55 protein-coding genes and 2 pseudogenes (1 of these 57 only partly in view) are annotated in these 55,682 nt (G+C 70.5%); 19 read left to right on the forward strand and 38 right to left on the reverse strand.

What is annotated here, in order from left to right:
* The first annotated feature begins 206 nt into the window (after positions 1-206).
* Positions 207-1,454 carry a molybdopterin-dependent oxidoreductase gene (locus ABD366_RS32055; protein WP_324774290.1) on the forward strand — a complete coding sequence of 416 codons (1,248 nt, stop codon included), beginning with the start codon at positions 207-209 and terminating at the stop codon, positions 1,452-1,454.
* A gap of 57 nt (positions 1,455-1,511) precedes the next feature.
* Positions 1,512-1,994 carry a hypothetical protein gene (locus tag ABD366_RS43595; RefSeq protein ID WP_411293854.1) on the forward strand — a complete coding sequence of 161 codons (483 nt, stop codon included), beginning with the start codon at positions 1,512-1,514 and terminating at the stop codon, positions 1,992-1,994.
* A 170-nt stretch (positions 1,995-2,164) separates the two neighbouring features.
* On the opposite strand, the pseudogene ABD366_RS43600 reads toward ABD366_RS43595, so the two are convergent.
* The 3 genes and pseudogenes from ABD366_RS43600 to ABD366_RS32070 form a co-directional block, all read right to left on the reverse strand.
* Positions 2,165-2,629: pseudogene (locus tag ABD366_RS43600) on the reverse strand (class I SAM-dependent methyltransferase); the annotation flags it as partial.
* Positions 2,605-3,222, reverse strand: coding sequence for a TIGR04282 family arsenosugar biosynthesis glycosyltransferase (locus ABD366_RS32065; RefSeq protein WP_324774294.1), 618 nt, complete (start codon positions 3,220-3,222; stop codon positions 2,605-2,607). The pseudogene ABD366_RS43600 and the gene ABD366_RS32065, both read right to left, overlap by 25 nt.
* Complete coding sequence (locus tag ABD366_RS32070) at positions 3,219-3,938, reverse strand: glycosyltransferase family 2 protein (RefSeq protein WP_324774296.1); 720 nt, start codon at positions 3,936-3,938, stop codon at positions 3,219-3,221. The genes ABD366_RS32065 and ABD366_RS32070 overlap by 4 nt, the downstream gene beginning before the upstream one ends.
* A 114-nt stretch (positions 3,939-4,052) precedes the next feature.
* Between ABD366_RS32070 and ABD366_RS32075 the strand changes: the two genes are divergently transcribed.
* Both ABD366_RS32075 and ABD366_RS32080 read left to right on the forward strand, forming a co-directional pair.
* A complete protein-coding gene (locus tag ABD366_RS32075; RefSeq protein WP_324774298.1) occupies positions 4,053-4,796 on the forward strand; it encodes a response regulator transcription factor in 744 nt (247 codons plus the stop codon).
* 2 nt (positions 4,797-4,798) lie between these two features.
* Positions 4,799-5,911, forward strand: a complete 1,113-nt coding sequence (locus tag ABD366_RS32080; RefSeq protein ID WP_324774299.1) for a sensor histidine kinase — start codon at positions 4,799-4,801, stop codon at positions 5,909-5,911.
* A gap of 22 nt (positions 5,912-5,933) precedes the next feature.
* On the opposite strand, the gene ABD366_RS32085 is transcribed toward ABD366_RS32080, so the two are convergent.
* Together ABD366_RS32085 and ABD366_RS32090 are read right to left on the reverse strand one after the other, a co-directional pair.
* Entirely contained in the window at positions 5,934-6,923 is a 990-nt protein-coding gene (locus ABD366_RS32085) for an NAD-dependent epimerase/dehydratase family protein (protein ID WP_324774301.1), read from the reverse strand.
* Positions 6,924-7,070: 147 nt separating this feature from the next.
* Positions 7,071-7,697, reverse strand: coding sequence for a TetR/AcrR family transcriptional regulator (locus tag ABD366_RS32090; protein ID WP_324774303.1), 627 nt, complete (start codon positions 7,695-7,697; stop codon positions 7,071-7,073).
* Between the two features lie 140 nt (positions 7,698-7,837).
* Between ABD366_RS32090 and ABD366_RS32095 the strand changes: the two genes are divergently transcribed.
* On the forward strand, positions 7,838-9,295 hold the full coding sequence (locus tag ABD366_RS32095) for an amidase (protein WP_324774305.1): 1,458 nt from the start codon (positions 7,838-7,840) through the stop codon (positions 9,293-9,295).
* A 159-nt stretch (positions 9,296-9,454) separates the two neighbouring features.
* On the opposite strand, the gene ABD366_RS32100 is transcribed toward ABD366_RS32095, so the two are convergent.
* Both ABD366_RS32100 and ABD366_RS32105 read right to left on the reverse strand, forming a co-directional pair.
* The gene (locus ABD366_RS32100) at positions 9,455-9,757 is read right to left on the reverse strand and encodes a hypothetical protein (protein ID WP_324774307.1); all 303 of its coding nucleotides are present in this window, start codon (positions 9,755-9,757) and stop codon (positions 9,455-9,457) included.
* Positions 9,758-10,037: 280 nt separating this feature from the next.
* Entirely contained in the window at positions 10,038-10,193 is a 156-nt protein-coding gene (locus ABD366_RS32105; RefSeq protein WP_324774309.1) for a DUF6131 family protein, read from the reverse strand.
* A 109-nt stretch (positions 10,194-10,302) separates the two neighbouring features.
* On the opposite strand from ABD366_RS32105, the gene ABD366_RS32110 reads away from it, so the two are divergent.
* On the forward strand, positions 10,303-11,232 hold the full coding sequence (locus ABD366_RS32110; RefSeq protein WP_324774311.1) for an aldo/keto reductase: 930 nt from the start codon (positions 10,303-10,305) through the stop codon (positions 11,230-11,232).
* A gap of 95 nt (positions 11,233-11,327) precedes the next feature.
* Here ABD366_RS32110 and ABD366_RS32115 read toward each other — a convergent pair whose 3' ends face one another.
* Complete coding sequence (locus tag ABD366_RS32115; RefSeq protein WP_324774313.1) at positions 11,328-11,753, reverse strand: MarR family winged helix-turn-helix transcriptional regulator; 426 nt, start codon at positions 11,751-11,753, stop codon at positions 11,328-11,330.
* Between the two features lie 126 nt (positions 11,754-11,879).
* On the opposite strand from ABD366_RS32115, the gene ABD366_RS32120 reads away from it, so the two are divergent.
* Positions 11,880-12,710: an SDR family NAD(P)-dependent oxidoreductase gene (locus tag ABD366_RS32120; protein ID WP_324774316.1), complete on the forward strand. Its 831-nt coding sequence runs from the start codon at positions 11,880-11,882 to the stop codon at positions 12,708-12,710.
* Positions 12,711-12,768: 58 nt separating this feature from the next.
* Positions 12,769-13,299, forward strand: a complete 531-nt coding sequence (locus ABD366_RS32125; protein ID WP_324774318.1) for a DUF1648 domain-containing protein — start codon at positions 12,769-12,771, stop codon at positions 13,297-13,299.
* Between the two features lie 190 nt (positions 13,300-13,489).
* Here the strand turns inward: ABD366_RS32125 and secD are convergent, their stop codons facing one another.
* The 3 genes from secD to ABD366_RS32140 all read right to left on the reverse strand — a co-directional run bounded on the left by secD (position 13,490) and on the right by ABD366_RS32140 (position 17,913).
* Positions 13,490-15,727, reverse strand: a complete 2,238-nt coding sequence (secD, locus tag ABD366_RS32130) for a protein translocase subunit SecD (RefSeq protein ID WP_324771033.1) — start codon at positions 15,725-15,727, stop codon at positions 13,490-13,492.
* A gap of 570 nt (positions 15,728-16,297) precedes the next feature.
* Positions 16,298-16,963, reverse strand: coding sequence for a response regulator transcription factor (locus ABD366_RS32135; protein WP_324771032.1), 666 nt, complete (start codon positions 16,961-16,963; stop codon positions 16,298-16,300).
* Positions 16,960-17,913 carry a HAMP domain-containing sensor histidine kinase gene (locus tag ABD366_RS32140; RefSeq protein ID WP_324771031.1) on the reverse strand — a complete coding sequence of 318 codons (954 nt, stop codon included), beginning with the start codon at positions 17,911-17,913 and terminating at the stop codon, positions 16,960-16,962. The genes ABD366_RS32135 and ABD366_RS32140 overlap by 4 nt, the downstream gene beginning before the upstream one ends.
* 311 nt (positions 17,914-18,224) lie before the next feature.
* Here ABD366_RS32140 and ABD366_RS32145 point away from each other — a divergent pair, with 311 nt between their 5' ends.
* Genes ABD366_RS32145 through ABD366_RS32155 form a run of 3 tightly spaced genes read left to right on the forward strand, consistent with a single transcriptional unit; the run spans position 18,225 to position 19,801 of the window.
* The gene (locus ABD366_RS32145; RefSeq protein ID WP_324771030.1) at positions 18,225-18,551 is read left to right on the forward strand and encodes a TraR/DksA family transcriptional regulator; all 327 of its coding nucleotides are present in this window, start codon (positions 18,225-18,227) and stop codon (positions 18,549-18,551) included.
* Between the two features lie 45 nt (positions 18,552-18,596).
* Positions 18,597-18,971 carry a TraR/DksA family transcriptional regulator gene (locus tag ABD366_RS32150; RefSeq protein ID WP_324771029.1) on the forward strand — a complete coding sequence of 125 codons (375 nt, stop codon included), beginning with the start codon at positions 18,597-18,599 and terminating at the stop codon, positions 18,969-18,971.
* Positions 18,968-19,801 (forward strand): hypothetical protein, encoded by an 834-nt coding sequence (locus ABD366_RS32155; protein ID WP_324771027.1) that lies wholly within the window; start codon positions 18,968-18,970, stop codon positions 19,799-19,801. The genes ABD366_RS32150 and ABD366_RS32155 overlap by 4 nt, the downstream gene beginning before the upstream one ends.
* Before the next feature lie 28 nt (positions 19,802-19,829).
* Here ABD366_RS32155 and ABD366_RS32160 read toward each other — a convergent pair whose 3' ends face one another.
* Complete coding sequence (locus ABD366_RS32160; protein ID WP_324771026.1) at positions 19,830-20,867, reverse strand: MerR family transcriptional regulator; 1,038 nt, start codon at positions 20,865-20,867, stop codon at positions 19,830-19,832.
* A gap of 173 nt (positions 20,868-21,040) precedes the next feature.
* Between ABD366_RS32160 and ABD366_RS32165 the strand changes: the two genes are divergently transcribed.
* Both ABD366_RS32165 and ABD366_RS32170 read left to right on the forward strand, forming a co-directional pair.
* Positions 21,041-21,265: a hypothetical protein gene (locus ABD366_RS32165; RefSeq protein WP_324771025.1), complete on the forward strand. Its 225-nt coding sequence runs from the start codon at positions 21,041-21,043 to the stop codon at positions 21,263-21,265.
* Positions 21,266-21,398: 133 nt separating this feature from the next.
* Entirely contained in the window at positions 21,399-22,004 is a 606-nt protein-coding gene (locus tag ABD366_RS32170) for a sigma-70 family RNA polymerase sigma factor (protein ID WP_324771023.1), read from the forward strand.
* Between the two features lie 19 nt (positions 22,005-22,023).
* On the opposite strand, the gene ABD366_RS32175 is transcribed toward ABD366_RS32170, so the two are convergent.
* From ABD366_RS32175 to ABD366_RS32185, 3 genes are all read right to left on the reverse strand, one after another.
* A complete protein-coding gene (locus ABD366_RS32175) occupies positions 22,024-22,587 on the reverse strand; it encodes a DUF4383 domain-containing protein (RefSeq protein ID WP_324771022.1) in 564 nt (187 codons plus the stop codon).
* 197 nt (positions 22,588-22,784) lie between these two features.
* Positions 22,785-23,435, reverse strand: coding sequence for a TetR/AcrR family transcriptional regulator (locus ABD366_RS32180; RefSeq protein WP_324771021.1), 651 nt, complete (start codon positions 23,433-23,435; stop codon positions 22,785-22,787).
* A gap of 87 nt (positions 23,436-23,522) precedes the next feature.
* Positions 23,523-23,936, reverse strand: a complete 414-nt coding sequence (locus ABD366_RS32185; protein ID WP_324771020.1) for a hypothetical protein — start codon at positions 23,934-23,936, stop codon at positions 23,523-23,525.
* Between ABD366_RS32185 and ABD366_RS32190 the strand changes: the two genes are divergently transcribed.
* On the forward strand, positions 23,923-24,246 hold the full coding sequence (locus ABD366_RS32190; protein ID WP_324771019.1) for a hypothetical protein: 324 nt from the start codon (positions 23,923-23,925) through the stop codon (positions 24,244-24,246). The two genes, ABD366_RS32185 and ABD366_RS32190, sit on opposite strands and share 14 nt — an antisense overlap.
* 127 nt (positions 24,247-24,373) lie before the next feature.
* Here ABD366_RS32190 and ABD366_RS32195 read toward each other — a convergent pair whose 3' ends face one another.
* The 4 genes from ABD366_RS32195 to ABD366_RS32210 all read right to left on the reverse strand — a co-directional run bounded on the left by ABD366_RS32195 (position 24,374) and on the right by ABD366_RS32210 (position 26,738).
* Positions 24,374-24,766 carry a VOC family protein gene (locus ABD366_RS32195; protein ID WP_324771018.1) on the reverse strand — a complete coding sequence of 131 codons (393 nt, stop codon included), beginning with the start codon at positions 24,764-24,766 and terminating at the stop codon, positions 24,374-24,376.
* On the reverse strand, positions 24,763-25,065 hold the full coding sequence (locus tag ABD366_RS32200) for an ArsR/SmtB family transcription factor (protein WP_324771017.1): 303 nt from the start codon (positions 25,063-25,065) through the stop codon (positions 24,763-24,765). The genes ABD366_RS32195 and ABD366_RS32200 overlap by 4 nt, the downstream gene beginning before the upstream one ends.
* Before the next feature lie 145 nt (positions 25,066-25,210).
* A complete protein-coding gene (locus tag ABD366_RS43605) occupies positions 25,211-25,948 on the reverse strand; it encodes a HalD/BesD family halogenase (protein ID WP_425576995.1) in 738 nt (245 codons plus the stop codon).
* A gap of 220 nt (positions 25,949-26,168) precedes the next feature.
* Complete coding sequence (locus ABD366_RS32210) at positions 26,169-26,738, reverse strand: TetR/AcrR family transcriptional regulator C-terminal domain-containing protein (RefSeq protein WP_324771014.1); 570 nt, start codon at positions 26,736-26,738, stop codon at positions 26,169-26,171.
* 105 nt (positions 26,739-26,843) lie between these two features.
* Here ABD366_RS32210 and ABD366_RS32215 point away from each other — a divergent pair, with 105 nt between their 5' ends.
* Positions 26,844-28,157: an FAD-dependent monooxygenase gene (locus tag ABD366_RS32215; RefSeq protein ID WP_344443007.1), complete on the forward strand. Its 1,314-nt coding sequence runs from the start codon at positions 26,844-26,846 to the stop codon at positions 28,155-28,157.
* 67 nt (positions 28,158-28,224) lie between these two features.
* On the opposite strand, the gene ABD366_RS32220 is transcribed toward ABD366_RS32215, so the two are convergent.
* From ABD366_RS32220 to ABD366_RS32250, 7 genes and pseudogenes are all read right to left on the reverse strand, one after another.
* The gene (locus ABD366_RS32220) at positions 28,225-29,142 is read right to left on the reverse strand and encodes a recombinase family protein (RefSeq protein WP_324771013.1); all 918 of its coding nucleotides are present in this window, start codon (positions 29,140-29,142) and stop codon (positions 28,225-28,227) included.
* A 63-nt stretch (positions 29,143-29,205) separates the two neighbouring features.
* Positions 29,206-30,497: pseudogene (locus tag ABD366_RS32225) on the reverse strand (DUF4158 domain-containing protein); the annotation flags it as partial.
* A 109-nt stretch (positions 30,498-30,606) separates the two neighbouring features.
* Positions 30,607-31,608 (reverse strand): PIN domain-containing protein, encoded by a 1,002-nt coding sequence (locus ABD366_RS32230; RefSeq protein WP_324771011.1) that lies wholly within the window; start codon positions 31,606-31,608, stop codon positions 30,607-30,609.
* Between the two features lie 84 nt (positions 31,609-31,692).
* Positions 31,693-32,142, reverse strand: a complete 450-nt coding sequence (locus tag ABD366_RS32235; RefSeq protein ID WP_324771010.1) for a hypothetical protein — start codon at positions 32,140-32,142, stop codon at positions 31,693-31,695.
* Positions 32,139-34,223 carry an integrase gene (locus tag ABD366_RS32240; RefSeq protein WP_324771009.1) on the reverse strand — a complete coding sequence of 695 codons (2,085 nt, stop codon included), beginning with the start codon at positions 34,221-34,223 and terminating at the stop codon, positions 32,139-32,141. The genes ABD366_RS32235 and ABD366_RS32240 overlap by 4 nt, the downstream gene beginning before the upstream one ends.
* The gene (locus ABD366_RS32245) at positions 34,220-36,148 is read right to left on the reverse strand and encodes a hypothetical protein (RefSeq protein WP_324771008.1); all 1,929 of its coding nucleotides are present in this window, start codon (positions 36,146-36,148) and stop codon (positions 34,220-34,222) included. The genes ABD366_RS32240 and ABD366_RS32245 overlap by 4 nt, the downstream gene beginning before the upstream one ends.
* On the reverse strand, positions 36,145-37,641 hold the full coding sequence (locus ABD366_RS32250; RefSeq protein WP_324771007.1) for a site-specific integrase: 1,497 nt from the start codon (positions 37,639-37,641) through the stop codon (positions 36,145-36,147). The genes ABD366_RS32245 and ABD366_RS32250 overlap by 4 nt, the downstream gene beginning before the upstream one ends.
* Before the next feature lie 414 nt (positions 37,642-38,055).
* Between ABD366_RS32250 and ABD366_RS32255 the strand changes: the two genes are divergently transcribed.
* Entirely contained in the window at positions 38,056-39,006 is a 951-nt protein-coding gene (locus ABD366_RS32255; protein WP_324771006.1) for an RNA-binding protein, read from the forward strand.
* 27 nt (positions 39,007-39,033) lie between these two features.
* Here ABD366_RS32255 and ABD366_RS32260 read toward each other — a convergent pair whose 3' ends face one another.
* The 11 genes from ABD366_RS32260 to ABD366_RS32310 form a co-directional block, all read right to left on the reverse strand.
* Positions 39,034-40,557, reverse strand: a complete 1,524-nt coding sequence (locus ABD366_RS32260) for an alpha/beta hydrolase (RefSeq protein ID WP_324771005.1) — start codon at positions 40,555-40,557, stop codon at positions 39,034-39,036.
* A gap of 59 nt (positions 40,558-40,616) precedes the next feature.
* Entirely contained in the window at positions 40,617-41,846 is a 1,230-nt protein-coding gene (locus ABD366_RS32265) for a serine hydrolase domain-containing protein (protein WP_324771004.1), read from the reverse strand.
* A 100-nt stretch (positions 41,847-41,946) separates the two neighbouring features.
* Positions 41,947-43,206: a YbfB/YjiJ family MFS transporter gene (locus ABD366_RS32270; RefSeq protein ID WP_411293764.1), complete on the reverse strand. Its 1,260-nt coding sequence runs from the start codon at positions 43,204-43,206 to the stop codon at positions 41,947-41,949.
* Between the two features lie 83 nt (positions 43,207-43,289).
* Complete coding sequence (locus ABD366_RS32275) at positions 43,290-44,927, reverse strand: NAD-dependent malic enzyme (RefSeq protein ID WP_324771002.1); 1,638 nt, start codon at positions 44,925-44,927, stop codon at positions 43,290-43,292.
* Between the two features lie 116 nt (positions 44,928-45,043).
* On the reverse strand, positions 45,044-46,051 hold the full coding sequence (locus ABD366_RS32280; protein ID WP_324771000.1) for an NAD(P)H-dependent flavin oxidoreductase: 1,008 nt from the start codon (positions 46,049-46,051) through the stop codon (positions 45,044-45,046).
* Positions 46,048-47,682, reverse strand: a complete 1,635-nt coding sequence (locus ABD366_RS32285; protein ID WP_324770999.1) for an AMP-binding protein — start codon at positions 47,680-47,682, stop codon at positions 46,048-46,050. Before ABD366_RS32285 ends, ABD366_RS32280 begins: the two co-directional genes overlap by 4 nt.
* Positions 47,679-48,512: an enoyl-CoA hydratase/isomerase family protein gene (locus tag ABD366_RS32290; RefSeq protein ID WP_324770997.1), complete on the reverse strand. Its 834-nt coding sequence runs from the start codon at positions 48,510-48,512 to the stop codon at positions 47,679-47,681. Before ABD366_RS32290 ends, ABD366_RS32285 begins: the two co-directional genes overlap by 4 nt.
* A gap of 1 nt (position 48,513) precedes the next feature.
* The gene (locus ABD366_RS32295) at positions 48,514-49,719 is read right to left on the reverse strand and encodes a CaiB/BaiF CoA transferase family protein (protein WP_324770996.1); all 1,206 of its coding nucleotides are present in this window, start codon (positions 49,717-49,719) and stop codon (positions 48,514-48,516) included.
* Positions 49,716-50,486, reverse strand: a complete 771-nt coding sequence (locus tag ABD366_RS32300; protein WP_324770994.1) for an enoyl-CoA hydratase/isomerase family protein — start codon at positions 50,484-50,486, stop codon at positions 49,716-49,718. The genes ABD366_RS32295 and ABD366_RS32300 overlap by 4 nt, the downstream gene beginning before the upstream one ends.
* Positions 50,487-50,547: 61 nt before the next feature.
* The gene (locus ABD366_RS32305; protein WP_324770993.1) at positions 50,548-51,489 is read right to left on the reverse strand and encodes a hydroxymethylglutaryl-CoA lyase; all 942 of its coding nucleotides are present in this window, start codon (positions 51,487-51,489) and stop codon (positions 50,548-50,550) included.
* A gap of 75 nt (positions 51,490-51,564) precedes the next feature.
* The gene (locus ABD366_RS32310) at positions 51,565-52,050 is read right to left on the reverse strand and encodes a MarR family winged helix-turn-helix transcriptional regulator (protein WP_324770991.1); all 486 of its coding nucleotides are present in this window, start codon (positions 52,048-52,050) and stop codon (positions 51,565-51,567) included.
* 122 nt (positions 52,051-52,172) lie between these two features.
* Between ABD366_RS32310 and ABD366_RS32315 the strand changes: the two genes are divergently transcribed.
* Together ABD366_RS32315 and ABD366_RS32320 are read left to right on the forward strand one after the other, a co-directional pair.
* The gene (locus ABD366_RS32315) at positions 52,173-53,528 is read left to right on the forward strand and encodes an MFS transporter (protein WP_324770990.1); all 1,356 of its coding nucleotides are present in this window, start codon (positions 52,173-52,175) and stop codon (positions 53,526-53,528) included.
* Between the two features lie 56 nt (positions 53,529-53,584).
* Entirely contained in the window at positions 53,585-54,076 is a 492-nt protein-coding gene (locus ABD366_RS32320) for a hypothetical protein (protein WP_324770989.1), read from the forward strand.
* A gap of 3 nt (positions 54,077-54,079) precedes the next feature.
* On the opposite strand, the gene ABD366_RS32325 is transcribed toward ABD366_RS32320, so the two are convergent.
* The gene (locus tag ABD366_RS32325; RefSeq protein WP_324770988.1) at positions 54,080-54,637 is read right to left on the reverse strand and encodes a CGNR zinc finger domain-containing protein; all 558 of its coding nucleotides are present in this window, start codon (positions 54,635-54,637) and stop codon (positions 54,080-54,082) included.
* A gap of 82 nt (positions 54,638-54,719) precedes the next feature.
* On the opposite strand from ABD366_RS32325, the gene ABD366_RS32330 reads away from it, so the two are divergent.
* Positions 54,720-55,682, forward strand: partial view of an epoxide hydrolase family protein gene (locus ABD366_RS32330; RefSeq protein WP_324770986.1) — the 5' portion only. Its footprint extends 234 nt past the window's final position; 963 of the gene's 1,197 nt are visible here — the first part of the coding sequence; its start codon is at positions 54,720-54,722; its stop codon lies beyond the right edge, outside the window.

Raw genomic sequence — 55,682 nt, forward strand, 5'->3', positions numbered from 1 at the left:
GAGCGCGGCCGCCGTGACGGCGTACAGGTCCCGGCGGCTGCCGTCGGGCGATGAGGGAGATTCGGCGCTGCCGGTGCGGTGGGTGCGGATCACACAGGAACGCTAGGCCGGAGAGCAGCCGGGACGAGGTTGTCCGGGCCGGACGTCAGCGTTTCGTCATGGGTCGCGCAGCTCTTTCCGGGGTGCTCCCGTCCTACGGTCACAGCATGCGTGACACCCTCCGCCTGCCCACCTCGCCCGGCTTCTGGCGCAGCCCGCTGCGCGGCCCCCGGTTCACCTCGGTACTCGGCCTCGTCCTGCTCGCCGGTATCACCGTGCTGTTCGTGACGGGGCTGCTCTCGTACGCCGCGTACAACCCGAACCTGGCATCCGTGAACGACAAGACTCCCGACAAGGGGCTGCTCGGCTTCTACTTGTTCTCCTGGCCCACCGACCCGCACTGGCTGTACCGGTTGACCCAGGGCGTGCATGTCACCCTCGGCGTCACGCTGATCCCGGTGCTCCTCGCCAAGCTGTGGTCGGTGCTGCCCAAGCTGTTCGCGCTGCCGCCGGTCCGCTCGCTCACCCACGGCCTGGAACGCCTGTCGTTGCTTCTGCTGGTCGGCGGCGGTCTCTTCGAGTTCGCGACGGGTGTGCTCAACGTCCAGCTCGACTACCTCTTCCCCGGCTCGTTCTACCCGCTGCACTTCTACGGCGCCTGGGTCTTCTTCGCCGCGTTCCTCGCCCACGCGGCGCTCAAGATGCCGATGGCGCTGCGCAACGTACGACGCATGCGCGAGGGCGCCCCGGAGGCCGGCGAGCTGGGCGGATCGAAGGCTCCGGAGCCCGATCCACCGTCCGTCTCGCGGCGCGGCGCGCTGGGGTTCGTCGGCGCTGGATCACTGCTGCTGTTCGCCACGACGGTCGGACGCAGCTTCGACGGCCTGCGCGGCACGGCGCTGCTCGCACCGCACGGCGGCGCCGAACCCGGCACCGGGCCGAACGGCTTCCAGATCAACAAGACCGCCGCCTACGCGGGCATCCGTGCGGCGGAATCCGGTGCGGACGCCTGGCGTCTCGTCCTCACCGGGCGCACCGGGACGATCCGTCTCAGCCGCACAGAACTGGAGCAACTCTCCCTGCACAGTGCCGAGTTGCCGATCGCCTGCGTGGAAGGGTGGTCGACGTCCGACCAGCGCTGGCGCGGGGTACGGCTGCGTGACCTCGCCGCGCTGGTGGGCCACGACGGCGAGCCGCCGGACGTCTTCGTCGAATCCCTCCAGAGCCACGGTGCGTTCCGGCATGCGGCGCTGCGCGCCAACCAGGTCGCCGACCCGCGCTCGCTGCTCGCGCTCTACGTCAACGACGCCCCGCTCACCCCTGACCACGGTTACCCGGCGCGGGTCATCGTGCCTGCCGCGCCCGGTGTGCTGAACACCAAGTGGGTGGCCCGGATGACGTTCGGAAGGCTCTGACCCATGAGGATCAAGAACACGATGAGGAGCGTACGTGTCTTGCTGCGACGGCACCTGATGCCGAAGGCTCCGCTGCTGTTCCGCCCTGCGCTGGGCAGTCCGCTCCACCTGGCCGTGCTGCTGTGCTCGTTCGCGCTCGCCGCCTACGCGGGTGTGCGACTGCTGGCCGGCGACTGGTTCGGCGTGGCGCTGTGGGTTGTGGGCGCCGCGCTGTTGCACGACCTCGTCCTGGTGCCGCTGTACTCGGCAGCCGACCGGACGGTGCTCAAGACGCTCGGGGCGGCCGGGTGGCGCGAGCGGGCCGGATACATCCGGGTGCCGGCCGCGCTCTCCCTTCTGCTGCTGCTCGTCTGGTTCCCGCTGATCAGCGGGATGATGGACGCGCGCTACCGATCGGCGACCGGCCAGTCGGCGGCAGGGTTCCTGCCCCGCTGGCTGCTGATCACGGCGGCGCTGTTCGGCGGTTCGGCGCTGCTCCTCGCGGGATCCGTGCTGCGGGCGCGCAGGGCGGCGAAGCGGCGTCCGCCGGCTGTCCACTGAGCGTCGGGTGTGAGTCCGGCCAGGGCCGCGTAGCGCAGCAGGGACTCGGTGCCGACCCGCGCCCAGGGGAACGAGGTGCCGCCCCGGGCGTGGGTGGTGACGTCGACGACCTGCACCTGAGTGCGTTCGTCGACGTCCACGGGTGCGGTCTCGGCGAGCAACAGGCCGCCGGGGGAGAGGAGTTGGACGACGCGGTCGAGCAGGGCGCGGGGGTCGCCGCCGATGCCGATGTTGCCGTCCATGAGGAGGACGCTGCCCCAGCGGCCCTCGCCGGGCAGCGGGGCGAAGACGGAACGGTGCAGCGCCGGGCCCCCAAGCCGCTCGGTCCGGTCGACGGCTGTCTCACTGACGTCGATGCCGAGAACGGCGTGCCCGCGCGCGGCGAGCTCGGCGACCAGCCGGCCCGGGCCGCAGCCCACGTCCAGGACGGCGCCCTCGCACCGGTCGAGGACGGCACGGTCCACGGCGTCGGCCCGCGCGCACCATCGGTCCACGTCGAGGGGCAGCAGCCAGCCGTCGGCCCGGCGCAGGAACAGCGGGCCGTGCCCCGCGCGCAGGGCGAGGGCGTACGGGTCGGCGCTCGCCCAGGAGGCGGTGGCGGGAGGCGCGCTCATCGGCCCACCGCCTGCGCACATCGAGCGAGGCACGCGGCGAACCGGCCCCGCGGCGCCAGCTCGGCCACCGCCCGGGCGTCGTCGGCGGTGTCGACGTCACGCAGCGGCGGCAGGTCACGGACGCGGAGTCCGGCGGCCGTGAGGCGCGCCCGCTGTACGGCGCCGGTGTCCGGTGTCGACATGGGCACGCCGCGCAGCAGCGCCGGGTCGGGCGTCGCCAGGCCGAGGGCCCAGAAGCCGCCGTCCGGCGCGGGTCCGAACCAGGCGTCGTAGCCCTCGAAATCCACGCTCAGCAACTCGGGTGTGACCTGCGGGGTGTCCATGCCGATGAGCAGCGCGGGCCCCGCGCAGCCGGCGAAGGCGGCCGCGAGCCGCTCGTCGAGCCCGCCCGCGCACTGCGGTACGACGTCGAAGCCCGGCGGCAGCCAGGGGCCCGGCGCGCCGTCGAGGACGAGGACACGACGGTCGGCCGGTGTCGCGGCGACGGTGCGCAGGGTGTCCACCAGCGCCGCCTCGGCCAGCATCGCCGCCTGTCCGGGGGTGAACGGCGGGGTGAGCCGGGTCTTGACCCGGCCCGGTCGCGGCTCCTTGGCGATGACGAGGAGGGTGGTCACTGCGCATGTCCTTCCGGCGTGCGGACCGGCCGGTCCACGGGCGGTTCGGCCAGCACGCGGCGCATGTCACGTACCGCGTGCCAGGTGCCGCGCCAGGTCCCGGTCACCTTCGACGCGCCGGAGCGGGGCAGGTACGGCACGTCGTGCTCGGCGATCCGCCAGCCCGCGTCGGCCGCCCGCACCACCATCTGCAGGGGGAAGCCGCTGCGCGGGTCGGTGAGGTCGAGGGCGAGCAGCGCCTCGCGACGGGCGGCGCGCAGCGGGCCGAGGTCGCGCAGGGGGACGCCCGTTCTGCGGCGCACCATGCGGGACAGGACGAGGTTGCCGAGGCGGGCGTGGGCGGGCCAGACGCCCCGTGTCGCCGGGCGACGCCGGCCGAGCACCAAGTCGGACGCGCCCGCCCGTACCTCGTCGACGAAGGGCAGCAGGCGCCGCGGGTCGAGCGAGGCGTCGCAGTCGCAGAAGCAGACGATGTCGGCGCGGGCTGCCGCGAGGCCGGCCCGGCACGCCGAGCCGAAGCCGCGCCGCGGCTCGTGCACGACGTGCGCGCCCAGAGCGCGGGCGAGGCCGGCCGAGCCGTCGGTGGATCCGTTGTCGACGACGATCGCACGCCAGCCGGGGGGAATGCGTTCGAGGACCCAAGGCAGGGCCTCGGCCTCGTCCAGGCAGGGCAGGATCACGTCGACCTGTGGTGGTGGGGTTGTCACAGCTGTCACCCTACGAGCGCATACCGGGCATTTCGGACTCTGGCTTCTTACGAAACAAGGACGTCCGCACGCGCGCCCGGCCGCGGCCCCTTCTTCCCGGCGGCGGGATGCCAGGCTGGGGGAATGCAGCAGCCATACGAGCCCACGGGCGCGGCACCTTCCCCGGGGACGGCCCGCGTCCTGGTCGTCGACGACGCCCCGACCGTCGCCGAGGTCGTCACGGGCTACCTGGAGCGGGCCGGGTACGTCGTCGACCGCGCCGGGGACGGTCCGGCCGCCCTTGCCCTCGCCGCCGCCCACCGCCCCGACCTGGTGGTGCTCGACCTGATGCTGCCGGGCATGGACGGCCTGGAGGTGTGCCGGCGGATGCGCGCCCGCGGCCCAGTCCCGGTGATCATGCTGACCGCGCGGGGCGACGAGGAGGACCGCATCCTCGGTCTGGAGGTCGGCGCCGACGACTACGTCACGAAGCCCTTCAGCCCTCGCGAACTGGTCCTGCGCGTGGAGTCCGTGCTGCGCCGCACCCGCCCCGGCACCGACCGGCACCCGGTGTGCGCCGCCGGCCTCACCGTCGACCCCGCCGCCCGTCGCGCCACGCGGGACGGCGCCGAACTCGGCCTCACCCTCCGGGAGTTCGACCTTCTCGCGTTCTTCCTGCGCAACCCCGGGCGGGCGTACACCCGCGAGGACCTGATGCGCGAGGTATGGGGCTGGGAGTTCGGCGACCTGTCGACCGTCACCGTCCATATCCGCCGGCTGCGCGGCAAGATCGAGTCCGACCCCGCAAGCCCCCGCCTGATCCAGACGGTGTGGGGCGTCGGCTACCGCTTCGACCCCGACACGACGTCCGAGGCGCGAGAGGCCTGACCATGAACGCCAACCTCCTCATCGCCCTCTACTCCTTCGCGGGCGCGGCCACCTCCGGTCTGGCGGGAGCGGCGGCGCTGCGCCTGCTGCGCCGCCGCTCACTCACCGCCTCGCTCGCCGTCGTCTCCGCGGTGGGCGTCGTCGCGATGCTCGCGGGCACCCTCGCCGTGGCCTGGGCGATGTTCCTGTCCCCGCACGACCTCCAGGTGGTGACCACGGTCGTGGCGATGGCGGCCGTGGTCTCGCTCGCCACCGCGCTCCTGCTGGGCCGCAGGTTCGTCGCCCGCAGCCGTGAACTCGCCGTCGCCGCCCGCTCGTTCGGTGAAGACGGTGCCTTCGCGGTGCCCGAGACCCCGGCCACCGCCGAACTGGAGTCGGTGAGCCGCGAGTTGGCCGCGACCAGTGCCAAGCTGACCGCCTCCCGCGAACGCGAACGCGCCCTGGAGACCTCCCGTCGCGAACTGGTCGCCTGGATCTCGCACGACCTGCGCACCCCTCTCGCGGGCCTGCGCGCGATGGCCGAGGCCCTGGAGGACGGGGTGGCCACGGACCCCGGCCGCTACCTCACCCAGATGCGCACCGAGGTCGACCGCCTCAACGACATGGTCGGCGACCTCTTCGAACTCTCCCGCATCCATGCGGGCGCGCTTCCCCTGAGCCCGGCCCGAATGTCCCTGTACGACCTGGTCGGCGACGCCCTGGCAGGAGCGGACCCGCTCGCCCGCGAACACGGGGTACGGCTCGTCGGGGACCACGTCGAACCCGTGCCGGTCGAGGTGGACGGCAAGGAGATAAGCCGCGTCCTGGGCAACCTCCTCGTCAACGCGATCCGTCGCACTCCCGCCGACGGCACGGTCGCCGTCGCCGTCGAGCGCGCACGTGAAGGCAGCGTCGTCGTCTCCGTCACCGACGGCTGCGGCGGCATCCCCGAGGAGGATCTCCCGCGTGTCTTCGACACCGGCTGGCGAGGCACCCACGCCCGGACTCCCCCCGCGGGGGCGGGACTCGGCCTCGCCATCGTCCGCGGCATCGTCGAAGCCCACCAGGGGCGGGCGACGGTCCGCAACATCCCGGGCGGCTGCCGTTTCGAGGTGACGCTGCCCACCGCCTCGTAGCGCTGTGCCGGTGCGAGCGGCACTACTGCGCGCCCGCGAACTCCCGCATCCCGTCCTCGAAGGAAACCGCCGGCTCCCACCCCAGCTCGGCCCGCAACCGCGACGAGTCCGCGGTGATGTGCCGGACGTCCCCGAGCCGGTACTCCCCGGTGACCACCGGTTCCGGACCACCGCACGCCGCGGCGAGAGCGCCCGCCAACTCCCCGACCGTGTGCGGCACCCCGCTGCCCGTGTTGTACGCCGTCAGCGTCCCCGGGGCCGCCTCGGCCTCCAGAGCGGACAGGTTGGCCGCCGCCACATCCCGTACGTGGACGAAGTCCCGCCGCTGTCGCCCGTCCTCGAAGACCCGCGGCGCCTCGCCGCGAGCCAGCGCGGAGCGGAACAGGGCGGCGACACCCGCGTACGGGGTGTCGCGAGGCATCCGGGGCCCGTACACGTTGTGGTAGCGCAAGGAGATCCCCACGCCGCCCGTGCTGCGCGCCCATGCCGCCACAAGGTGTTCCTGCGTGAGCTTGGTCGTGGCGTACACATTGCGCGGATCGGCGGGCGCGTCCTCCCCGACGACACCGGGCTCCAACTCCGCACCGCAAAAAGGGCATGCGGGCTCGAACCGCCCGGCGTCCAGATCGGCGGCAGCACGTGGCCCCGGCCGCACCACCCCGTGCCGCGGGCAGTCATAGCGCCCTTCCCCGTAGACGACCATCGACCCGGCGAGCACCAGCCGCCGCACACCCGCCCGGGCCATCCCGGCCACCAGCACGGCCGTCCCCAGGTCGTTGCGGGAGACGTATTGCGCCGCGTCGTCGACCCCATTGCCGAGCCCGACCATGGCCGCCTGATGACATACGGCGTCCACGCCGGCCAGCGCCCGTGCGACCGACTCCGGATCGCGCACATCGGCCCCCGGATCGTCCCGCACATCGAACACGACGGCCTCGTGTCCACGCGCCGTGAGCGCCTCGACAACATGGGACCCGATGAACCCGGCGCCGCCGGTGACCAGAACACGCATGGCGCCACGCTAGATCCACACGGACGCGACGGCGCAGCGCAGAGCGTGCGCGTCACAGTTCCGTAAGCAGATTCCGTAAGCAGGTTCGGTAAAGCAGATGCGTGCGCCCGCGCCGCGAGGGGTGGGCGCACGCAGCCGTTGCGGTTCTCAGTCGGTGCGCGTCCGGGACGTGCCGACGGGGGAGCGGTGTCGGTCGATGATCCCCTCGACGATTCTCAGCAGGCGGTCGCCCGTGTGATCGATGCTTCCGTTCTGGGTGCTGACCTGCGCGCCTTCCAGTACGAAGGTGATCTCGGCCGCGACCTGCTCCGGCTCGGGCAGCTCCGCCTCGGCACACAGGTCGACCAGCCTGCGGGTCTGGAGGGCCTTGTGCCGCTCGATCACCTGGCGTGCGGGATGGGAGCGGTCGGGCAGTTCGGCAAGGGAGTTGATGAACGGGCATCCACGATGGGAGAGGGCCGGCAACCCCTCGGCGATGAAGCGGGCCAGACCCAGGATCTGCTCCCCGGGCCGGCCCGGATGCTCGGTCCGGACCCGGTCGAAGGCCGCTTGGTAGTCGGCCGCGACGATCCCCATCCACTCCGCGACCAGCGCGTCCTTGGTCTCGAAGTGCCGGTAGACCGCCATCTTGGTGGTCTCCGCCTTGTCGGCGATCGCCTGGACGCTCACGCGCAGGATTCCCTCGTTCTGAAAGAGCTCCTCCGCCGCGTCGAGGATGCGCTCGCGAGGAGGCAGTTTCGCCACCCTGTCGGGCCTGCTGGTGGTCGGTGCCATGACTACTCCGTGACGTCCGGTCGAATGCGGGACCCGCTGTCTCCCTCGACTCTTCGCCTTAACGGTACCAGTCAGTCCCGCACGATACCGTTGGGTATCGTCTGAGACTCATCGGTACCGTCCGTTCGTTTGGAGTGACAGTGAAAGTTTCCGGATACGTGTGCTTCGACGCGGTGGGGCTCGCGGAGCTGGTGGCCGGAGGTGAGGTGACCCCCGCCGAACTGCTGGCGGTCGCGCGCGACGCGGCGGAGCTGGTCGGTCCGCGGATCAACGCCGTCGTGGAGACCTGGCCCGCCGACGACGCCCCCGACGCCGGCAGCAGCGCCCCGCTGGCCGGCGTCCCCTTTCTGATCAAGGACATCGGAGTCTCCATGGCCGGGCGGCGCATGGAAATGGGCAGCCGCCTCGCCGCCGGACTCGTCGCGCGCGACGACTCTTCCCTGATGCGGCGTTTCCGTCGCGCAGGCCTCATGACGTTCGGGCGTACCGCGACATCGGAGATGGCCTACAGCATCACGACGGAGTCGGTGCTGTACGGCGCGACCCACAACCCGTGGGACCTGAAGCGCAGTGCGGGCGGATCCAGCGGGGGAGCGGCCGCGGCGGTTGCCGCCGGAGTCGTGCCTCTCGCGCACGGCACCGACGCGGCAGGCTCGCTCCGTATCCCTGCCGCCTACAACGGCCTTTTCGGGATGAAGCCCACCCGCGGCCGGGTCTCCATGGGCCCCGACTTCGACGAGGTCTTCAGCGGCCTGGCCGTGCACGGCAGCGTCAGCCGCACGGTGCGCGACAGCGCGGTACTGCTCGACCAGATCAGCGGCCCGGAGCCGGGCGATCCGTACTTCGCCCAGCAGCCGTCCCGGCCGTACGCGGAGGAGGTCACCCGCGATCCGGGCTCACTGCGGATCGGTGTCCTCGGCCAGGCCTGGGGCGGTCGCCGCACCACCCCACCCGTGAGCGACGCGCTCTCCCGTACCGTGCGGCTGCTCGAATCGCTCGGCCATCGGGTGGAGGAGGTGACGGTCGGCCTCGGGGCCGACTGGGAGGAGTTCGTCCTGGCCAACGCCCGTCTGCTCACGGCCAACCTCGCCGCCTCGGTCGACGGGTTGGCCACCGCTCTCGACCGGCCCGTCGACACCTCGACCCTTGAGACGGTGACCCTCGCCGGTTACCACTACGGGCAGCGGGTCAGCGGCCCCCAGTTCGTCGACGCGCTGACGATCCGCAACCGCGTCGCCCGGGGCCTGGCCCGCTTCTTCGACACGCACGACATGTTGCTCACCCCGACGCTGCCGGAGCTCCCCGTGCCCCTGGGCACCTATGCCGAGGGCGCGGAGGCGCTGGACGGCCTCGGCTGGATACGTCGCGTCCTCGACCGTTCCCCGTTCACCGTGCCGTTCAACGTAGCGGGCACGCCCGCCATGTCGATCCCCGTGGCGGCGGACACCGGGACGGGGCTGCCGATCGGAATGCAGTTCGCCGCCGGTCACGGCTGCGAGAACCTTCTGTACCGTCTCGCCGGCCAACTGGAACAGGCCGGTCCATGGGCGGGCCGGACACCGACGGTGTGGGCAGGCGCCGGGTCGGAGCACCGATGAGAAATCCACCGTGCGCTACGAGAACGACGCCGCGGAGCAACTGGGCTCCGTCGCGGTAAGTGCGGGTCGCGGTACCAGAGACGGGGCGCCGGCCGAGCCGGTGCCCCGTCGGGCCGCTTGATCACCTGCGGCGACACACTCATCGACGGTGCACGGTGTTCACATGCGGGGGTCGCGTCCGCCCTCGCGGCTGCCGCTCTTTGCCAGCCCACGGCTCAGCAGGTAGCCGATGGTGAGCAGCGTGACGTAGAGCCATGCCCGGTCCGCAGGGAAGCGATCCACTCCGCTGTCGCCGTCGCCGACAACGAGGGAGGCGATGAGAACTGCGATGACCGAGGCGACGTAGACCATCAGTTCAGTGGTCTTGAAAGCCGGCTTGGTCTCCGTCCGGGCGACCGTTGTGGTGCGGGTGTCCCGGGCCGGGACGGATTCGGAGTACCCGCCGGGCGATGCTGCGGTCATGACGTGCCATCCTTCCGGATCGGCTCTGTCCGACGGTTGCCGGACCGCCCTGCGCGTACCCGGGCGGACGGTGCCGGAACGCGGCCTTCGCGCCGCCCTGGAGGAGCAGACGCCCGTCGGCCAGACAGCACCGTGACGACGGAGAAAGCTCCATCCGTATGGGTCACGCCGGGTGAACCGAGGCGGTCCGGGGGGCTGTTGGGCCGTGCTGGAACGCCCCACTACGGCGCGAACGGGCCGCTTCCCGGCCGGATGATCGACCACATCGTGCGGCGGGCGTTCACCAGTAGTGCTTGCGGCCGCCCACCGCGTGGCCGACAGCACCGAGCACCCACAGAGCCGCACCGATGACGACGAGTACGACACCGATGGTCCACAGGATGGAGATGCCGGCGATCAGGCCGATGATGAGCAGGATGAGTCCGAGAACGATCATGGAGTCCTCCAAGCCTCAGAACTACCTTCAGTATGCCGCGTCCCGGCCGATCCGGCCTGGCACGGAAGCGCTACTGGCGCCACGTCGGCCCGTTCGGAAAGATGGCAGCGTGAAAACGATCTCCTTCCCCCAGACCGAACTACAGGCCTCGAACGTTGTTCTGGGCCTGATGCGCATCGCCGAACTCGACGACGAGGCCGTCCGCGGGCTGTACCACAGCGCCCGAGAAGCCGGGATCAACACCTTCGACCACGCGGACATCTACGGCCCCTCGCGCCACGCGTGCGAGGAGCGCTTCGGGCAGGCCGTCAAACTCACCGGCGCGGAGCGCGAGTCGATCCTGATACAGAGCAAGGTCGGCATCCGGCCCGGCTTCTTCGACTTCTCCAAGGAGCACATCGTGCGCACCGTCGACGAGTCGCTCGCGGCCCTGCGCACCGACTACCTCGACGTACTCCTGCTGCACCGCCCCGACACGCTCGTCGAGCCGGAGGAGGTGGCAGCCGCCTTCGACGAACTGCACTCGGCCGGCAAGGTCGTGAACTTCGGGGTCTCCAACCACACGCCGGGACAGATCGAACTGCTCAAGACGGCGGTACGCAGGCCGCTGGTGGCCAACCAGGTGCAGTTGAGCATCACCCACTGCCCGATGATCGCTTCGGGAATCGCCGCGAACATGGCCGGCCTCGACCAGTCGGTGGACCGGGACAACGGCCTCCTGGACCACGCCCGCCTGAACGGAATGACGCTGCAGGCCTGGTCGCCGTTCCAGAAGGGTTTCTTCGACGGGGTCTTCATCGGTGACCGCGAGAACTACGCCGAACTGAACGAGGCCCTGGACGAGTTGGCCGAGAAGTACGAGGTGACGCCGACCGGTATCGCCGTCGCGTGGATCACCCGCCACCCGGCGAACATGCAAGTGGTGCTCGGCACCACCAACCCGGGCCGGGTCGCCGAGTCCGCCGCCGGTTCGGACCTCCCGCTCACCCGGGAGGAGTGGTACCGCCTCTTCCGTACGGCCGGGCACGTGTTGCCTTGATGCCGCGCGAGTGAGGGGCCGGCAACTCCTGTACCGAGCTGACCGGCGCGCCGCTGGGTGCGGAGCCTGCCTGGGCGCCGAGGGAGCGGACAAGATCAGTCGGCCGATCTGTCCAATACCTGCTCCAGCAGCTCGGCGAGGTGCCGCAGCTCCTCGGGTTCGCACTCCGCGAACGGGCTCTGCCGCAGCAGCAGATCCACGGCACGCTTCCTGATCTCCCGGCCCCGCCCGGTCAGTACGGCCACCCGGGCCCGCCGGTCGGCGGGGTCGGTGCCGCGCTCGACGAGTCCACGGTCGACCAGCTGGTTCACGACGAAGCTCAGGTTGGGCGCGTTGCAGTACAGCCGGCCCGCCAGCACCTTCATGGACGGCGGCGGCCGGTCCGGGTCGATCGCCCACAAGGCCTGCGCGGTCGCCAGGGTGAGACCCAGCTCCTCGAGCGGCCGGGTCACCCGGTCACTGGTGCGCATGAACAACTCGTGGTTGGCGCGCACCACCGATTCCAGCAGCGGGTCGGTCATGGTCCGAGATTACCACTTGCTTCGAGACTCGAAGCTGTTACCTTTTCCTGCGGCAAGGTGCTTCGAGCCTCGAAGTAAATGGCGGCGCGTCCGGCTGCGGACCGCCGTGGAACGAAGGGACTCCGCATGACCCGCTACTCCAACATCACCGCCTTGGTGACCGGCGCCTCGAAAGGCCTGGGGGAGGCCTACGCCCGGGAGCTCGCCCGGCGGGGCGCCCGTCTCGTCCTCGTGGCCCGCTCCGGCGACGCGCTGCGCCGGGTCGCCGACTCCGTACGCGAGGAGCACGGCGCCGAGGTGACGACCGAGGTGGCCGACCTCGCCGCTCCCGACGGCGTCTCGCGGCTGGTCGCGGCGCTCGACCGGCGGGAGCTCGCCGTCGACCTGCTGGTCAACAACGCGGGCGCCGGCGCCGTCGGCCCGTTCCTCGGCTCCGCGCAGGACCGGCACATCGACAGCGTCGAGCTGAACATCGTCGCCCTCACGCGGCTCTCCCACGCGCTCGGCGGCAAGATGGTCGCGCGGGGCAGCGGCGGCATCATCAACGTGGCCTCCACGGCCGCCTTCCAGGCCATGCCGTACCAGGCGACCTACGCGGCCACCAAGGCGTACGTGCTGTCCTTCACCGAGGCGCTGGCCGAGGAGTTCCGGGGGAGCGGGGTCCGGGTCATGGCGGCCCATCCCGGCGCCACCGCCACCTCGTTCTTCGAGGGCACCACCGCCGCGATGAAGCCGGCCTTCACCGACCGGCCCGAGGCGGTCGCCGCCCGGACCCTCGACGCGTTCGCCAGGGGAGCCGTCAACGCCTACCCGGGGCGTACCGGCCTGAGGGCCATGACCTGGGCCGCCCGGATCCTTCCCCGCACCACGGCGACCCGTGTCTCAGGACGCCTCAACCGGGCCCTGGGGCTGGACCGGGCCCACGACATCAGCGCCGCGGCTCCGGGGCCTTCCTGAACGGGTTGCGGCGATCACGGTCTTCCGGGCCCCGGCCCCGTGCCGGATGATCGGTGTCATGGTGTTCTCCGCGCCCTACCGGCTGTGGCTGCTGCCCAGCGTCGTCCTCCTCGCCGCGATGGGCGTCTGGGGAACTGTGCGCTACGGCGACCTCCCGGAACGGATACCGGAACACATCGGCACCGGCGGCGTGGACGCCTGGACCGACCGCTCTGTCGGCAGCGCCTTCCTGCTGGTCTTCCTGTACGCCGGGGTGACGGTGATGATGATCGCCGGAGCCGAACTGAGCCTGCGCGTGACACCGCGTGACGAACTGACGAAACGCGGCACCCCTTTCGGCGGGGCCTCCGCCTCCCTCCTCAACCGGCCCGCGAGCCGTACCGCGGCCCGCCGCACGGCGCGTGCCCTCCTGCTGTTCAACGCCTGCGTCGGTGTCTCCCTGCTTGTGAGCTGCGGAGTCCTGTGGCGAACCACCCCCGACCCGGACGTGCCCGGATGGCTGCCGGTCGCCCTGATCGCACCGCTGGTCGTCGGCACGGCGGCGACCGTCGCGGCGGCGGTGGCGGGACGCGGGCGGCGCGCAGGGTGAAGGGGGCGGGGGAGGAGCGCACCCGGCGCGGGGTGCGCTCAGCCGGCCCGAACCGGAGCCGCGGCGGACGTCCGCCGTGGCCGCCCCGTCCGCATGCACGGACGGGCGGCCTCGCCGGCTCGGCCGCGTGGTGCACGGCGTGTACCGGCGCAGACCCGGACCCGTCTGGTCGATGGGCGGCGAACGCCGTCTATCCGCGGTGGTGGTGCAGTTCGATGGCCAGTGGTGTCGCGGTGAACATCGAGGAGTAGGTGCCCACTGCGAGGCCGATGAGGAGGGCGAGGGCGAAGTCGGTCAGGGTGTCGCCGCCGAGGACGGCCAGCGCGGTCAGGATGAAGGCGGCGCCCATGCCGGTGTTGACGGTGCGGGGCAGGGTTTGCAGGAGGGCCTGGTTGGCGATGCGGTCGAAGGGCGTCCTGCGGTCGCGGCGACGGATCTCTCTGACCCGGTCGAAGACGACGACGGAGTCGTTGACGGAGTAGCCGATGACGGTCAGCAGCGCGGCCAGGAAGACGCCGTCGATGGGCTTGCCGAGCCAGGCGAAGACGCCGATGAGGATCACGGCGTCGTGGGCGAGGGCGGCGACCGCCGAGGTCCCCAGCAGCCAGCGGAAGCGGGCGGCGAGGTAGACGAGTTGGGTGCAGAGGGCGACGACGAGGGCGATGAGGGCGCCACGGCGCAGTTCCTTGCCGAGGCTGGGCCCGATGGCCTCGTCGCGGATCTTGTCGGCTCGGTGGGCCAGGTCATTGACGGCGTCGGTGAGGGCGGCCGCTTGCGTGTTGCTCAAGTGGTGGGTGCGTACGGTGAGTTGATGCTCGCCCGAGGTCTGGACGACGGCTCGGGGGAATCCCGCGTCGGCGAGCGCGGCGCGGGCCCGGTCGGGGTCGACAGGGGAGGCCGTGGTGTATTCGATGAGGCGGCCACCGGTGAATTCGACGCCGAAGTCGAGCCCGCGCACGGCGATGCCGGACGCGGCCAGGACGAGGACAGCGGCGGAGACGGCCAGCCACCGGCGCGGGTGGCGCATCAGGTTCGGGTTCGTACGGCGGAGGCGGGCCCGGACGGTGCCGGTGTGGGCGACCCCCGTGAGGTGGGGCCGGCGGCGCAGGCCGGGGCCGCCGACGGTGTAGTCGGCAAGGGCGCGGGTGATGACGAGTGCGCTGAGCATGGAGGCGAGGACACCGATGCCCAGCGTGACGCCGAACCCGCGCACAGGTCCGGACGCGAGGAAGAACAGCAGGCCGGCGGCGATGAGAGTGGTGATGTTGGAGTCGGCGATCGCGCTGAAGGCCTTCTTGAACCCGGAGTTCAGGGACGACCGTGGCGTGGAGCGGTGCCGGGAGGTGTACTCCTCGCGGGCGCGTTCGAAGACGAGCACGTTGGCGTCCACGGCCATGCCGATGGCCAGTACGAAGCCGGCGAGGCCGGGCAGAGTGAGGGTGGCCCCGAGGGCGGCGAGAGCGGCATAGGAGATGAGCCCGTAGCAGGCCAGTGCCACGGCGGCGAGGACGCCCATGATCCGGTAGACGGCGATGATGAACAGCGAGGTCAGAGCAGTGCCGATGGCGGCGGCCCAGGCGCCGGCCGTGATGGCTTCGACGCCCAGGGTGGGGCCGACGGTGCGCTGTTCGATGGTCTCGACCGGCACCGGCAGCGCACCGCCGTTGATGAGCAGGGCCAGCTCTTTGGCTTCGCGGTCGTCGAAGGTTCCGGTGATCTGGGTGGAACCGCCACCGATGCCCGAGCGGCAGGAGACGGACGGGTCGACCTGCGGCGAAGAGATGATCTTGTCGTCGAGGGCGATGGCGACCCGGCGGGCCGGATCCCCGGCCGCATGGCAGGCGGCCTCGCCGGTCAGACGGGCCCAGCCGTCCTTCCCCGCTCCCTCGAAGTCGACGGTGACGTGCCATCCGGCACCGCCCTGCTGATCGAAGCGGGCGGCTGCCTTCTTGACGTCCTTGCCGGTCAGCGACGCCGCTTGAAGACGCAGCAGTTGGCCGGACTCGTCGGCTCTCACCTGCTCGCCCTGCCGCTCGGGCAGCGAAGGTGACGCGTCGTCGCCGGCTGCGGTGCCGCGTACCTGGTGGAAGGTGAGCCGGGCGGTGCGGCCGAGCACCTCGGCCGCCTTGCGGGGGTCCTGCAGGCCGGGCAGTTCGACGACGATGCGGTCGTCGCCGGAGCGGGCGATGGAGGGTTCGGCGACACCGAGCGCGTCGATACGGCCGCGCAGCACCTCCACGGTGCGGTCCGTCGCCTCACCGTCGGCGTCGGCAGCGTCGGTGGGGCGGGTCTCCAGCACGATCTGGGTACCGCCCCGCAGATCGAGTCCGAGGTGGACGGGCACGGTGAGCGCGACATACAGGGACAGGGCGACAGCGGCGAGGGCGATCAGCCCTCTGATGCGTCGGGATCGGTGGGATCGGTTCACAGGGGCCTCCGGCAGGCACACCGCGGCCAGGACAGTGACCGCAGTCGAGAAAGGAGAGGGAAGGTTCAGATGCCGGAGAGCGCGGGCGGCGCCCGCACCCCGTGACCGTGTGCGGGTTGCCGCGCTGCGGGAGGGCCTTCCGCAGCGACGGGCGGCTGCGCAGGCTGGAGCGGACCGGTCCCTGTTGCAGACGATGCGCCTGGGGCGGCGACCGGAGGAGCGTGACGCTCACCGCTGGAATCCCTCGGGCCGCGAACGGCCGCGGTGGAGACGCCCGGCTCCGCGCTGTCCGCCTGAGGCTCGCCGTGAGCCGACACCACCTGCGCCGCGAGCAGCGCGCGGGGGTGCTCACTGCCCAGGTCGGGGCCGAGCAGGGTGACGAGGACGGCGAGCAGGACGGCCCACACCGCTGCCGCGCCCGGGCTGCGCGGGCGCCGAACGGGTTGCGCGCAGCGGGCCATCCCTCATGTCCCTTCCGTGGCAACGGGCGGCGTTGCCGCAGAGGTTCGGACCTTCAAGGACCTGGCTGATGAGCGGGCCGGGACGGCCGGCCTGTGCAAAGACCGGCTCTCAGGCTTCGATGAGGCCGGCGCGGATCGCGTAGCGGGTGAGTTCGAGGCGGTCACGCAGGCCGAGCTTGTGCAGCAGGTTCTCCCGGTGCCGGTGGACGGTCTTGATGCTGATGAAGAGCATCTCGGCGATCTCCTTGGAGGAGTGCCCCTCGGCCACGAGCTTGAGGACCTCCTCCTCGCGTGCGGTCAGCACCTGCTCGGGAGGCTCCTCGCCGTTGCGGACACGGTCGAGGTAGTTGCGGATGAGCGCGCTGACCGCGCCGGGATACAGGAAGGGCTCGTCGCGCATGGCGGCCCGGCAGGCCGCCACCAGGTCGCGGTCGGCCACGGACTTCAGCACATATCCGCTGGCGCCGGCCTTCAGCGCCTGGAAGAAGTACTGCTCGTTGTCGTGCATCGTCAGCATCAGCACGCGCACCGCGGGCTTCAGCGCGAGAAGTTCGCGGGTGGCCTGCAGGCCGGTCATCCGGGGCATGGCGATGTCCATCACCGCCAGGTCGACCTCATGGGTGCGTGCCACTTCGACGGCCTGCGCGCCGTCCCCGGCCTCGGCGACGACTTCGAGGTCCGGCTCCTGGTCGAGGATGAGGCGCACCCCGCGACGTACCAGCGCGTGGTCGTCGGCGAGGAGGATGCGGATCACGGAGGTGTGGGGCGTGGTCATGGCTGCTTCCTGACAAGGGGCACGGTGAGCCGGACGGTCGTACCGGACTGCGGCTGTGAAACGACGTCCAGGGTGGCTCCGATGAGCAGGGCCCGCTCCCGCATGCCGCGCATTCCCGCGCCTTCACGGGTGGCCCCGGTGCCGCGGCCGTCGTCGACGACGGCCAGCACCACCGCCTCACCGGTGTGGCGCAGGCCCACCTCCACCTGGCCGGCCTCGGCATGGCGGGCCGCGTTGGTCAGGGCTTCCTGGGCGACGCGGTACAGCACCAGCTCCGTCTGCTCGTCCAGCACGGGCAGGCCGGTCTCGAAGCGCCGCACCACGCGCAGCCCCACGTGGGTGGCGAACTCGCTGGTCAGTGACGTCAGGGCGCTGACCAGACCGAGGTCCTCCAGTACCCCCGGCCGCAGCCGACGCACCAGACGCCGTACCTCGTCCAGGCTTCCGCGGGTGATCTCCTGCGCCTGGCGCAGCTCACCGCGCAGCGGCTCCTCCGCGTCGTCGGCGGCCCGCTTGAGCGCCAGCAGGATCGCGGTCATGCTCTGCCCCACCTCGTCGTGGAGTTCCTGGGCGATACGACGCCGCTCCGCCTCCTGTGCGAACAGGGCGCGGGCGCTGCTGGAGGCCCGTTCGTGTTCGAGGCGCTCGAGCATGGCGTTGAAGGTGCGGATCAGTTCGGCGGTCTCTCCCCGTCCCCGTTCCGGCAGCCGGTGGCCGGGGTGCAGCAGGTCGACGGTGGTCATCAGCCGCGTGAGCCGGTCCAGCGGGGCCAGGCCGATCCGCAGCAGGGCCGCGTTGGCGACCAGCATGACGGCCAGACCGGCCACGAGGATGACCGCCTCGGTCAGGACCACCGGCACGGAAACGGTCACCGGAGCCCACAGCAGCAGCGCGGTGGCGCTGCCGAGCACGACCGCGTTGAGCGCGAAGATCCGCCAGAACAAGGACACCGGGATGACGCCTTTCGTGGTGCGACACAGCTTTGTCTCTACTGTCGGTCACCGCACACCCCGAGCGTGAGCCGCGTCCATAGGTCTTGACCGGACTGCTGTCCAGGCTGCCCGCTCCTGCTGCCGCCGTCGATGGGCTCCAATGCCCATTTCCCGGACCTGAACCGCCCACCCCGCGGCGGGTCCTGGGCCCGCCACAGATGGGTATCGCGCCCGATGGGCTTCGCGCGGCATCACGGCCATGGTGGAGCCATGCACCGCCCTTCCTGAGGGCGATCACACCCAACCGGCTCCCCGAAAGAAGGCCCACCATGTCGCTCGATACGCCCCAGGCCGGACCCCGGCTCGAGCGGCTGTCCCCGCACGAGGCCCGCGAGCGCCTCGAACACGAGCGCACGTCCCGCGCCACACAGCTACAGGCCATCGACGAGACCGGCCCGGACACCGAGGAAGGAGTGATGTCCGCGCAGAAAGACACCATCCAGCGGGTCCTCACCGAGATCGAGGCAGCCCTCGCCCGCGTCGAGGACGGCAGCTACGGCATCTGCCGGAGCTGCTCCGAACCCATCCCCGTCGAGCGCCTGGAAATCCTGCCCTACACGCCGTACTGCGTCCCCTGCCAGCGCAACGCCGCCTGACAACCGCCCCTCCGCCCTCCTCTTCCGCCCTGCCTAAGGGGTGACTTGGTGAACCATCAGATCATCGACGACCGCACCACGACTCTGTCGGCCGAGGACTTCGCCGCACTGCGCGAGAACCTGAACGAGCAACGCCTCTTCCGCCAGGATCAGCTCCAGCAGCTCTCGACTGCCGCCGCAACCCGCGCCGACGCGCTGCGCGCCCGTCAGGCGCCCTCCCAGACAGAGGTCCGCGTCCAACTCGCCGCCTCCGCCCGCATGGTCCTGGCCGACGTCGAAGCCGCTCTGGCACGCATGGACCGGGGCCGCTACGGCGCCTGCCACCTGTGCCGCGGGCCCATCGACCGCGAACGACTGATGATCGTGCCGCAGGCCCGCCACTGCGCCCGCTGCCAGCAGGTCAGGGAGGCCGACCGGTGACCGCCGCTCCCCGTCCCCGTCTCGCGGCCGTCCGGCACCGCTCGTGGCCGTGGTGCCGGCGGTGCTCCGGCATCGCCCTCGACCTGGGCAGCGCCCGCACCCGCGCCTGGACGTCCGGGCGGCGAATGATCCTCGACGTGCCCACCGTCACCTTCCCGGGCAGCGGCGCCACCTATCCCATCCAGCGCGGCACCATCGTCGACACCCCTGGAACGGCCCGGATGCTCGACAGGCTGCTCTGCCACCGCCTGCCCCGATTCGGCCGCCCCCTGCTCATCCTGACCACGCCCGTACTGGGCGGCATCGCCTACCGGGCCGAGGCCCGGGCCGCGGTCGAGATCCTGCGGCCGCGCACCGTACTGACCGTCACCACCGCGCGTGCCGTGGCCGTGGCCGCAGACGCCGACCTCGCCCACCCCCTCCTCGTCGTGGACATCGGCGCCCACCTCACCGAAGTCACGCTCCTTGCCGACGGCGCGGTGACCGACGCGCGCTGCACCGCCCTGGGCACCAGCGACCTGGACAGTCTCACTCCACCCGCGCGGATCACCGAGGCGGTCGTCACCATGGTGACCGGCATGCTGGACCAGGACCACACCTCCCAGACGCTCGACGCGCTTCGCCGGGGCGTACTCCTCGCCGGCGGGGGTGCTCTGCGACCCGACATCACCTATCACCTCACCGACCGGTTGCGGGCTCCCGTCCAGCCCGTCCCCGCCCCGCACACCGCAGCGGTCCGCGGCGCCGCGACGCTCCTGCAAGCCGCCCACGCCCACCCCTCGACCAGAGGAATGGTCAAGGGAACCACCGACGCCACGCACCACGGCTAGCAGGCCGGCGGACGGGTCCGAGCGGGTCTCACAGGGCACGGGCGGGAAGGCGCGCCGGTGCCAGAAGTGCGACCGCCTCGCGGAGCCCTCCGGGTTGCACCGAGCCCTCGACCGTCATGCCCCGCCAGCCGGGCCCCGCGAGAACGACGGAAGCCTGTTGCCGCGCCCCATTGGCTCCCCAGGCCAGACGCAGAAGATGGTGGGCCAGTGGCGTGCTCGCCAGGGAGCGCGTCTGCGCCCACAGCACTACGGCGGCGGGCCCGGTACGGCGCACCGCTGCGATGAGCGCCTCGGCAGGCAGCGCGGCGCCGAGCATACGTACCGACTCTCCGCGCTGCGACAGGACCGCGTGGATCGCCTCGAGCGGCAGGGTGTGCTGTTCGCCCGGTACGCAGGCCAGCAGAACGGGAGGGTCGTTCCGGCGCTTCCGCGCGGGCTCCGGGAGGGCCTGTGCCCGGCGCAGGGCGGTGGAGACGTGCCAGGACAGAAGATGTTCGACCTCGACGTAGCGGTCTCCGGCCGACTCCCATTTACGTCCGACCGCATGCAGCGCCGGCATCATGAGTTCTTCCCATGCCGCGATGACGCCGTGTTCCTGGACGTAGGAGTTCAGTTGCTCCTCGATGTCGGCGGATTGCAGCCGCAGAGCGGCACGGGCCAGACCGCGGAATCCGGCACGCGTCGCACCGGTCGGCAGGCCGGAGGAAGCGGACGCGCGCGCCTCGTCAGGCGGAGGCGCGGCCGCGGCGATCAAGGTAGTGGTCGCGGTCGAATCCGGGAGCTGTCGTTGCTCTGCGCGCGCCTTCGCCGTGCGCGCGGCTTCTGCCGGCGGGATGCCGGAGGCCGTGAGCCGGCACATGTCTCGCACCGTGGCGATGTCCTGGGGTGACCAGCGGCGGTGGCGGCCGCGCTCACGCCGGGTCGGCCCGAGGCTGTACCGCTGGTCCCAGGACCGCAGGGTCGTCGGTGAGATGCCGAGTTCGCGGGCGAGTGCTCCTGACGTGATACCGGCATCGTGAAGGTCCGGGGTCGGGAGCGATTCCGCAGAAATGTCGCTGGCACTCATGAACCAAGCTTATCGATGCAGAAGCGATGCGTCCTTGGCGGTAGGTCACTCGAAGGGGAGTTCCGGCAGCGGGCGCATCTGAAGCACCGGGGCCGGCCGAACGCTTGAGGGACGGCTGGTCCGTTTCGCAGCTTTCGCCTTGTGCTGTCCGCCCGTGCTTACAGAGGTGACCGATGTCAGCCGCGTCTCAGATCCACCACCCGTCGTCCGGAGATCTCGCACTCGTCGCGCTCGGCAGCGAGACGTATGAGACCACGGCACAGCATGTGCGGGGTTGCGAGACCTGCCGCTCGGCGTTGGAGGCGTTCCTGCGGATCCTGGAGGCCGGCCGGGCGGGGCCGATGGGCGCGGTGGCGCCGCCCGCAGACGTCTGGGAGGCCATCCGCAGACGCATGTAGCCGTACCTTGGCCCGCGCCCGCAGCATACGGAGCAGGCGGAGTAAACGATGCAGATTCGATGCGAGTCGAAACGAAGGCGGTGGGGTCGGCACAGTGAAGATCACTTGATCGGCGACGAAAGGGCACGGCCCCATGCGCGCTCAGATCACCCTGCAGCAGCCCGCGGACCGCCTGTGGGCTCCAGTCGAAGAGTCGTTGGCCGATGAGGAGATCGCCGCGGGCCTGCATCGCGGGCAGGAGGCGTGCCTGGAAGCCGCCTACCGGCGCTGGGGCACGCTCGTGCACACCCTGGCCTACCGGGCGCTGGGCGACGCACGCGAAGCCGAGGACGTCACGCAACAGGTCTTCCTGGCTGTCTGGCGCGGGCGCGCCGGGTACAACGCGCACCGCGGCGCCTTCGCGGGATGGGTCGTGGGCATCACCCGACGCAAGATCGCCGATGCCCTCACCGCACGTACGCGCCGCACCGATCTGGTGTCGGCGGCCCAGGCCACCCTCGGTCTCACCGCACCTGCGGACACCATGGCGCGGCAGGTGCTCGACCAGGTGATGGTGTGTCATGAGCTGGCGCTGCTGCCCGCGGCGCAGCGGCGCGTTCTCGAACTCGCCTTCTACAGCGACCTTTCACACTCCCAGATCGCTCACGTGACCGGATGGCCCCTGGGGACGGTGAAGAGTCACTCCCGCAGGGGCCTCAACCGCCTGCGCCTGCGGATCGCCGCGGCCGAAGCGCAGTGACGGAGCCGGTCGGCGCCGGTCAGGTCGAGCGGTTCTGCACACGCGGCTCCGGTGCGCCCGGTGTGAGCGGGACGGGCGGCCCGTTCCGCAGAGCGGGCCGCGGACCCGTCCCGTGCGCCGCCTCCGGAGAGTGGCGCCGGCGCCAGTAGGGATTGTCGTGGGGCAGCCGGCTGGACACCCGGCCGTACATGCCGAACGTGAGGATGACCAGCCCCATGACGAAGCTGAAGATGACGTTGGTCATGCCGAAACCGAGCACGTTCGCGCCCTTGTCCAGGATGAAGATGTGGGCGAATCCGCTGACCAGGAACAGAGCGCCCACGACCATGTTGAGCGTCGAGGCGAAGTTGCCCCCGATGATTCCGCCGACGATGAGGGCGAGACCCACGATCACCGAGATCAGGCTGAGGGCACCATTGGTGCTCATGCCGCCGATCCGGCTGCCGTCCGTGTCGAAGGGACTCAACTGGTCGGCAAAGCCGAGACAGCCGAAGACCAGCAGCACGACGCCGCAGAAGGCGGCACCCCAGCGGTAGACCTGAGCCAGTTTGTAGTCGAGAGGAAGTTCGTCTTTGAGCTCCATGACGTCGGCACCCTTCTGATCGGTGGCACTGTGCGGCCCTCAGTACCCATTTCCTCTCAATAGGGTCGAACGGTTGCATCCCGCGCACAACACCACCCCCACAGATCCGACCGGCCGCATGTGTCTATGCCGCATGTGTCGAATGGCGACGATGTTCGTCGGGTTGCGGGGCTTTTGGCGAGAGGTGGGGCGGGCTCTCAGGTGCGGGCGGTGCCCCGGCGGCCGGGTGTGACGAGGTAGGCGATCGCCATGTCGCTGAGTTCGTCCGCGTACCGGCGCTGCGCCACGTCACCGATCACCGGGTCGGGGCGTACGGAGTTGTGAAAACAGGCGCCGAGGACGGCGCGGGCCGCGGTGTCCAGCGCTGCCTGCGGATCGGAGTGACGGATCTCGTCCTCGTAGGGAGTCGCGGCTTCGAGCAGGAGCCGGTGGATCTCGGTGATGGTGCGGCCCCCGTGGTCCGGAGGCTTCGTCCCGCGTGCACGCAGCAGCGCCGGGAAGAGGTTGGTGCTGTCGGTGAAGGAACGCAGCAGGGCGTGCGCGTAGGCGTCCATGACGCCGCAGAGGGACGGTTCGGCCTTGCGCAGCTGATCGGCCACATACTCCTCACGCCGGTCCAGCATCCGCTCCGTCAGGGCGTTGACCAGCTGTTCTTTGTCCTCGAAGCGCCGGTAGATCGTGCCGACCGAGACGCCTGCGCGATCCGCTACGCCGGAGATCGTCAGCTCCTCCAGACCGGCTGACACGGCGATCTCCTCGGCCGCCTCCAGCACGCGAGCCAGGGTCGCGGCGCTGCGCGCCTGCTGGGGCTCCCGATACGGCGCAGGGCGGTCGTGCTGGTTGGTCATGACCCGCATCGTATCGGCGGCGGTGGGGGCCGGAGCGGTTGACAAGGGGTGCGCCTCTCTGCGTAACCTCACGATGCGAATGCGAGTTCACATTCGCATCATGAGGAGGGTATGACCATGACCGACAAGCAGACTTCTCCGGCAGTGACCGTGACGCTCGCGGCAGGGCCCACCGGCGGGAGCATCGACGACTTCGAGCTGTTCTACGCGCGCCGGGCCCTCGACCGCTTCAGGACGCTGCTGGGCCGCCAGGGCCTGCTCGATCTGCTGGCCGCGGACATCGAGGAGGGCAACGCCTTCCTGCGGGAATGTGCGCGCACCTCCGACGGTGAGTTCCATGCGGGTACGACGGTGCTCGAGGCGCGTGGCATGAGCTCGGCCGAGTTCCTGGACTGGATGGACGGGGCCTTCAAGAGTGACGACGAGCGCCCGCTTCTCGCGGCACACCCCGAGCACTATGTGATGGGCGCCGACGACATCGGCGCGCGTGGTGGAGAACATCGGCCCCCACGTCTGCTCGTTCTACATGGGTGGCTGGGGCACGGCCGAGATGGCCTGGGCCGACGACGCGGCCGAGCTCCTTCCGGAGGCGGAGTTTCCGCGCAAGATGTCCTCGAACCTCTTCCTGGAGGACGGCACCGTCGTCGGGCGGGCGCTGATCCAGTTCGGTGACACCGCCGACGGGTTCACCGCGAACCTCACGGTCTACTTCCCCAGGTCCTGCCCGCAGCACGTCCTGGAGCACCACATGCGGCACTACGCCGTCGAGTTCCGGAACTGGATCGTCGCCGCGGCGGCGGCCCGCGCCTGACCGACTCTCCCCACCACCCGTCCGGCTGGATCCTGTCCGGCGGGCGGTGACCAGCGAAGAAAGACCTCCCCCAGGCCCTGACGGGCGGCGAGTTCAGGCGTGTGACCTAGTCCGTTGGAGCGTCGCTCTACGCCGGAACGGTCGCGATCTGGATCAGGTTGCCGCAGGTGTCGTCGAAGACGGCGGTGGTGACCGGGCCCATGGTGAGGGGCTCCTGGGTGAAGCGGACGCCGAGGCCGTGCAGTCGGGCGTGTTCCGCGTGGACGTCGTCGACGGCGAACTGGGCGAGGGGGATGCCGTCCTGGGTGAGGGCGTCGCGGTAGGTCCTGGCGGCGGGGTGGCCGGCCGGTTCCAGGAGGAGTTCGGTGCCGCCGGGCTCCTCGGGGGAGACGACGGTCAGCCACCGGTCCGTCTCGCCGAGAGGCACGTCGTGTTTCTTCACGAAGCCGAGGACCTCGGTGTAGAAGTGCAGGGCCTTTGCCTGGTCGTCGACGAAGAGGCTGGTCAGGTGGATTCTCATGAGGTGCTCTCCTGCGCTTCGGAGGGGTCGGACACGGGCCACCGCCGGGTGATCTCCCGCAGCGGGGCCGTGTTCAGGTCATGGAACTTGTAGCGGCCCTCCCGCCTGGTCTCGACCAGACCGGCAGCCTCCAGCACCGCAAGATGCTGGGAGACGGCCTGCCGCGACATGCTGAGCCGGTGCTTCATGCTCAGCCGCGCACAGATCTCGAACAGGGTCTGCCCGGAGGTGTCCGTGAGCTCGTCCAGGATGAGCCGGCGGGTGTGATCGGCCAGGGCTTTGAACAGGTCGTCAGCCACACCTCCACCATAGGCAAGCGCTGACTTGCCTGACAAGATGTGGCATGTCCAGAGCCTTGTAACGCCTCGGAGTCGGCGGAGGCTTCCTCGGCGTCCCGGACGGCAAACGCCTGGCCACCTGCCAGGGCCACCAGCATCCGTGGCGTTAAAGGGTGCCGCCGCCATCTATCGTGAGCACGGCTCCTGGAAGTCCGCGTCCGACCGGCCGAGTTGGCGGGCCTCCCGGGCGAGCATGGCGTGCGGGTGTCGCCGAGGGCGACGCAGTTGATCCGGATCCCCGACGACGCAGTCCCGTGGAGCGCCCTGTCCTGGAGTACCCCGCCCTGGAGTACCCCGCCCTCGGGCGCCCCGTCCTGTTCCAGTGGGTCCGGGGCACGCACTGGACGAATCCGCCGTGTTCGACAGGTGGGCAGTCCACGACCCACACGACTGCGAAGCCGTAATCGTCCCCATGCCATCTGTGGGTGTCGCCGGAATGCTGGAGCTCTGTGATGACGTACTGCTCGGGCTCGTACGGGCACTCGAGAACCCGCTCGCCCGCGACACGGCTCAGCGCCGCCCGGAATTCGGCGGATCGATATACGGCCGGGATGACGGAGCCGTGTTCCCGGATCTCCCGGTGGCGGACGTTGCGCATCCGCCGAGGAGTCCCGCCGGTCTCGTCGAAGCGCATCTCGCGCCGTACGCCGTGGCTTTCGACGAGTGACTCGATCTCGCCGGCGATCGCGTTCTCTGTCTCTTCCGGCGCCAGGAAGGAGATCTTGGTGAATCCGCGGGTGAGGAACTCCCGGCGAGCGCGGTCCATCTGCTCTTCCTCGACACCAGCAACAAGGTGCTCCAGCAGGATCCGCAGAGTGGCCCGAACGCCCTCATCCACACGCATGGTCTCTTTCCAGTCAATCCAGGCGACTCCCTCCCCGCCTCGACCAGCCTCACACCCAGCCCACCCGGCCGCAGAACATGGCCTTCCTCATGAACCGTCATCACACCCTTTCTGCGGCCAGGGCGAAAGCTCGATGCCTCCGGGACCCGGTTACGCCGGATCACGAGAGCCCGGGGCGGTCCCGGTTGCGCCGGATCACGAGAGCCCCGGGCGGTCCCGGTCACGTCCGCCGTTCCCCGACACGGTGCACGAGGCCGTTCAGGATGAGGGTGAGGCCCGCCTCGAACGCCGACTCGTGATCGATCGCCGGCACGCCGGCCGGTGGCTCCGCGCCGTCGCCGGGGCCAGGATCAGCCTGTTCTTCCAGGACGCTGCCGACCGTGAAGCGGCCGGCGGCCAGCATGGCCATCTGCGCATCCCGTTCGGGCACGCCGGAGGCGGTGAGGAAGTCCATCTTGCGGTGGATCCGGTCGAGGTCGCCGGTGGGAGTGCTGCCGGCGTGGAGCCGTGCGCCGTCCCGGCGCATCAGCAGGGTGCGCCTGAAGCTGCGGGTGTTGTCCAGGAACCAGTCGCGCCAGTCGTCCTCGGGCGTCGGCAGGGGGGCGGTCGCATGCGGTGCCATCGCCGCAGCCGCCATGGCAGCGAGGAGGTCCTTCTTGGTGCGGAAGTACCAGTAGAGCGACGGCTGCTCCACATTCAGCCGCTTCGCCAGCCGTCTCGTGCTGACGGCGTCCAGCCCGACCTCGTCCAGCAGGCTGAGCGCCTCGGCGATGACAGTCTCGCGGTTCATCTTGGTCACGTTGACAATCTATCGCTGATAGATGACTCTCGAAAGGAATCTTTCACTGATAGATTTTGGAGTGATGGGCAGGCGGAGAGATCGGGCACGCAGTCCCTGCGGGTCCTCGTCGCCGGTGGCGGGGTCGCGGGGCAGGCTCTGGCCTTCTGGCTTACGCGCGGCGGCCACCGGGTGACCGTTGTCGAGCGCTTTCCGGCGCTGCGGGACGCCGGGGCCCAGGTCGACCTGCGAGGACAGGGCGTCGAGGCCGTCGAGCGGATGGGGCTTCTCGACGCCGTCCGCGGCAGACTCGTGGACGAGACGGGTGTCGCCTTCGTCGACTCCCGCGGCAGGGCCCGGGCGACGATCATGGCCAACACCTCGGGCAAGGGACGTCAGACCCTCACCTCCGAGTACGAGATCATGCGCGGCGACCTGGTCCGCATCCTCCACGACGCGACCAAGGACGACACCGAGTACGTCTTCGACATGAGCGTGGACGGCTTCGAGCAGGACGAACACACGGTCACCGCCCACTTCTCCGACGGGTCCTCCGGCGCATACGACCTTCTGATCGGCGCGGACGGGCAGGGATCACGCATCCGGCGGGCGCTCCTACCGGCCGGCTGCGACCCGTACTGGCGTGTCGGCATCCACATGGCCTACTGGTTCGTCCCACGCATCGCGTCCGACAGCACCGTCCGGGACACCTACATGGTCCCGGGCGGCCGCCAGATCATGCGCCGCAGCCACAACCCGACCGAGACGCAGGCGTACTTCGTCCTACGGGAGGAGTCCGAGGAAGCCTCGGCGATCCACCGAGCGCCCGTCGAGCGGCAGCAGGAGTTCTGGGCGAGCAGGTTCCGCGACGCCGGGTGGCAGACCGATCGTTTCATCGAGGGCATGAAGACAAGCCCGTTCTTCTACTCCCAGGAGATCGTCCAGGTCCGCACCGACACCTGGTCCGAGGGGCGTGTGGTCCTGGCCGGTGACGCCGCCCACTGCGCGTCGCCCTACAGCGGCATGGGAGTCTCCGGCGGCCTGGTCGGTGCCCACGTCCTGGCCGGTGAGATCAACCGGCACCCGGGCGAACTGCCGGCCGCACTGGCCCACTACGACCAGGTGCTGCGGCCCTTCGTCGACGCGATCCAGAGCGGAGTCAATCCCCGCCTCCTGCGTCTGGGCATGCCGATGACCCAGCGCGCCATCGACGTCTTCCAGGCCGCCACCGCGCTGGCCTGCTTCCTGCACGTCCCGGACCTCGACGCGCGCTTTGCGAAGGACGACCGCGACGGCGACTGGCAGCTCCCGGAGAACCCGGAGGGTCAGCCGCAAGTGCGCTCGACTTCCGAGGACACCTCATCCCGGTCCGGGCCCGACTGCTCACAGCGCAACAGCAGAACGACGCCCGCGAACGGATCCTGCGCCTGATGCCTCCTCCGACGCGTACGGTCTCGGGGAACATCGGTACAGCGGTTATCGGTGAGAACGATCTTGTTCAGGGCGTGAGGGTGCTGACGCGGTTCTCGTAATCGCGGCGGGCCTTGCGCTGGGCCGGAACCGCCGGGACGCCCTGGACGCCGTCGAGCGGCTGGCAGCGGGCGAGGAGCCCTCGGTGTACGGCGGGGACGGCGCTGACGCGCAGGGTGTAGCCCTGGCCGCGCCGGACGGTCGCCCCTTGGTCGAGCGCGGCTCGCTCGACAGGCTCCAGGGTGGCCGCCCGGAGAAAGTCGGCAACCTTGCCCGGCATGTCGAGGGTGACCGACAGCTCCGGCGCCGGCATCTCTTCGGCTGCGGCGACATGCTCCGGCAGGAGGTCGTCGAGGGCGGTGCGTACGGCGCCGCGGCTGACGTTGTGCTCGCGGGCCAGGGCGGCGATGGACTGGCCTTCCAGGAAAGCGGTGCGGACGGTGGTGATCGTGTCGCCCGCAAGGGCGGGACGGCGTCCGCCCTTGTTGCCCTTGGCCTCGGCGGCGCGCAGTCCGTCGTAGGTCAGTTGGCGCTGGAGGTCGCGCTGGAGTTCGCCGGCGGCGGCGAGGGTCTGCACCATGAACTTCACGGTGGACAGCAGCTCGCCGGTGCGCGGGTGGCGGGCGGTGAGGTCCATGGCGGAGAACGCGCCGTCGTGGATGCGCAGGGCGAGCTGGTCGCGGTGCAGGACTTCGAGGACATCGAGGATGTGCTGGTTGCCGCGTACGAGGCGGAACATCTCGGAGATGTGCACGGTGTCGCCCGACCGGGCGTAGGTGAGCAGTTCGCCGAACTTCGGGCGCTGGAGCGGGTGGAGGCGGCTGGAGGTGCCCGGGTCCTCCTCGAAGACGACCGGGTCCTCGATGCCGGCGTCGGCCAGGACGAGGTCCTGGCGGGCGGTGGACTGCTGGTCGGTCGACACCCGCTTGTAGACGAGATTGGCCACGCTGTTCCCCACTTCTGCCGCCACATCGGACCTCGGGCGTCATCTAACCCTGTCGTCAACTGCCATCGGATCCCACATGCACACCACGTACGCGTCTCGGTCCACCGCGCCCTGCGGCAGATCCGGGTTGGCGTACACCGCCTTGCGCCACGCCGGCGGCACGAGCTTGTCGCCCACCTCGCGCGGCAGCAGCGGCTTGACCCCGACCTTCCGCCGCGCCAGCGCCGGAAGACCGGCGCGACTTCCTCCACGGCTGCCCAGAGCGCGGCCACGTCCAGGTCCGTCTCCTGCTCCTCGACCAGCTCCAGCTCCTCGAACAGCACCTTCGCCGCCCGCGCGAGCACCCGAGAAGCCTTCTCCAACTGCGGCAGTGTCGACAGCCGCTCCTTCTCCGTCTTGCGCTTCGCCGAGTTCAGCAGCCGAGTGGCCATCAGGACCTGGAACAGGTCCAGAGCCTCGTCGATCGCCTTCGCCTCCAGGTGCCGCATCACCGCGGTCAGCATCGCCGTGCGCTTCGGTTCCGCCGACCGCTCCAGCAACGGCGCCTTCGACCCCAGCGCGTACCTGGCCAACGCCGCCATCCGGTTCGGCGGGATCTGCGACAGCCTCAGCCGCCCGAGCCGGTACGCGCCGATCTCGTCCACCCGCTCCAGCGCGCGGGCGAACGCCGTGCCCGTCGTCCGCGTCGGCGGCCGGCGCAGCCGCTCCAGCTCCGAGAACCGCGAGCCCTCCGGCGTCTTCAGCGTCGCCACCAGATCCCCGGGCAGCGCCGGGTCCGCGCGGCGGGCGGCGCCCGCGACCGTGGCGTGCAGGCGCTTCTCCGCGACTTGCCGCGCCTCTGACACCTGCCGAGCCAGCACGGACACCCCGGGCAGCAGGACCCGGCGACGGCGCAACCAGCCCACAGCGTGGTCGAACAGCGCCTTCGGGCCCTCCGCGTGCGTCCACGCCCGTCCGTGCAGGAACGTACTGAACCGACGGCCCCACTCGGCGTCCTCGTAGGGGTGGTAGCCGTAGGCGTCCCGGATCTCCCACGCGTGGTCGTACAGCGTCTGGCGCCGCTCCGTGTACCGCTTGACTACGGACGGGTCCTCGATGCGGAGCTGCACGGCCAGGTGCTCGACCACCGGCCACGGCACCGCGAGCGGGTCCTCCAGGAACAGGCCGACGTACCGAACCGTGCACATCTGGAGCGCGAACCCGAGCCGGTGATGCTCCGTCCGCCGCAAGGCGATCAGGTCCCGGTCCACGTCGTCCAGGAAGAAGAACCGCTCCAGCTCGGGCCTCGTCGGCTCCTCGGCGAACGTCCCGTACGCCTCGGCCTGCTCGTCTTCTTCGCGTTGCAGGTGTCTCATGAGACATGACCCATCGGCTTCGGCGATGGCATCGGGACCCTCTGAGCCCAGCGCCAATGGAACCCAGCGCTGGGCAGGACACAGGCAGAGCGAGCCGCAGCCCGTTGGTTCACCAGACTGCGGCAGGGACGATATCGATCGTCACTGAGTGCTCTTCATGATCTTCAACTATCAGCCCAGTCGCCTCGATGGTCATGGGAGCACCCAAGAGCCTCTGACCGCCCCCGCGGCCATCCGGGCGCCTCGGGAGGCGCTCAATCACGAATCGGATGCCCCATATTCCGGAGATGCTGGTCAGAGTCACCTCATCGCTTTGACATTTGTATGCCTCTGCGCCTTTACGGAGGTGGAATACAGTTTCCGCTTCGCCAATCCGGTCCAAGTGTCGGGGGGACAGGTTCCCCTTGTCCACGGCAACATCAACTAGTGCATTCTGAAAGTCAAGGCGACTGCTGACTGCCTGTGCATCGACGCGTCGCTTTGGGAATCCGAGGTCTGCGAGAACTTCCATAACCCCCTTCTTGAGGGTCATCATTTTGCGTTCGGTGTTCTCTGAGCGCAATTCCTTAGCGAGTGAAGTTGCATCACCGGGAACGCAGAAGTCGTTGTCCCGTGAGACGAAGATGACTGGCAGCGGTCGACCCGACGCGTCCAAGTCGGGCGTTCCGCAAGCACGTGCCGCCGTCAGCCAGATGGATGCATCCCGGGCACCAGATCCGTTGCGGCAAGGCCCCCGATGGTCCGCCTCCCATTGGAGCGCCGTCAAAGCATCCTCTGGAAGCGTTGGTAGCACGCGATAGGCGTTGCGAATGGCCTCCTCAAAATTCCTGACTTCCCGGTTGGCAAAAAAGCGTCGAGATCTGCCATCGGGAAAAGGAACTTGGGCGCGCCCCTCCATCCAGGTGCCAGCGTCATTGAACTCGCGTTGCGCATCAGCCAGCGCCTTAGCGACAGAAATGACCCTTGCATGGTGCTGGCGAACTACTTCGCGAAGCACCATGTCGGTTGTAGCGATCGTATGTCTGGCCCGTTTGGCGATTGCCGTAAGCTGCTGAAGGGCAGCACTTCCGGGCAGAAACAGCCGAATCTCATTACTGTCAAGGACAATCATGCAGCGCAGCCTATAAGTGAAGCTCTCCGCACTCGACACGTTTCATGAGACAGGCGGGCTGGAACGACGAGGCTCCAGAAGAGCTCAGCGGCGTCGCTGGGGGCCGCGGGGCCGGATGGGCGTGACGGAGGCTGAGACGTTCCGGTTCAGCTGCTGTCGAAGGGCTTCGTTGTCGTGGTAGAGGGCGGCGATAGCGGTGGCTGCGGCCTTCAGCTTGTTCTCCAGGAGCGTGCACTCCTGAGTCTTCTTGGTGAGGCGCTTCTTGAGGTCGGCGATGGCGGCATCGCGCTGGGACTCGCCGGGGGTGGTCTTGCCGTGGGCCGCAATGTGGGCGTCCCACTCGGCTAGAACGGCCAGAGCCCGGTTCATGGTCGCGCGACTGACCTGGGCTTCTTTGTAGAGGTTCTCTTTGGTGAGCCGGCCGTCTGTGCGCTTTGGGCGTCCTTCGAGGAGACGGGTCATCGCGCTGCGCAGAGCGGCTGCGGTCTTCGGGCTGACCTGGTCCTGAGGGGCGACGCTGGCGGGGTCGGTCACGGGTGAGCCCCCTTCGCCATCGCGAGAACCCGATTGGTGGTGTCGAGTTCGCGCTCGGCGAGCTCGCGGCGGACCGTCGGAATGCGTGGGTTATTGATGATCTCCAGTTGTCTGCGCCCGTGGGAGTTGTAGAAGGGCAGGTGATCGGAGGTGATCATGCTGTTGCCGCACCGGTCGGGGCGGCAACGTTCGTGGAGGGGTCCGACGTGGCCTTCGGGGACGACGGCGTTGTCCAGGCAGACAGCGCCGACGGGGTTGGCGTGGTCGGCGGTGCAGTGGTTGAGCGCGCCGAAGCGGACGTGGATGCGCGCGGAGTGCAGGAGGCTGTCGGCGGTGCGGGCGTCTCCGTTGCGGGCCTTGACGGTGGCGGTGATCTTGTCGAAGGCGTCTTTGACGCGGTCGGCTCCGCCTCCGAATCCGATCTCCTCGCCGGCGGTGTGGCGCTGGTAAAGGTCCTTGATCTTGCGGAACTTGGCGCTGTCGAGTGCGGTTTGCAGGTATCTTGCCCAGTTCTTGTCGGAGGCCGCGTAGCCGCGGGTGCTGGCGTTGGCCAGAGCGCGGGTGGCAAGGTGCTTGAGCTGGATGCCGGTGGCGATCTCCGAACCGGGGAACTGATCGGTCAGCATCGCCATCGTCCTGCGGAACATATGGGGTCGGATGTAGGCCGGGGGAATCTCGTCGAGCCCTGACCAGCGACAGCCGGCGTTAACGATTGCCACGAACGACTCCAGCATCTTGACGCCGTCGATGGTGCCGTCCGGGCCCGTGATGTGGACGGGAGCGAAGACCCGATCGGGGTGGCTGGAGACGGCCTCAGCGACGGCGAGGGCCTCGGCGACCGGGTCGGCGATCCACCAGTGCTCGCCCGGGCGGTCAGCCGTTCCCTTGATCTCGGTCGATGCGATCGCTGGGGTGCTGTAGTGCTCAACGACGGACTCGCGCAAGATCTCGTGGATTTCTGAGTCGCGCATCATGGACAAGCCCACAACCAGGGAGAATGCCGCATCACGAAGTGCCGTCTTGAGCTCGATGAGTGCCCGCGGGCCGATGCCGGGGTGCCACGGGCCCGTGCTGCCGTCCTGCCGGGTGACCTGCACCAGCTCCCCGGTCAACGCATGGGGTGTGAAGCGGCCGGTGGCCACCGCGTTCTCGATCAGAGCCCGGCGCCCCGTCGATGTCCTGCTGGGCTTGTTGGTGAGCATCGTGTCGCGATGCCCTTCATATCCGAGGAGCAGGGTCATCAGGTGCCAGTTCACCCGTGGGGCTTGTCCCTCGACGGACGCGGCGTGGACGGGGACGTTGTTCCGGGGATCGGCCAGCCAGGCCCGCAGGCGGGAGTCGGCGCCCTTGACTGAGGGCTCGGCGACGGTGCGAAGCTCGCGTAGCCGCTGGTCGGCGCGAAGGATGTCGGGGGCGAAGGTGTGGATGTATGCCCAGGCGGCGCGGATCAGGGGGAACCACGCCTCCGGGGGGACCACGGGCGTGGAGATCTCAGCTGTGGCGGTGAGGTCCACGACTGCCCTGGCGCTCTGCCCGGGCCAGGGATCCCCGGCGGGCCAGGGCAGGCTCAGGGCGGGCTCCACCATCGCCAGGGTCTTCAACGCTGTCACATGTCCCGCGACTGTGGCCTTGGCGGTGCCGTCCGCGGCCAGGTCGCGGATGCGCTGACGCAGGTCGTCCGCAGTCCAGCTGCCCGATTGAGGGGCGAGGCCGTTCTTGTGTCCCCATCGGGCCAGTGTCCGCAGGCGCGAGGCGAGCTGGATCAGGGTCTGCGGGTCAGCGGGGGTGCCGAGGACGACGCCACGCCGCAGAACGGCCGGGTGGTGCGGGTTGGACAGCGCCATGAAAAACTCGCGCGCCAGAAGATTCCAGTACGGGTCTTCCAACTCGCTGCTGAAGCAGACTTTCCAGCCGCTGACGTGCACGTTCGCGGGACGCTTGAGCGAGGTGGTGAAGTCCCATACCTCCAGGTCACCGAACACGGGACCGCTGGCGTCGGGCAGGAGCGCCCGGCCCTGGAGGACGGGTTCGTCGTCGCGGAACAGGGACGAGCGGCGCTGTTGGGGCAGAGGCTGGGTCATGCGTCGAACTCCGTGTATGCGCTCAGTGGCAGGTCCAGGGCCACCCGGCCGGTTTCGATGTGCTCGCGGGCCTGGGCGAGCTCGGTGGGCGTGCGGTCGGCGAGCACCGCGCGCAGGTTCGTCCAGCGCTGTCCCCAGACCCTGTCGAAGGCGTGCGGGGGCAACAGGGAGCGCACACGTTCCAGGTGTTCCCCGAACAGCAGCAGCTGCGGCAGGTTGGAGGGCAGGATCCAGGCGTTTCCGCACTCCAGGCAGCTCAGGGGCGCGACCGGACACAGTTCCCCCGGACGTCCGAAGGGCGACTGGCGAGGGCTCCTGCAGTGGCTGACGCCCATGTCGAGCTGGCCGTTCATGATGTCCTCGGCCTCTTGGAAGGAGAGTCCGGTGGCCTGGAGCAGGTCACTGTCGACCTCGTCCTCGGCGTCGTCGAGGATGGTCGGGCCGTCGACCCGGTTGAGGGCTTGGTCGAACCAGTGCTGTTGAGCGGTGGCGATGGTGCGGCCGGACATGATCCGCAGCGTGGTGCCCTGGGCGTAGTGCCCGGCGAAGGTCTCCTCTGTGTGGTCGTCCGCGGCCGCGCTGATCCGCCCTTCGGTGACGATGGCCTTCTCCACCTTCGTGGATTTGCGCAGACGTCCGATGTGCCGGTCGCCGTTGATCTCGACGCCCATCATCTCGATCCAATGCCCGAACCCTGCGCTCGTGGCATTGGGGTTCCACCTGTCGAAGACCAGGCCGTAGCCGCTCTGGACCGTGGCGTGGACGAAGAGGGTGTCGGTGATGTCAGCGGCCTTCGGGCGGACGCGCGCGGTGATGTCCAGGAGTTGGCGGACCACTTCGCTCGCCTCTCGTCGCGGCATGTCCAGGATGACCGGCCCGTCCGGCTCGTCGTCCTGCTCGGGCGCGACGGCGACGGGGGCCTGGTCGCGGAAGGCCCGGTGGCGGCGCCAGCCCGCGCGCTGCTTCAGCAGGGTCAGGCGAACGCCTTTGGGTAGGAACTCCACGTCCGACTCACCGAAGGCGGTGACCTCCTCGGAGGCGTGCCCGGTGGCGTCCATCAGCAGAACACGGAAGGCTTGCAGGTCAAGGGTGGTGGGATACAACTGGGCGATGAGACGACGACACAGCTGGGACCGCGCCATGGATCTGCTGGAGGTCCCGTCGGGTCTGGCGGCGAGAGCCCGCAGGGGCTCTGGCCACTGCCGGAGAGCAGGAATCGTGTCGCGCATGTCGCAAGGGGTGATCTGCTCGTGGGCCAGGCCCCAGAGGAGGTCCGGAATACTGGTCCAACTTCCCTGGTCGGGATGGCGCCCGGTTGCCGCAAGCGCCCAGCCGTCGTCCAGGCGCTTGCGGGTCGCGTGAACGCTCTGCCAGGCGGCACGGACCAGGGCACGCTTCTCCTTCCGCGTGAACTCGTCCCGCTCCGTCGACTCGCCGGTGCCGATGAGCACGGGGCGGCGACCCAGGCGGGCCAGCGCGGGGGCAACAGCCCGGTCCTGGTGGTCATCACGGCGCACGATCAGCAAGTGCATTGCCGAAGCCAGCGCTGAAGGAATCGTGGATCCCGGGCCGAGGTCCTCGGGCAGGGCGGTCTCCCAGGCCACCAGTGTGTCGAACAGATCCGCATCGCTCAGGCTCGCCTTCTCGGCGGCCGGTCCGAGAGCCGTGTCCACATACCGGCACAGACTGTCGATCGCCTTCCGGTAGCTCCTCGTTTGCCGCCCGAGGGCGGTGGCCGCTGTGTACTCGACCCACTCGTCCGCCAACTCCCCGGCCAACCGTGAACAGACGTAGGCCGCAGGATCGATGCAGAGCAGGTTCCGGGGAATCTGAACGACGCGGGGCCCGACTCCGCCCGCCGGCACCGGGTTCTCCAAGGCCGCGAGGAGGCGCTCCCGCTCCTGCTTGGTCCGCCCCACCGTCACCGACCGCCGGTCGTACTGACAGCGGCGCCCGCGAGGGCGTGGGCTGCGATCTCGGCGTAGGTGGCGTCGTCGTCGCCCACCCAGCCCCGAAACGCAGCCTCGAACTCGTTGACCAGATCATCTGTGTACTGCAGATACTCATACGTGGTCGATGGATCCGCATGCCCCAGTCTGCGACTGACGATCAGCAGGGGGTTATGGCGGATGTGGCCAGTCAGATAGGAGTGGTGGCGGCGACTGCGGGCCTTCTGGTCCGGCTCCTCGCCGTCCATCAGGTTCTCCAGGTAGGTCAGCAGTTGCAGGGCGTGAGTGTGCCTCAGGTCGTGCCATCTCCACCTGCGCGCGGGCAGGTGCGGCGTAGTGGAGTCGGCAAGGGCGGTCATCCACTCCCAGGCTCGGTGCCGGTACCCCTTCCAGGCGTCTGCTCCGGGCATCAGCCCACCCCGACAGACGAACAAGGTGAGGGTCTCCAACCCGAACTCGCCCTCGTAGACGGTGATCCGCCGCAGCTTTGCGGGCATGGCCGACATACGAAACTCGCGGTCGACACCGTCCAGCGTTCCGCGCACCACACCACCGGCGACGTCAACTTCAGCGACGACGAACAGGTCGCGGGCCTTGCGCTCCAAGGTCCTGGCGGCGGCGCGGACAATATCTGGACGTTCGAGGATGCAGAACAGATCAGCGGACGCGGCAGCGTCTTCGGGGACGTAGAGGGTGCGGGCCTTGCCGTACTTCGCGCACGCCTGGACCTCGAACTCGGCGCTGCCGCCCTGCATCCCGGGCCACAGCCCCATCTCGGGCAGCAGCACGGTGGCCCACTCGCGCCATCGCGCCCCCGTACCCAAGGCCAGGTCTGATCCGGCCCGGTTGCGTAACGGCGCCCAGCCCCGGTAGCCCCGGTTGACCTGTTCGTCCGGCAGCTGACCGCCCAGGCCGACATCGCGGAAGTACCGGTACTGCTCGAAGGTCAGGTGCCGGATGTCCATGTTCGACCGGACGCCCGGAGCCAGGGCGTTTCGGCCCCGGGCGGCCAGCCGCACCGGCTGGGCCGGCAGGGAGCCGCGCGCGACGAGGAAGCGGTAGAGATCATCCAGGATGGATGCCTCCTTCCCCCAGGTCCTGGCGGCGACCGGCTTCTTCTGCCACAGACGCCGCCAGTTGCGGTAGGCGACCAGGTCGGACTCCGTCGCGGACAGGACATCGCTGCCCAAGCCGGCGAGATGTCCGTCCAATCGGGCTGCCATCCGCCCGTAGTCCCGCAGCGTGGTCTCGTCGAGCAGGCCCGTGGACAGGTACCGGCCCCACTCGGAAAGAGCGGGCAGCGGCATCATCGTCTCGTCGTCCAGGAACACCGGCATGCCATCCAGCAGTCCCCGCCGCTTCAGCAGCGCGGCCACCTCCTCGGCCGAGACCACCTCACTGTCCAGGTACCGGCCCAGCAACCCCGACTGTACGAAGGCGAGTTCCACCCTGATCCCTTCCGGGGCCACGGCGCACTCCCGTCAGCCCAACTGCCTCATGCCCCCACCCGTCACCGAGACTGAACCACAGGCTCCGTGAGACAGAAATGAACAGCGGAAAGAACTCATCACTCAGAAACTCCACCGGCACGAGCCGGACCGGTAGCCAGCCCCGGACCAGGCCTGGAGGCGTTTCACCGAACCTCAGCGGCGAAGTGGATCACTGTGCTAGACGACCATGATCGTTCTCACCGATAACCGCTGTACCGATGTTCCCCGAGGCCGGCGTACGCCACACGCAGCCGTCGGCAGGTACGGGTGTTCATCTTGACGCCGCTCGGAAGCGGCGACCGCAGCAATCAGGAGAGCGCACCCTGACGCCGGCCGGCGGGAGATCATGACGCATTACGCTGACACCCCTTTCCTTCAGAACCAGGGAGCAGCGTGCCGTCGGCCTTCGCTCACCAGATAACCAAGTACAACCCCGCCCACTGCGACGAGCACGGCCGCTACAACGGCTCCGAGGACACGGAGAGCGACCACGGGCCGGTCGAAGCGGCCTACTTGGAGGCGATCGCAGCCTTCGCGCGGGACTCGGGAATCGACCGGCTGGAGATTCGCGAACCCCAGGTCGCGGGCTTCGTCAACTTCGGCCTGGAGGCGCCGGTCGACGGACACGGCCTCGCCGGGCTGTTCCCGCCGGACCTCACCGGCTACCACGACGGTGCCGAGGTCTCCATGCCGGTCGCACTGGAACTGATCCGGGTCATGCTCCGCGGCCAGGGCGCCTGGTGCCGACTTGAGCAACAGAACACGTTCACCGTGCACGTCGGATGGGATCAGTACGTGTACGTCGGCACCGACCGGGCCTGCGAAGCAGCCGTTGCCCGAACCAGTGAACTCGGCCTGTTCGCGCAACCGATCACGGCCTCGCCCTACGCCGCGGACCTGGAGGAACCCGAGGTGACACAGGCTGCGGACGAAGACTTCTGGCTACAAGTCCGCGCAGAACTGGCCGCACCACAGACGCTCCTCCTGGAAGAGACCTACCTCGGCAACGCCACCCGCTGGCACCGCCTCACCGAGAACAACCTCGACACCGTCCGCGCCGCGCTCGGGCCCCGCGCGCTCCTGACCATCTGGCCGGACCTTGCCCCTGATGTCGACGCGGTCCTCGCCTCGTATCCTGAGTACGCGACCGTGGACTTCGTCTGGGAAGAACCGAACGGAACAATCCGCCACGTGACCGTCGACGAGACCGACCACCGACAGCTCACCGCTTTGGTGAAGGGGGCAAAGGCGGCCTGCTTCCTGCCCCTGGCCCTCGACGATCGCCATCCGCTATTCCACGCCGCTCTGCCCGACAGCGACGGTGTGCTGCGCGCCAGGTGGTGACCGGGTCGTGGTTGCGAGAGCCGGAAATCAGTCGTGCTCAGAGGCGCTCACCGGGTGTGCGTCGCAGTTGATGTCCTTGGCCGGCAGACGCCCGGTGGCGAGGTAGGCGTTGACCGTGGCGTCGACGCACGAGGAACCGTAGACGCCGTACACCGCGTGCTGGTCAGCGCCGCGCAGGGTGACCAGGCGGGACGAGGGCCAGGCTCGGTGCATCGCTGCGGCGCCGTCGTAGGTGGTGCGGGGATCTCCGGTGGCGTTGACGAGGAGGGCGGGCAGGTCGGCCCTGATGCCGGTCGGTTGCTCGCGGGGCGGGTCCCAGAAGGCGCAGGGATTGAGGTTGTTGGTGACGGGGCCGAACAAGGGGTCTTGCGCGCGTGCACGTTGGACATCGCGCCAGTAGACGTCCGGGTTCTTCGGGGCGGCGGCGTCGCCGCACAGGATCGCGGTCTGGACGCTGCCGTAGGCGGAGTCGGTGCCGGTCAGTTCGAAGTCGAGGACACCCGCGAGCCAGGGGGAGGGGGCGACGTCGTGTCCGTTCGCCGCGCGCCGCAGGTCCTGGACTCCCCGGGCGAAGTCCGCGTAGGCGGCGTCATCGTCCTGGGAGAGTCCGTTGAAGAGGACGAGGGGAAGAATGTGCTCGTCCACCCGGTGGTCTGCGAGCCGCAGGGGTGTGCGGGTGGCGGCGGCCTGGACGCGGTCCACGGTCGCCAGTACCGCTGTACGGGTACGGCCCAGGCCGTAGGTCGTGTGACGGGCGGCAGCCCATGAGGCCCATCCCTCCAGGGCGTGGCGGTTGGCCTTCTCGCTGCCCCGCAGGAGCCGGGGACCGTAGCGGTCCGGGTCGATGACACCGTCCAGGACGACCCGGCCGGTGCGGGTGGGGAACATGGTGGCGTACACCTCGCCCAGGTAACTGCCGTACGAGTACCCCAGATAGGAGATGCGCCGCTCGCCGAGCGCGGCGCGGATGACGTCCATGTCGCGGGCGGTGTTCCGGGTGGTGACGTACGGCAGGACGTCGCCTGCGTGCTGCCGGCAGCGCTGGGCGAGGTCCTGGGAGAAAGCCGCCATGCGGTCGAAACCGGCGCGGTCCGCGCCCGCGCTCCGGAATGCGGAGCCGGTCGGCCAGTGGCAGTCCAGCGGGGTGGATCGGCCGACGAAACGGGGGTCCACGCCCACCACGTCGTAGCGTGCGGCGACGTCCTTCATCGCCTTGCGGACCCAGGGCGGGTCGCCGAGTGTCTGCCCGCCGGGTCCGCCGCCGTTGAGCAGCAGCGGTCCGGCGCGGTGGCCCGTGTCGGTGGCGCGGATCCGGGAGATTGCGACGGTGATCGTACGGCCGTCGGGGTCGCTGTAGTCCAACGGTACGGTCACGTCGGCGCATTGGGCGCCGGCCTGCTCGAGCTCCTTGCCGGTCGTGTCGTTCGGGCCGAGCACGCAGCTCTTCCAGCCGAGACGCTGATGGTGATAGGAGGCGAGCGGGTGGGTGTCGGCTCGGGCCTGGAGAGCGGTGGCGGGCAGCGCGGTCAGGGCGAGTGCGGTGGCGGCCATCCCCAGGGCCGCCTTTCTCGCCGACCTGGCGGCGTTTCGCGGCGAGTGGGCTGAGCGGATCACTGATGCTTCCCTTCTGTCGGGTGCGTCGTCGCTTCCTTCGAAGGCGGGTCCTCGCAGAAGGCGGTCCGGACGACGTCGAGAAAGTCCTGTTCGGCCTGGAGCGTGGCCGGTACCTGGTTGAGCGCGACGGCGACGCTCCGCCCGCCGGGGCCCACGGCGGTCAGCGCCCGGTGGCCTCCCGGCACGGTTCCCGCATGGCCCCACCACAGGCCGCCGCAGGGCAGCGGGGAGGAGATCAGGCCGAGCCCGTAGCGGGCACCGGGCCAGAGCCGGTCGGGATCGGCGGCCACGGTGCGCCGCATGTCGGCCAGTTGGCCCGCGGGCAGCAGATCACCGCCGAGGAGCGCGGTGCTGAACCGGGTCAGGTCGGCGGGTGTGGAGATCAGCGCGCCGCCGACCCCGCCGAACGTCGTGTTCCATGCGGTGCCGTCGACGAGGCGGCCGTCCTCGGCCGTGAAGTAGCTGCGCGAGTGCGGTCCGTGGATGCGGGTCTCCTCCCCGGGCCAGTACGTGTCACGCAGACCGAGGGGGCGGATCACACGGCGGGTGATCTCCGCCTCGGGGGAGCGGCCGGTGACCTCGTGGATGATCAGGCCCGCGAGGAGGTAGTTGGTGGTGGCGTAGTGCCAGGTGTGACTCGGGCGCGGCAGGTCGAGGGCGCGGGCGACGAGTTCGCGCGGCTCGAAGTGGCGGTAGCGGATGCGTTCGGGGTGTTCCCACTCGGGGGCGTCGAGATAGTCGGGCAGACCGCTGGTGTGCCGCAGCAGCTGTCGTACGGTGATGCGGCGGCCGTCGTAGCCGTTGCGCCGGATCAGACCGGGCAGGTACCGGTCTACGGGGGCATCGAGGGCGATCCGGTGCTCGGCGGCGAGTTGGAGTACGACGGTCGCGGTGAACGTCTTCGTGACGCTGCCCGCACGCAACCGGTCGGTCGCGTTCATGGGACGGCCCGTCGCCCGGTCGGCCGTCCCGGCGGTCTCGGCCCGAACCTCGCAGGGCGCTCCCGGAGCGGTGTCGGTGATCAGGACCGCGGCACCGGTGATCCGGTCACGGTCGATGAGCGTGCGCAGCGACTGACGCAGTTCGTCGCGCGGTTCGCACACGGCGTGCCGTCCGGCGGCGGGCGATTGGGCGGCGGCCGGGGCGACGGGCACGACGAGAGCCGTCAACAGAGCTGCCACGCCGGTGCGTCTGCGTAGCGTCGCGGTGATGAGGGAGGGTGGCATGGAGCAAACGCTAGGCAGGCGTCACGACAAGGTCACTCGGGGTGGCTGCCCATTCGCGGGTGGGGGCAGCCACAGTGCGGGACCTGCGGTCAGCCCCCGCTTATGGTCGGCCGGCCTCGCCCCGGCTGTGCCCGAGCGCCCGTGAGCGCGGGGCGTGAGTGTCGGAGGCGGTCGTAGCGACCAGGGTCGTCCCGGTCGCTGCTTCCGGTCCGGTGGGGGCTGCGCGTCCTCCCTCCGTGACTACGCGGTGGGGGAAGCCGATGCGCAGCACTGCGGCGGACGCGGCCGCGGCGAGGACGACGGCGGCGGCCAGCAGAAGCGCCCGGTCATAACCGTGGTGCAGCAAGGGCGCGACGAGCAGCGGTCCGCCGATCTGGCCGGCCGAGTATCCGGCGGTCAGCAGGGCTACCGAGCGGGGAAACCGCAGGTGCGCTCCGGCCGCCAGGGCCAGCGCGCTGACGCCGATGAACGTGGCTCCGAACAGCACCGCCGAGACGAGAGCGGCGGCGGTCCCGCCGACCAGGGCAGGCAAGGCGATGCCGGTCGCCTGGATCAGGAGAGCGGTGAACAGCAGCCCCGGGCGCGACCAGCGGCGGCCGAGCCGGGCCCACAGGGCCGCGGACGGTACGGCGGCCAGCCCGACGAGGACCCAGGCGCCGCTGCCTACCCACTCCTCGGATCCCTGCCCGATCGCCGCGACGAGGAAGGTTCCGGCGACGATATAGCCGACGCCCTCGAGCGTGTAACTGACGAGCAGCGCACCGAAATGGCGGTGTGTGCCTGCTGTGCCGCTGACCTTCGTCTTGCCGTTGCCGTTGCCGTTGCCCTTCGCCTTGGCCTTCGCCGGCGGAGCGAGCGGCGCTTCCTCGGGTCGCAGGTTCCACGAGGCGGCGGCGAGCGCGGTCGTGAGAGCGGCGGCGGCCCACCAGGCGGCCCGCCAGTCGGCGACGGGGCGCAGCAGCAGGATCAGCAGGCCGGACAGCGCGATGCCGCCTCCCACCCCGCCGAACGCCCAGCCGGACAGGTGAGGTGGGTGATCCCGCAGGTGGTGGAGGAGGGATCCGGCGGCGACGACGAACACCAGGGCGCTCGCCGCGCCGGCCAGCAGCCGCAGGAGGCCCCAGGCGGTGGTGGTGTGCATGAGCGGCATCGCGGCGAGGGTGCCGGTCAGCAGAGCCAGGGACCCGCGCAGCGCGATGCGGGAACGGACCAGCGCCGGGGCCAGGATGCCGGCGAGCGCCCCGGCGAGATAGCCGACGTAGTTGGCCGTGGCCAGGTGCGCGCCGGCGTCGGCGGACAGGCCCGCCTGAGTGTGCATCAGAGGGAGGATCGGGGTGTAGACGAACCGGCCCACTCCCATGCCGGCCGCGAGCGCCGCAGCGGCCCGCTGAGAGGCGCGGCCTTCCAGGGCGACTCAGCCACGCTCAACAGCCGCTCTGTCGCTCAGTAGCCGGGCGTCCATCGGGTGTCCCGGATCGCGGTGCGCAGATCGTCGTCGGAGGCATCCGGTGCGACACCGTCGGCGACGGCCTGCCGCGCCACAGCCAGCGCGATGCCATCGGCCACGTCCCGAACGTCCGCCCACGCCGGGAGCAGCGGAGCCTTCGCGTCCTCGAGAGCCGGGGAGGCGTCACCGAGCGCGCGGGCCGCGGCCCGCATCATCGCGTCCGTCACCCGGTTCGCCCGCGCCGAGGTCACCGCCAGTCCCACGGCCGGGAAGACGTAGACGTTGTTGCACTGCGCGACCGGGACGTCGGCGCCGTCGCGGTGCAGGGGTGGGAAGGGCGAGCCCGTCGCGACCAGGACCTTGCCATCGGTCCACGCATCCAGATCTGCCGGCCGGGCCTCGGCGTTCGCCGTGGGGTTGGACAAGGGGAAGATGATCGGCCGGTCCACCTTCGCGGCCATGGTCCGGACGATCTCCTCGGTGAACGCGCCCTGTGCCGTGGAGAGTCCGAGCAGGACTCCTACGCGCAGGTTCTCGACGACGTCCGTCAGCTGCGGGGTCCCGTGCGTGCCCCAGCTCTCGACATCGGCGGGGTCATGCGCGAAGGCACGCTGGTCCTCGGCGAGGTCGTCGCGATCGGTGGTGAGCAGGCCGTCGACGTCGAGAACCCAGCAGCGTGCGCGGGCCTGCGCGTCCGACAGGCCCTCGTCGACCATCTCCTGACGCACCATGTCCAGGACGCCGATGCCCGCGGAGCCCGCGCCGACCATCACCACCTGCTGCTCCTTCAGCGGGGCGCCGGCGACCTCGCTCGCCCCGTGCAGCGCGCCGAGCGCGACGGCGGCCGTGCCCTGGATGTCGTCGTTGAAGGTGAGCAGCCGGTCCCGGTGACGTTCCAGGATCGGTGCCGCGTGCGGGGTGGCGAAGTCCTCCCATTGCAGCAGCACCTCCGGGAGTTCGGCCCGCACCGCCTCCACGAACGCGTCCACGAAGGCGAAGTAGTCGTCGTCGTCGATGCGGCGGTGCCGCCACCCCAGGTAGAACGGGTCGTCGAGCAGGTCGGTGTTGTCGGTGCCGACGTCGAGCAGGACCGGCAGGGTCCGCGCCGGGTCGATGCCTCCGATCAGCGTGTAGAGCGAGAGCTTGCCGACCGGGATACCCATCCCGCCGACCCCCTGATCGCCGATGCCGAGGATGCGCTGCCCGTCGGTGACGACGATGACGTCGACGTCCTTGCGGGGGCGGTTGCGCACCATCTCCACCAGTTGGTCCCGGTGCGGCCAGGACAGGTAGAGCCCGCGCGGACGCTGCCACAGCTCGGAGAAGTGCTTGCAGCCCTCGGCGACGGTCGGGGTGTACACGAGGGGGAGCGCGGTCGGTACGTCGTGGGCCAGTACGGCATAGAAGAGGGCCTCGTTACGGTCCTGCAAGGAGCGCAGGTACACATAGCGCTGGAGGTCGTCGGCCTGCCGGTCGATCTGGCCCCAGGAGCGACGGACCTGCTCGTCCAGGCTGGTCACCGCGTACGGAAGCAGCCCACGCAGCCCGTGTTCGGCGCGCTCGGGTTCGGTGAACGCGGTTCCCTTCGTACGCAGCGGGTCGGACAGCAGGGCGGGGCCGGTGAGATCGCTCATGGAGCCCATGGTCGTGGCGATATGCCCGCCATTGCACCCTCGACACGCCACCTGGAGCGGTCCTCGCCGATGAGGCAGCCGCGGAGCCGGGGCGGCGCTCCGGGGAGCCGCCTTCGTCAGTGATCCCCTGTGGCCGGGGCCAGGATCGGTTCCTCGACCGGCAGTGGTAGTGCGGTGACCGCTCGGCGGTACTCGGCGACGATGTCTTCGACCACACCCGCCGCGGGAAGCACCGCGTCGACGAGCCCGGCGGACTGGCCCGCCTCCACCTTGCCGCTGTCGACCAGGCCGTCGAGCGCGGCGTCCTTGAGGCTGGCGGACCGGAACTCACCGCGCCGCACGTCGAGTTCGGCGGCTTCCTCCTCCAGTCGGGTCATGCGCCGCGTGAAGTCGTTCTCCAGGGCGCGGATCATGCCGAGTCCGTGGCCGACCGTACGGGTGGAGTCGACACCGGCGGCGACGACGGCCGCTTTGTAGGCGGGGTGCACGGTCGCTTCCTCGGTGGCCAGGAACCGGGTGCCGAACTGGGCGGCGCCCGCGCCGAGCGCGAGCATGGCGGCCAGTCCGGCGCCGTCCGCTACGCCGCCGGAGGCGATGACCGGCACTCCGGGCACGGCGGAGACCACCGCGCGTACCAGCACCTGCGTGGTGACCATGGCGGGCGGCGGGTGGCCGCCGGCCTCGGCGCCCACGACGACCAGGCCGTCCACGCCCGCGTCGGCGGCCTTGCGGGCGTGCTCGACCCCGGCGACGACGTGCAGGCAGAGGGTGCCGATGTCGTGGAAGCGGTCCAGGTAGCGGCGAGGCCCGCCCTGGGAGGCGATGAGCACCGGCGGGCGGCGGGACAGCAGCAGCTCGATGACCTCGTCGGCGCCCGCCCGGTAGAGGGGCAGGTTCACCGCCCAGGGCCGGTCGGTGCCGGCGGCCGTCTCGTCCAGGGTGCGGGCGAGGCCGGGCAGGCGCATCGGGCCCGCGGCGACCACGCCGAGCCCGCCCGCCCGGCTGACCGCGAGGGGCAGCGCCGAGCTGGAGGAGGCCCAGGACATGCCGGCCTGGATCACTGGCAGGTCGATGCCGAGCAACTCGGTGACGGGGGTGGGGATTCGGGTACGGATACGGGTCATGCCACGGCCTTGGAGTCGGTGCGGTCGTCGCGTTCGAGCAGGGTGCGGGCGTGGGCGGCGAGGCGGTTCTTCTGCACCTTGGAGCTGGCCGTCATGCCGATGCCCTCGAAGCCGTCCACGATGCGCAAGTGCCGGGGCACCTTGAAGCCGGCCACGCGGGCGCGGGTCCAGTCGATCAGTTCCTGTTCGGTGGGGCCGCCCGGTTCGGTGAGGACGACGAACGCGAACGGCACCTCCATGAGCCGTTCGTCGGGCACACCGACCACGACGGCCTGCCGGACTCCGGGGTGCCGGTGCAGGACGTCCTCGATGTCGGCCGGGGCGACGTTCTCGCCGCCGACCCGGATGATGTCCTTGGTGCGGCCCGCGAAGTGCAGCCTCCCGGAGGCGTCGAGGGCGCCGACGTCGCCGGTGGCCAGCCATCCGTCGGGGTCGACGGCGGCGGCGGTGGCCTCGGGGTCGTCGAGGTAGCCCTGCATCACGTTCCAGCCGCGGACGAGGATCGAGCCGGGTTCGTCGGGCCCGCAGTCGCGGCTGCCGTCCAGGGCCCGGATGCGGACCTCTACGCCGGGTTCCACCAGCATCGCGCCGGAGGCCCGTACCGCGTCCTCCTCCCACCAGCAGGACTGGGCGACGTTCGGGGACGCCTCCGACAGGCCGTACCCGGCGACGCACTCAGTGGCGCCGAGTTCGTCGATGACCCGGCGGATCACGGTGGGGGAGGCGGCGACCCACGCGCCGCGCAGGCGCAGGGTGCGCTGTGCGCGGTCGGGGTGGTTGAGCAGCATCAGCGCGATGGTGTCGTTGCCGGAGAAGTGGGTGCAGCGCTCCTCCTCCAACAGCCGCAGTGCTTCGCCGGGTTCGAACCGTGGCATGGTCACCAGCGTCGTGGCGTGCTGGAGACAGGCGAGGACGGACAGGGTGCTGCCCGCCACGTGGAAGAAGGGCCGCGCGCTGTGGAAGCGGTCGCCGGGGCGCAGGCCGAGGCGGGCGCCGGAGAAGAATGCGTCGGCGCACATGCTGCGATGGGTCAGCAGGACGCCTTTGGGCCGTGAGGTCGTGCCGGAGGTGTACTGGACGAGCAGGATGTCGTCCGGGGTGCCGGTGGCGGGGACCTCGACATCGCCGGCGTCCAGGAACTCCGGCCACGGTGTCGCCCAGTCGGGCACCGCGTCCCCGCACACCACGACCCGTTCGAGAGCGGGCAGCGTCGGGCACGTGGGCGTGGCGTCCGCGCCGACGCCGATCTCGCGCAGGACGGCGTGGAAGTCGACGCGCAGCACGCGGTCCGCGACGAACAGCGTGCTGACCTGGGCGTGAGCCAGGGTGTGGTGCACTTCGTCGGCGCTGTAGCGGGTGTTGACCGGCACGGTCACCGCGCCGACGGAGCCGAGGGCGACGAACAGGGCGACCCAGCGCGGCCCGTTGCCGAGACAGAGGCCGACCCGGTCGCCTCGGCCGATGCCGGCGGTGGTGAGTGCGGCCCGGACACGGCGGACCTCGGCGGCGAGGTCGCGGAAGGTGATGCGCTCCTCGGCGGTGACCACGGCCTCCACGTCGGGGGCCAGGAGCGCGGCACGCTCCAGCGCCTCGTGCGCGGTCAGGGGGCATACGGCGGCGAGGTCCGTCACTGTTCTTCCTCCTTCGGGGTGCGGGGGGCGGTGCGGAGGGCGTCGGCGTCACGGCGGGCGAAGCGCTCGACTCCGTCGCGCCAGCCGCCGTCGGCCAGGCACTGCTCGATGGCCGCCATCTCGATCCTGATGCCGCGGTCGAGGTCGGTCTCGCCGCCGAGGTCGACGGCGCGTTTGGTGAGGGCGATGGCCAGTGGCGGCGCCTCGGCGATCGACGCGGCGATCTCCTCGCCGGTCCGGGTGAGCTGATCGCCGGGCACGACGCGGCTGACGACGCCGAGTTCGGCTGCCTCGGCGGCGGGCATGACGCGGTTGGTGAACAGCAGTTCCTTGGCGCGGCGCGCTCCGATGACGCGCTGGAGGCGCTGGGTGGCGCCGACCGTGCCCCAGTGCGGTTCGGGAAAACGGAAGGTGGTGTCGTCGGCGGCGACGGCGAAGTCCGCGGCCAGGGTGATCTCGCCCCCGCTGCCGACGACCGGCCCGTGCAGCAGTGCGACGACGGGGCGGCGGCAGCGTTCGATCGCCTCGTACGCGGCGAAGGACGCCTGCCGCCTGCGCCGCACCCAGGCGGCGTCCCGGCCGGCCCGCTCCTTCAGATCGGCGCCCGCACAGAACGCCGGGCCCTGCGCGGACAGCAGCACCACACGGACGTCGTCGTCGGCGTCGAGGTCCTCGAAGACGGCCCGCAGTTGCCGGCACATCTCCAGATCGACGGCGTTGCGGGCGCGGGGCCGGGCGAGCTGGACGCGGGCGACGCCGTCGGCGATGTCGCAGCGCACGCGCGCCTGTTCCCCGGCGGTGGACGGGGCCGGTGCGTCGGTGGCGGTCATCTCAGATCACCCCCGCTTCGCGCAGCCCGTCGATCTCCTCGCCGTCGAGCCCGGCGAGATGGGTGAGGACGTCCTCGGTGTCGGCTCCGAGCAGCGGCGGGGCGCCGGCCGTGGGCGGGGCGCCGCCGGTCTCGCGCAGCGGGGTGCGCAGGGCGCGGAACGTGCCCTCGGTGGGGTGCTCGAACTCGGTGACGACGCCGCGGGCCTGTGCGTGCGGGTCGGCCAGCGCCTCGCGGACCCCGCGCACCGCGCCGGCCGGGACATCGGCGGCGAGCAGCTCCTTCAGCAGCGGGTCGCGGTCGCGTCGGGCGATGGCCGTGCGCAGGGCCGTCATGACGTCCTCGCGCCGGGCGACGCGTCCGGCGTTCTCCCGCAGTTCGGGGTCGGCGGCGAGGGCGTCGAGGCCGAGGACGGCGCACAGGGGCGCCCAGTGCTGGTCGCTGCCGCTGATGTGCAGCCAGCCGCCGTCGGCCGTCTCGAAGGCGGCGGACGGGACGCGGCCGGGGTGCTGGGTACCGGTGCGTACGGGGTCCTCGTCCAGGGCGAAGAGCCGGGCGGCGTTGAGTGCGTGCAGACTGAGCTGGACGTCCATCATCGAGACGTCGAAGTGGCCGCCCCGGCCGGTGACACCGCGCCCTGCGAGGCCGGTGAGTACGGCGATGGCGACCCACAGCCCTGAGGTCATGTCGGCGACCGGGATGCCGGTCTTGCTGGGCGGTCCGTCGGGTTCGCCGGTCATCGCCATCACGCCGGACAGCGCCTGGAAGACGGTGTCGTATCCCTTCCGGGTGCGGTCGGGGCCGCTCTGCCCGAAGCCGGTGGCCGATACGTAGACCAGGCGGGGGTTGTCGGCGGCGAGCGCGTCGTAGCCGAGGCCGAGCCGGTCCATGGCGCCGGGCAGGAAGTTCTCGACCACGACGTCGGCGCGGGCGGCGAGGCGGCGGGCGAGATCCTGGCCGCGGGGGTCCTTGAGGTCGAGGGTGACGGAGCGTTTGCCGCGGTTGAAGGCGAAGAAGTAGGCGCTCTCGCCGTGGGGCAGGCGGGGTTCGAAGCCGCGGGTCTCGTCGCCGCCGCCCGGCCGCTCCACCTTGACGACGGTGGCGCCGAGTTCGGCGAGGATCTGGGTGGCCATGGGGGCGGCGAGGACGCGCGAGAAGTCCAGGACGGTGATGCCCTCCAGCGGGCGGGGAGCGGGCTGCCCGGTCATCGGCGGAACCCCCGCATCAGCGCGTTGACGTCCTGTCCGGCCCGTACGGCGGCCTCGGTGGGCAGGTCGGCGACGCGGTAGAAGAGGTCCTTGGCCGCGTGGAGGGCGCGGGGTTCAACGGCCGCCCAGCGCTGGGCGATCTCCAGGGCGGCGCTCAGCACGTCGTCCGGTTCCATGACACGGTTGACCAGGCCGTGCTCCGCGGCCTCGGCGGCACTCAGCAGCCGGCCGGTGCTGACCAGTTCGAAGGCGAGCTTGCGGCCCAGGTGGCGCTGGAGCCCGGTCATCACCAGCGCGGGCACGATCGAGTGGCGCAGCTCGGGATAACCGAACTTCAGGTCCGTGCCCGCCACGGCCATGTCGGCGCCGATGGCAAGCCCGGCCCCGCCGCCCACCGCGGCGCCGCGTACCGCCGAGACGACCGGTGTGCCCATCTGCTGCATCTGCGTCTGGAGCCGGGCGGTGAGGGCTGCCCGTTCCAGTACGGCGTCCGGCCGGTCGGGGGTGAGTTCGGAGAACTCGTCGAGGTCGGCGCCCGCGCAGAAGGCCCGGCCGGCGCCGGTGAGGGCGACGGCGCGGACGTCGGGGTCCTTGTCGGCCGCGGCGAGTGCGTCGCTCAGGGCCCGCGTCAGGTCGGTGTTCAGCGCGTTGAGCTTGTCGGGGCGGTTCAGGGTCAGGACGCGGACGGGGCCGCGGTCCTCGACGAGCAGCACGTCGGCGGCCGGTTCGCTCGGGGCGGCCGGCTGTCCGCTGGTCGTGACGGTCACGAAGGGGTCTCCTCGGTCGGAGCGGGGTGGGGGAGTCGCGCCGGGGACGGCGGCGGGCGGGTCAGGGCGCGGTGGACGCGGCCCCTGCGCGGTCGAAGCCGGCCCGGGCCACCATGCTGTACAGCGGCCGGCCCAGTGCTTCCTCGCAGGCCCGGGAGGCGATGGCCAGGGCGTCGAGGTCGATGCCGGTCTCCACACCCATGGCGTCGAGGAGGCTGACCAGGTCCTCGGTGCAGACGTTGCCGGTCAGGCCGGCGCCGTAGCCGATCTGTGAGGGGTGACCGCCGACGCCGCCCAGGGCGCTGTCGAAGTGACGGCAGCCCGCCTCCAGGGCGGCGACCGCGTTGGCGATACCTGTGCCGCGCGTGTTGTGGAAGTGGGCGATGACCGGCAGCGCGGGATGGGCGCGCTCAAGACGGCGGAACAGCGCGGTGACGGTGCCGGGGGTGGCGACGCCGGTGGTGTCGCCCAGGGTGACGGCGTCCGCACCCAGTTCGACGAAGCGGGCTACGTCGTCGGCCACCCGGCCGGGGTCGACGTGTCCCTCGAAGGGGCAGCCGAAGGCGACGGACACCACGCCGATCAACCGGAACCGGCCGCCCGCCAGCTCCACCATCTCCGCCACCCGCTGCCACTGCTCCTCGCGGGTGGAGCGCAGATTGCGCTGCGTGTGGCTCTCGCTGGCGGAGACCAGCAGGCTCAGTTCCTCGGCGCCGGTGCCCCGGTCGAGATCGGCCAGGGCGCGCTGTACGGCCCTGGGGTTGGGGCAGGTCGCCTTGAAGGCCACGCCGGGGCGGTGGGCGATGCCCGCCAGCACGTCACTGGCGTCGGCGAAGGCGGGCACCCACCGCGGATGGCTGTAGCTCGTCGCCTCGATGCGGCGGAAGCCGGCCGCGGCGAACGAATCCAGCAGGCTGATCTTGGTGCCGGTCGGCACGAACCCTGGTTCGTGCTGGAGACCGTCCCGGGCAAAGCACTCGCAGATCGTGACCGTGTCGGTCATCGAGCCACCTCCTCGTGGATGACCCGACCAGAACTACCCCCCGAGTGTTGATAAAGTCAACACCTGGTCGGCGTCCTAGGCATCGTCGAGGCGCTCACGTTCCTCCCGCTCCATGGTCAGTGCGAGATCGGCCAGCTTCTCCAGCGCTCGCCCCAGCGCACCCGCCTCCTCCGGCGACAACGCGGCCGCGAAGACGTCGTCCCGCTCGTTGGCCGCCGCGATCAGGCCGCGGTACAGCACCACCCCGGCCTCCGTCAGGGCGAGTTGCCTGGTGCGGCCCGAGCCCTCGGTGCGGCCGACCAGGCCCCGCTCCACCAGTCCTCTGACCACCCGGCTCATCTGTGCCTTGTCCAGTCCGGCGCGGCGGGCCAGCCGGTTGAGGGTCAGTGTCGGATCGGCCGCGATCAGCGCGATCGTGCGCCACTCGCCGAGGCTGACGTCGAACTCGCGCCGGTAGCGCAGCGCCGCGCTGCGCGACAGCGCCGACGACGTGCGCGACAGTCTGTAGGACAACAGTTCGGAGATCGGGACGAGGTCTCCGCCATCCTCACGCTTCAGCATGAGGGTCATGCTATCGCCGGCGACTCTCTCCAAAGTGTTGACTTTATCAACAAGCGAGGTCGAGACTCGCACTGGCCGCGGTCTTTCGCGCCCCCCTCACTTCACGCAAGGAGTCGTACATCGTGGTCGACCCCTCCACCTCGACCGAGCTCTCGAAAACACCGCCGGCCGACACCTCGTCCATCGACCGTGCGGCGACCTACCGCACCATCGCCTGGCGCGTGATGCCGCTGCTCGTCATCTGTTACGTCGTCAGCTTCATCGACCGCACCAACATCGGCATCGCCGAGCAGGGTCTCGAACGCGACCTCGGCTTCGGCTCCGCCGTCTACGGCCTCGGGGTGACGCTGTTCTTCGTCGGCTTCATCGTCTTCGAGGTGCCGAGCGCGAGTCTGCTCGCCCGGTTCGGCGCCCGCCGGACCCTCGTGCGGATCATGGCGTCCTGGGGCGTCGTCACCGTCGCCACGGCGCTCGTCCAGAACGAGGTCACCTTCTACGTCGCCCGGTTCCTGCTCGGCGTCGCCGAGGCCGGCTTCTTCCCCGGGGCGCTGTACTTCCTGTCGTGCTGGTTCCCCTCCGCGCGGCGCACCCGCATGACCGCCGTGTTCTTCGCGGGCGTGCCCGTCTCCGGCGTGCTGGGTTCCCTGATGTCCGGCTGGATCATGCACGCCTTCGGCGGCGTGGCCGGGCTCGCCGACTGGCAGTGGCTGTTCATCGTGGAAGGCATTCCCCCGCTCCTGCTCGCCGTCGCCGTCCTCTACTGGCTCGTCGACCAGCCGGAGCAGGCCCGCTGGCTGTCGCCGGCCCAGAAGGCCGCCGTGCGAGCCGACCTGGTCGCCGACCAGCAACGCAAGACCGGCGAGGTCAAGAGCCACGGCGGCCTGCTGGCAGCGCTTCGCGACCCCAAGGTGTGGATCATCGGTCTGTGCGCCTGCGGCGCCTACACACTCGCCAACGCCGTGTCCTTCTGGACCCCGCGCATCATCGCCGACGCGGGCGTGGGCGACGTCCTGAACCTGGGCTTCTTCTCCGCTCTGCCGCCCCTGCTCGGCATCGTCGTCATGCAGATCGTGGGACGGCACTCCGACCGCACCCTGGAACGCCGCTGGCACGCCGCGCTGAGCTGGACGGTGGCGGCCTGCGCGATGGTGGCGCTCTCGCTGACGGACGGGAACGTCGTCGTGGCCATCGTCCTCCTGGCCGTCATGGCCGCCGCCCACTACTCCGGGCTCACCGTCTTCTACTCGATCCCCTCGATCTACTTCGGCGAGCGCGCCGCCGCCACCGGCATCGCATTCGTCACCTCGATGGGTTCGTTCGCCGCGGCCGCATCCCCGTCCCTGCTCGGCTTCATCCAGGCCGAGACCGGCAGCCTCGCCCTCGGGCTCCAGATCAGCGCCGCCGTCATCCTGCTCGCCGTGGCCCTGCTCCTCATCGGCGTCAAGACCCGCGACCTGCGAGAACAGCGCTCCGGGTGAGGACCGAAGCCGGACGACCCCGCTGGGATGACAGCTGCGGCATCTGCCCTCTCGGGGTGACCGACACCGGGTGCCGCCAGGGCCACCCGTATCTCCGCCTCGGCACGGTTCCAGCGCAGCCCACGCGGCAGCCCGAGCACGATCACCCCGGGCTCCTCGGCCGCCGCGCGCACCGCCTCCGGCAGTTCCTCGCCGGCGCGACGCTCACCCAGGGCGTGGTCAGCGTCGAGGACGGCGCCCACCGCGTGGTGGCGTACGCAGGTTGCGGTGACGAGGCCGACGGACTGCGCCGCCGCTCCATCCTCGGCCGCAGCCGCCCGGAGCCGTACCTGGCGCTGCTGCGGCGGCTGGGGGTCTACCAGCGCGTCCGGTCCGGCGAGGAGGTCGTCAGGGTCGCCGAGCAGCCGGAACCGGGCGCCCGGCGACGGCTGGTGATCGGCATCAACGCCGGGCGCCGGCCGCTCGGCATGAGCGGCATGGCCCTGCTCTCCCCGCTGTGCGTCCTGGCGCTGCCCGAGACCGAGGACCGCGACCTCGGCACCATCTGACGCTCAGGTGTTCCGGGCGGCGTTGAAGCGCGCCTTCTTCTGACGGTTCCCGCACGTGTTCATGTCGCACCATCTGCGGGTGCGGCTCTGGCTGGTGTCGAAGAAGGCGGCCCGGCAGGTCGGTGAGGCGCACAGGGCCAATCTGCCGTCTCGTTCGCCCGCGATGATGCTGATCGCGTCGGCGGCGATCACGCTGAGGGCATCCTCGACGCCAGAAGCCGAATGGAGCCGCCACCGCCGCTCGCCCTCGGGCGTCAGGACCGCCGCGGCCCGGCCCTGGGCGCTGAAGTCGTTGATGACGCGGACGGCCGATGCCGGAAGGACCTCCTGGAGCGCGGCTGCTGTCGCGGCTGCGTGGACCGACTCCCTCAGTTCGCGGGCGAGATCGAGCTGGGCCGCGGTGCAGGAGTCTACGGCGAGGCCGCTCACCGCCAGCCAGTCGACGAGTCGGTGCGGCGTGGGAATGCGCTCCACGGCGTCTCCATGACGCTCCGACAGAGTCCCCGTGAAGCTGGTCGCCAGCACCTTACCGAGACGGAAGTCGGGAAACTCAGCACGCATGGAACCACCTTAGCCGGTTGCGGCCCGGCTGAAGGAGCTGCTAGAACCGCCTTAGCCGGTTCCGCAATGGCCAGGAGGTCTCATGCCCCGTCCATCCAGCGACGTACAAGCCTTTGAAGCCCACGCATCCGACGCCGACCTCGACGATCTGCGCGCGCGACTGGCCGCGGCGCGGCTGCCGGAGGCCGAGACGGTCCATCGCGCCGCGCCCGGCCGGCGCCGGTGGGAGCAGGGCGTCCCTCTCGCCGACCTCGTCGAGGTCGTGCACTACTGGCGCACCGGGTACGACTGGCGGTCGTTCGAAGAGCGCCTCGACCGGATCGGCCAGTTCCGCACGACCATCGACGATCTGGGCATCCACTTCCTGCACCGACGGTCGGCGCGCGCGGACGCCACTCCTCTGCTCCTGAACCACGGCTGGCCGGACAGCATCGTGCGGTTCATCGATGTCGTGGACGAACTGGCGGATCCGGAAGAAGCGGACGCGCCGGCGTTCCACGTCGTGGTCCCGTCGCTCCCTGGCTTCGGTTACAGCGACAAGCCGACCACGACCGGGTGGGGGACCGAGAAGATCGCGGCAGCCTGGGTGGAGCTGATGGGAAGGCTCGGCTACGGCAAGTTCGCAGCCCACGGCGGCGACTGGGGAGGCAATATCACCACGGTTCTCGGTGGCAGGTTCCCGGCCCACGTTCTCGGCATCCACACCACCTTCGCGGAGGGGCCGCCCGGGTTGACCACGGACGGGCTGACGGAGGCCGAGCGCGAATGGGCCGAGGACACGCGCGCCTTCTGGAGCCACCGCGCGGCGTACGCGAAGCAGCAGGCGACCCGGCCGCAGACCATCGGCTACTCGCTCGTCGACTCACCGGTCGGCCTTCTTGCCTGGATCCTCGACAAGTTCGCCGAGTGGTCGGACACCGAGGACAGCCCGTTCGAAACGATCTCCATAGACAGAATCCTTGACGACGTCACCCTGTACTGGCTGACACGGACCGGCGCGTCGGCGGCCCGCATCTACTACGAGAGCCACAACTCGCTCGACCCC

The organism is Streptomyces kunmingensis (genome assembly GCF_039533535.1).
In the GTDB taxonomy this organism is placed as follows: Bacteria; Actinomycetota; Actinomycetes; order Streptomycetales; family Streptomycetaceae; genus Streptomyces; species Streptomyces kunmingensis.

Excerpts from the sequence above, each read along its gene's own strand:
- ABD366_RS32055 (WP_324774290.1), top strand. The coding sequence starts at position 207 with ATGCGTGACACCCTCCGCCTGCCCACCTCGCCCGGCTTCTGGCGCAGC.
- ABD366_RS43595 (WP_411293854.1), top strand. The coding sequence starts at position 1,512 with ATGCCGAAGGCTCCGCTGCTGTTCCGCCCTGCGCTGGGCAGTCCGCTC.
- ABD366_RS32075 (WP_324774298.1), top strand. The coding sequence starts at position 4,053 with ATGCAGCAGCCATACGAGCCCACGGGCGCGGCACCTTCCCCGGGGACG.
- ABD366_RS32080 (WP_324774299.1), top strand. The coding sequence starts at position 4,799 with ATGAACGCCAACCTCCTCATCGCCCTCTACTCCTTCGCGGGCGCGGCC.
- ABD366_RS32085 (WP_324774301.1), bottom strand. The coding sequence starts at position 6,923 with ATGCGTGTTCTGGTCACCGGCGGCGCCGGGTTCATCGGGTCCCATGTT.
- ABD366_RS32090 (WP_324774303.1), bottom strand. The coding sequence starts at position 7,697 with ATGGCACCGACCACCAGCAGGCCCGACAGGGTGGCGAAACTGCCTCCT.
- ABD366_RS32100 (WP_324774307.1), bottom strand. The coding sequence starts at position 9,757 with ATGACCGCAGCATCGCCCGGCGGGTACTCCGAATCCGTCCCGGCCCGG.
- ABD366_RS32105 (WP_324774309.1), bottom strand. The coding sequence starts at position 10,193 with ATGATCGTTCTCGGACTCATCCTGCTCATCATCGGCCTGATCGCCGGC.
- ABD366_RS32115 (WP_324774313.1), bottom strand. The coding sequence starts at position 11,753 with ATGACCGACCCGCTGCTGGAATCGGTGGTGCGCGCCAACCACGAGTTG.
- ABD366_RS32120 (WP_324774316.1), top strand. The coding sequence starts at position 11,880 with ATGACCCGCTACTCCAACATCACCGCCTTGGTGACCGGCGCCTCGAAA.
- ABD366_RS32125 (WP_324774318.1), top strand. The coding sequence starts at position 12,769 with ATGGTGTTCTCCGCGCCCTACCGGCTGTGGCTGCTGCCCAGCGTCGTC.
- ABD366_RS32135 (WP_324771032.1), bottom strand. The coding sequence starts at position 16,963 with ATGACCACGCCCCACACCTCCGTGATCCGCATCCTCCTCGCCGACGAC.
- ABD366_RS32145 (WP_324771030.1), top strand. The coding sequence starts at position 18,225 with ATGTCGCTCGATACGCCCCAGGCCGGACCCCGGCTCGAGCGGCTGTCC.
- ABD366_RS32160 (WP_324771026.1), bottom strand. The coding sequence starts at position 20,867 with ATGAGTGCCAGCGACATTTCTGCGGAATCGCTCCCGACCCCGGACCTT.
- ABD366_RS32165 (WP_324771025.1), top strand. The coding sequence starts at position 21,041 with ATGTCAGCCGCGTCTCAGATCCACCACCCGTCGTCCGGAGATCTCGCA.
- ABD366_RS32170 (WP_324771023.1), top strand. The coding sequence starts at position 21,399 with ATGCGCGCTCAGATCACCCTGCAGCAGCCCGCGGACCGCCTGTGGGCT.
- ABD366_RS32175 (WP_324771022.1), bottom strand. The coding sequence starts at position 22,587 with ATGGAGCTCAAAGACGAACTTCCTCTCGACTACAAACTGGCTCAGGTC.
- ABD366_RS32180 (WP_324771021.1), bottom strand. The coding sequence starts at position 23,435 with ATGACCAACCAGCACGACCGCCCTGCGCCGTATCGGGAGCCCCAGCAG.
- ABD366_RS32185 (WP_324771020.1), bottom strand. The coding sequence starts at position 23,936 with ATGTTCTCCACCACGCGCGCCGATGTCGTCGGCGCCCATCACATAGTG.
- ABD366_RS32195 (WP_324771018.1), bottom strand. The coding sequence starts at position 24,766 with ATGAGAATCCACCTGACCAGCCTCTTCGTCGACGACCAGGCAAAGGCC.
- ABD366_RS43605 (WP_425576995.1), bottom strand. The coding sequence starts at position 25,948 with ATGCGTGTGGATGAGGGCGTTCGGGCCACTCTGCGGATCCTGCTGGAG.
- ABD366_RS32210 (WP_324771014.1), bottom strand. The coding sequence starts at position 26,738 with ATGAACCGCGAGACTGTCATCGCCGAGGCGCTCAGCCTGCTGGACGAG.
- ABD366_RS32230 (WP_324771011.1), bottom strand. The coding sequence starts at position 31,608 with ATGATTGTCCTTGACAGTAATGAGATTCGGCTGTTTCTGCCCGGAAGT.
- ABD366_RS32240 (WP_324771009.1), bottom strand. The coding sequence starts at position 34,223 with ATGACCCAGCCTCTGCCCCAACAGCGCCGCTCGTCCCTGTTCCGCGAC.
- ABD366_RS32260 (WP_324771005.1), bottom strand. The coding sequence starts at position 40,557 with ATGGCCGCCACCGCACTCGCCCTGACCGCGCTGCCCGCCACCGCTCTC.
- ABD366_RS32265 (WP_324771004.1), bottom strand. The coding sequence starts at position 41,846 with ATGCCACCCTCCCTCATCACCGCGACGCTACGCAGACGCACCGGCGTG.
- ABD366_RS32270 (WP_411293764.1), bottom strand. The coding sequence starts at position 43,206 with ATGGGAGTGGGCCGGTTCGTCTACACCCCGATCCTCCCTCTGATGCAC.
- ABD366_RS32275 (WP_324771002.1), bottom strand. The coding sequence starts at position 44,927 with ATGAGCGATCTCACCGGCCCCGCCCTGCTGTCCGACCCGCTGCGTACG.
- ABD366_RS32280 (WP_324771000.1), bottom strand. The coding sequence starts at position 46,051 with ATGACCCGTATCCGTACCCGAATCCCCACCCCCGTCACCGAGTTGCTC.
- ABD366_RS32290 (WP_324770997.1), bottom strand. The coding sequence starts at position 48,512 with ATGACCGCCACCGACGCACCGGCCCCGTCCACCGCCGGGGAACAGGCG.
- ABD366_RS32295 (WP_324770996.1), bottom strand. The coding sequence starts at position 49,719 with ATGACCGGGCAGCCCGCTCCCCGCCCGCTGGAGGGCATCACCGTCCTG.
- ABD366_RS32305 (WP_324770993.1), bottom strand. The coding sequence starts at position 51,489 with ATGACCGACACGGTCACGATCTGCGAGTGCTTTGCCCGGGACGGTCTC.
- ABD366_RS32310 (WP_324770991.1), bottom strand. The coding sequence starts at position 52,050 with ATGCTGAAGCGTGAGGATGGCGGAGACCTCGTCCCGATCTCCGAACTG.
- ABD366_RS32325 (WP_324770988.1), bottom strand. The coding sequence starts at position 54,637 with ATGCGTGCTGAGTTTCCCGACTTCCGTCTCGGTAAGGTGCTGGCGACC.